Genomic DNA, 57,138 nt, shown 5'->3' on the forward strand with positions numbered 1-57,138 from the left:
CGCCGCCTTCACCTCGGACGGCGTGTGCGTGGCCGCGGCGATGCCGCGCTCCCCCGCCACGAGCAGGGCGATGCCGCTCGCCTGCGCGGTGCCCATCACCGTCGCGCGGTTGTGCTGGGCGAACACGCGCTCCACGGCGACGACGTCAGGAGAGTGGGCGTCGAGAACAGCGCGCAGTCCGGTCGCGATCAGCGCCAGCCGCTCCTCGATCGGGGCGCCGGGATCCGACCGGACGACTCCGACGTGCACGAGCACCGCCGAGCGATCCGGCGCGACGTCCACGACCCCCACGCCGCAGCGCGTCAGGCCCGGGTCGATGCCGAGCACGCGCAGGCGACCGCGGGAGGTTCCGGATGTCACTCCCCCACGTTAGGCGAGGACGACGGATGCCTCGCCCAGGCGCGCCTGGAGGAGGCCCGGGCCATGTCAGTGAGGCGACTCGGGCGGGTGGGAGCTCCGCGCGAGTCAGTCCTCGTCGTTCTCGAGCTCGGCCTGCACCTCGGCGGTGAGGTCGAAGTTGCTGTAGACGTTCTGGACGTCGTCGCTGTCTTCGAGGGCGTCGATGAGGCGGAAGACCTTGCGCGCGGTGTCCGCGTCGACCTCGACCTTGAGGTTCGGGACGAACTCGACGTCGGCCGACTCGTAGTCGATGCCGGCGTCCTGCAGCGCCGAGCGGACGGACACGAGGTCGGTCGCCTCGGTGATGACCTCGAAGCCCTGGGCGTGCGGCTCGACGTCTTCGGCGCCGGCCTCCAGCACCGCCAGCATGATGTCGTCCTCGGTCGTGGTCTCGCCGCCCACGACGATGACGCCCTTGCGGGTGAAGTTGTATGCCACGCTGCCGGGGTCGGCCAGCGTTCCGCCATTGCGGGTGAGCGCGGTGCGCACCTCGGCCGCGGCGCGGTTCTTGTTGTCGGTCAGACACTCGATCATCAGCGCGACGCCGTTGGGGCCGTAGCCCTCGTACATGATCGACGCGTACTCGACGGACTCGCCGCCGATGCCCGCGCCCCGCTTGATGGCGCGGTCGATGTTGTCCTTCGGGACCGACGTCTTCTTCGCCTTCAGCACCGCGTCGAACAGCGTCGGGTTGCCCTGCAGGTCAGGCCCGCCGAGCTTGGCAGCCACCTCGATGTTCTTGATGAGCTTGGCCCACGACTTCGCGCGGCGGGAGTCGATGACCGCCTTCTTGTGCTTGGTCGTCGCCCACTTGGAATGCCCGGACATGGTCCTCCTGTATTCACGCTCGTCGGCGGGTCGCATCGGCCCGCGTCATTCGGCACGGTCACCGCCGACGGACAATTCTATTCCTGCGCCGCAGCGGGTTCGCGATCCCCGCTCGCGGAGCACCGGGAACCGGCATCCGCTCCCGTATGCAGAAGGTGCTCAGAGGGCGAACTCGAAGCCGAACCGCGACGACAGCAGTGCGACAAGGTCCCGCGGCACCTTGGTGAGGTAGGCGGGCGCCGGTGCGAGTGTCTCGGCCGAGCCGATGAAGGGGAAGTACACGGGGCCCTCCGTCAACTGCTCCACGCGATCGCGCACACTCACGATCTCGCCACCGACGCGTCGCAGACTCGGCAGGGTGATCGGCGAGGCGAGCCGCAGCGTGTCGCTGATCGGCATCCGCCAATGCGGCAGGTCGTCGCCGCGACGCGCCCGCGTCTCCTCGCCGAGCGGGCCGAGCACCCGCCCCCATGCGGCGATGCCCGGCACCGGGAGGGTGCGGTCCCAGACGAAGAGGGTGTCACCCGGCTCGGTGAAGCCGACCAGCTCGTGCGACCACTCGAACCGCCGCTCCTCGGCGGCCTTCGGCGCCGTCAGCGCATCGCCGACGATGCCGCGCGAGGGGGCGATCATCCAGTAGCGCTCCTCCGGGTGCTCGCGCCACCAGTCGTTGATCGTCATGAGTCAGAATCTACCCCGCCGTGTCGCCCGCGCGTGCTCAGCGGGCCCGCTCGCGCACCATGTCGAGGAACAGTGCGTGGAAGCGCTGCTCGCCGGTCACCTCCGGGTGGAACGACGTGCCGAGGAGCGACCCTTGGCGCACCGCGACGACCCGACCGTCGTCGAGCGTCGCGAGGCGTTCGACGCCGTCGCCCGCCTCCTCCACGAGCGGGGCGCGGATGAACACGGCGTGGACCGGCGGCTCGCCCAGGGCGGCGACATCGAGGTCGACCTCGAACGAGTCGACCTGGCTGCCGAAGGCGTTGCGCCGGACGGTGACGTCCAGCCCGCCGAAGGTCTGCTGGCCCTGGATGCCGTCGGTGATGCGGTCGGCGAGCAGGATGAGGCCGGCGCAGGTGCCGTAGACCGGCATGCCCGCGGCGATCGCGTCGCGGACGGGCTCCCGCATGCCGAACGACCGCGAGAGCTTGTCGATGACGCTCGACTCCCCGCCGGGAAGCACGAGTCCGTCGACGGCCGCCAGCTCCGCGGGCCGGCGCACCGTCGTCACATCGGCGCCGAGGTCCGTGAGCACGCGCACGTGCTCACGGACATCCCCCTGCAGCGCGAGGACGCCGACCCGTGGCGCCGGCGACGTCACCAGCCGCGCTCGGCGAGACGGTGCGGCGCGGGAAGGTCGGACACGTTGATGCCCACCATCGCCTCGCCGAGTCCGCGGGAGACCTCGGCGATCACCTTGGCGTCGTCGTAGAAGGTGGTCGCCTTGACGATCGCGGCCGCGCGCTGAGCGGGGTTGCCCGACTTGAAGATGCCCGAGCCGACGAAGACGCCGTCGGCGCCCATCTGCATCATCATCGCGGCATCGGCCGGGGTGGCGACGCCGCCCGCGACGAACAGCACGACGGGGAGCTTGCCGGTCTCCGCGATCTCGGCGACCAGGTCGTACGGCGCCTGCAGCTCCTTGGCGGCGACATACAGCTCGTCCTTCGTCATCGAGCGCAGCATGTTGATCTCGCTGGTGATCTTGCGGATGTGCTTGGTGGCCTCGGACACGTCGCCGGTGCCCGCCTCGCCCTTCGAGCGGATCATCGCGGCGCCCTCGTTGATGCGCCGCAGCGCCTCACCCAGATTGGTCGCTCCGCAGACGAACGGCACGGTGAAGTTCCACTTGTCGATGTGGTTGACGTAGTCGGCCGGCGAGAGCACCTCGGACTCGTCGATGTAGTCGACGCCGAGCTCCTGGAGCACCTGCGCCTCGACGAAGTGCCCGATGCGGGCCTTGGCCATGACCGGGATCGACACCGCCTCGATGATCCCGTCGATCATGTCGGGGTCGCTCATGCGCGAGACGCCGCCCTGTGCACGGATGTCGGCCGGCACGCGCTCGAGGGCCATGACGGCGACGGCGCCGGCGTCTTCGGCGATCTTGGCCTGGTCGACGGTGACGACGTCCATGATGACGCCGCCCTTCAGCATCTCGGCGAGGCCGCGCTTGACGCGGTCGGTTCCCGTGTCGGTGGTCACGAGCTTTCCCTTCGGTCGGAGGCGCCGAAGCGCAACGGGTGAGGACAATGCGGGTATTGGCCTAGGCCAAAAGATAGCATGAGGCGTACCCGCCGCTCGGCGGGCCTGGCGACGAGCAGCAGGGGCGGCATATGACCCTCGACATCAGCGGGCGATCCGCGGCCGAGATCGCCGAGAGCGTGCGCGCTCGCATCGAGCGGGGGGACCTGCTCCCCGGCGTACCCCTGCCCTCGGTGCGGTCGCTCGCGGACGAGCTGGGGGTGAACCGCAACACCGTCGTCGCCGCCTACCGTCAGCTCGCGCAGGCGGGGGTGATCGTCACGCGCGGCCGGGGCGGCACGCGCGTCGCCGACCTCTCCCCCGTCGCCCAGGAGGGCTTCGCCGCCGGCAACGTGCTGCGCGACGTCGGCACCGGCAACCCCGACCCCGAGCTCATCCCCGATCCGTCGTGGGCGCTCGCGGGCATGGCCGGCCGCCCCGTCCTCTACGGAGAGCCCGTCATCGATCCCGAGCTTGAGCGCTGGGCGCGGGAATGGATGGGCGACGGCCTGCCTCCGACGGTCGACATGCGTCTCACCATCACCAGCGGCGCCGCCGATGCCGTCGACCGGCTGCTCGCCCAGGCCCTCACCCGCGACGATGCCGTCGCCCTCGAGGACCCCTGCTTCCTCACCAGCATCCACACCGTACGCATCGGCGGCTATCGTCCCGTCCCGGTCCCCGTGGACGACGAGGGCATGACGCCGGAAGGACTGCGCGCGGCACTGGATCAGGGCGTCCGTGCCGTGGTCCTCACGCCGCGGGCGCAGAATCCGACCGGCGCCAGCCTGTCGGCTCGGCGGGCGGAAGAGCTGCGCCGGGTGCTGCGGGACCACCCCTATGTGCTGGTGATCGAGGACGACCACTTCTCGCTGCTGTCGCAGCAGCCGTTCCACTCCGTCATCGCTCCGGGTCATCGGCGCTGGGCGCTGGTGAGGTCCGTGTCGAAATTCCTCGGACCCGACATGTGCCTGGCCGTCACGGCATCCGATCCCGAAACGGCCGAGCGGCTCGCGATGCGTCTCACCCCCGGGACCACCTGGGTCAGCCACCTGCTGCAGCGGCTCACGCTCGCATTGGTGACGGATGCCGCCACCATGGCCGCGATCGGGCGCGCCGGTGCGCACTACGCGGCGCGCAACGCCGCGTTCGTGGAGAGGCTCACGGCGGCAGGCGTGCCCGCGGCCGCCGGCGATGGGCTGAATCTGTGGATCCCCCTTCCCGTGCCTGCCCGGGATGTCGCGGAGCAGCTGATGCGACGCGGCTGGCTCGCCCGGCCGGGCGACGAGTTCGTGCTCGCCGGCGATGCGCCGTCGCACCGTCTGCGTCTGACGGTGCATGACCTCGACGACGCCGACGCGGCGCGGCTGGCCGCCGACGCGGCCGCCGCGGTGCGCGCCGCCGGCGGACGGCTCGCCGCTCGAGAAGTGGCATGATCGAGCGGTGAAGATCCTCTCGATCCAGTCCGCGGTCGCCTACGGTCACGTCGGCAATTCCGCCGCCGTCTTCCCGCTCCAGCGCATCGGCGTCGAGGTCATGCCCGTGTACACGGTGAACTTCTCGAATCACACCGGATACGGCGCCTGGCGCGGTCCGATGATCGGACCAGACGAGGTGCGCGAGGTCATCCTCGGCATCGAGGAGCGCGGCGCGCTCCCGCAGATCGACGTCGTGCTCTCGGGCTATCAGGGCGGTGAGGGCATCGCGGACGTCATCCTCGACACCGTCGCTCGCGTCAAGGAGGCCAACCCGGCCGCCGTCTACGCCTGCGACCCGGTGATGGGCAACGCGAAGTCCGGCTGCTTCGTGGCGCCGGCGATCCCGGTGCTGCTGCGCGAGCGCGTCGTGCCGGCGGCGGACATCATCACGCCGAACCAGTTCGAGCTGGGCTTCCTGACCGGAACCGAGCCCGCCGACCTGGAGTCCACCCTCGCCTCGGCCGACCTCGCCCGGGCGATGGGCCCGAGCACCGTGCTGGTGACGAGCGTCGAGCGTCCGGACCGCCCCGAGGGCACGATCGAGATGCTCGCCGTCACCGACGACGGCGCCTGGATCGTGCAGACGCCGCACATCCCGATGAAGGCCAACGGCTCCGGCGACGTCACCGCCGCCCTGTTCACCGCGCACTACCGCCGCAGCGGCGACGCCGCCGACGCGCTCGCGCGCACGACGTCGAGCGTCTACGACCTGCTCGAGCGCACGCACGCCTCGGGTGAGCGCGAACTCCAGCTGATCGAGTCGCAGGAGGCCTACGCCCATCCGCGACTGCAGTTCGAGGTCACGCACGTCCGCTGACGTCGGCATACGTGGCGCGCGAAGCGACGCGCGGGGATGAAGCCGCTGACGGCGGCATCCACACTCCCGCGGGTCAGCCGTGCCAGGCGTCGGCCACGGCGCGGCGCACGTCGCCGAGGAGCTGCGGCAGGGCCTTCGTCTTGGCGATGATCGGGAAGAAGTTCGCGTCGGCCGCCCACCGCGGCACGATGTGCTGGTGCAGGTGCTCGTCGACGCCGGCACCCGCCACGTGACCCTGATTCATGCCGATGTTGAAGCCGTCGCACCGCGAGACTTGACGCAGAACGCGCATGCCCTGCTGGGTGAGGTCGCCGATCTCGGCCACCTCTTCGTCGGTCGCCTGGTCGTACGTCGCGATGTGGCGGTACGGGCAGACCAGCAGGTGTCCGGAGTTGTACGGGAAGAGGTTCAGCAGCGCGTAGGCGGTACGCCCGCGGAAGACGATCAGGCCGTCCTCGTCGGACTTGCGCGGTGCCTCGCAGAACGGGCACTCCTTGCGCAGCACCTCCGGCCCTGCCTGGATGTAGGCCATCCGGTGCGGAGTCCAGAGCCGCTGGAACTCATCCGGCACCCCCGCCAGGGTGGCGGCGTCGACGAGCGCGGCGTCCTCGCCGGAGACCGCGCCCGTCGACCCGTCGCTCACGCGAAGTCCTCCGCGGTGTTCACCAGCGTGTGGGCGGCGATGGCCTCGTGCACCCGGCGGACGGCGTCGGCGATCGGCACGCCGTTCTCCTGCGTGCCGTCGCGGAAGCGGAACGACACGGTGCCCGCGGACTGGTCCTGGGCGCCGGCGATCAGCTGCAGCGGCACCTTCTGCGTGGTGTGCGTGCGGATCTTCTTCTGCATGCGGTCGTCGCTGTGGTCCAGCTCGGCGCGCACGCCCTCGGCCTTGAGCTGGTCGATCACATCGCCCAGATAGTCTGCGAAGTCCTCCGCGACCGGGATGCCGACCACCTGCACCGGCGACAGCCAGACCGGGAACGCGCCCGCGTAGTGCTCGAGCAGGATGGCGAAGAACCGCTCGATCGAGCCGAATAGCGCCCGGTGGATCATGATCGGCCGCTTCTTCTGGCCGTCGCGATCGGTGTACTCCAGCTCGAAGCGCTCGGGCAGGTTCGGATCGACCTGCACCGTCGACAGCTGCCACACGCGGCCGATCGCGTCACGGGTCTTGAGGTCGATCTTCGGCCCGTAGAAAGCGGCTTCCCCCGGCACCTCGGTGAGCTTCAGACCGCTCGCCATCGCGACGTTGCGCAGCGCGTTCGTCGAGTAGTCCCAGAACTCGTCCGAGCCGATCCACTTGTCCTTCTCGTCGTCGCGCATCGACAGTTCGAGCTCGAAGTCGTCCAGGCCGAAGTCGCGCAGCATCGAGATCACGAACTCGAGGACGCGGGTGGTCTCGCTCTCCAGCTGCTCGGGCGTGACGAAGAGATGCGAGTCGTCCTGGGTGAACCCGCGCACACGGGTGAGACCGTGCAGCGCCCCCGACAGCTCGTTGCGGTACACGGTGCCGTTCTCTGCGAGCCGCATCGGCAGATCGCGGTAGCTGCGGGCCCGCTCCTTATAGATCAGGATGTGCATCGGGCAGTTCATCGGCTTCAGGTAGTAGTCCTGGCCGTGCTTGGTGATCTCGCCGTGCTCGTCGCGCTCCTCGTCCATCACGATGGGCGGGAACATCCCCTCCTTGTACGTGACGAGGTGGTTCGAGGTGAGGAACAGGTCCTCTTTGGAGATGTGCGGCGTGTACACGTAGGTGTAGCCGCCGGCGATGTGACGCCGACGCGCGTGCTGCTCCATCTCGCCGCGCACGACGCCGCCGCGGGGATGCCACACCGACAGGCCCGAGCCGATCTCATCGGGGAACGAGAACAGGTCGAGATCCTTGCCGAGCTTGCGGTGATCCCGCTTCGCGGCCTCTTCGAGACGCGTCTGGTACGCGCGCAGCTCGTCCTTCGAGGGCCAGGCGGTCCCGTAGATGCGCTGCAGCTGCGGGTTCTTCTCGCTGCCGCGCCAGTACGCTCCGGCGATGCGCTGCAGTGCCCAGCCGTTGCCGATCATGCGGGTGTTCGGCAGGTGCGGGCCGCGGCAGAGGTCCTTCCAGACCGTCTGACCGTCGCGGTCGACGTTGTCGTAGATCGTCAGCTCGCCGGCGCCGACCTCGACAGAGGCGCCCTCGGTCTTCTCGGCCCCGCCGCCCTTGAGACCGATGAGCTCGAGCTTGAACGGCTCGGAGGCCAGTTCCGCGCGCGCCTCTTCATCGGTGACCACTCGGCGGACGAAGCGCTGGCCCTCGCGGACGATGCGCTGCATCTCCTTGTCGATGGCCTTCACATCCTCCGGAGTGAACGGATGCTCCACGCCGAAGTCGTAGTAGAAGCCGTCGGTGATCGGCGGGCCGATGCCGAGGTTCGCCTGCGGGTTGATGCGCTGCACCGCCTGAGCGAGCACGTGCGCGGCGGAATGGCGAAGGATGGCGAGACCGTCGGGGCTGTCGATGGCGACCGGCTCGACGGCATCCGTGTCGGTCACCACCGTCGCGAGGTCTTTCAATTCGCCGTTCACACGCAGCGCGACCACGGAGCGGTCGGGGAACAGGGCGAAGCCGTCGGTCGGAAGGGACACAGCGTCAGTCACGGAAACTCTCCTGGGAATGGCTCGGATCAAGGCTACTCAGCTTCGGACGCACGACGCGCCCCGCCCGCTCAGGCGCCGAGCGTTCGCGTGTCGGTCTTCACTGCCGCTGTCGCGGTCGACCAGACGAGTTCCACCCCTCGAGTGTACCCAGTGGGCGGTCGCCGCCCGATGTCGCCGGACGCGAGGGAATCGGCGTGGTCTTCGACCGCGCCTGCGGCTCCGACTTACCCTGAGCGGGTGCGGCGACACTCTCTCGATTCCACGGCGATCGCGTCGGCCGGCTACGACGCCGCGACAGCGGTGCTTCAGCTCGAGTTCACCTCGGGCGAGGTCTATCGCTACTTCGCGGTGCCGCCGTCGGTACATCGCGCCCTGCGTGCCGCCGAGAGCGCCGGCAACTTCTTCCGTGAGCGGATCCGCGACGTATACCCCTCTGAGCACGTGCGCTGACGCAATGAAAAACCCCCGGGGGAACCGGGGGTTTCAGGTGGTGCGCGATACTGGGATCGAACCAGTGACCTCTTCCGTGTCAGGGAAGCGCGCTACCGCTGCGCCAATCGCGCCTAAAAAGGCTCTTCAGTTGTCGGCGAGGTGGCGACGGGATTCGAACCCGTGTAAACGGCTTTGCAGGCCGGTGCCTAGCCGCTCGGCCACGCCACCGCGTGTGGTTTGACCCCACGTGCCGTGATCCCTGGAGGAGATCCCTGCACTCGAGCGGATGACGAGACTCGAACTCGCGACCCCAACCTTGGCAAGGTTGTGCGCTACCAACTGCGCTACATCCGCATTTCGTTCCCGGGTTGTTCACCCGGGCACTTGAAAGACTCTAACCGATCCTGGCCGTCCTGCAAAACCAGACGCACCCCGCGCGTGTCATCTGGGAGTGGTCTGAAGGGGGGTTCGGCATCCGGTAAGATCGGTAGTCGTCCCCCTCGGGGAACGGGCGATTGGCGCAGTTGGTAGCGCGCTTCCTTCACACGGAAGAGGTCATCAGTTCGAGTCTGGTATCGCCCACCATCACGGCCCGGTCAACCACATTGACCGGGCCGTTTTTCATGCCGTCAGCCGCCGGCGCTCCAGCCGTACCGGCGGTGCAGGGCGTCGGCGACGCGCACGAAACGGTCCAGGTCGAGAGCGGATGCCTCCCGGCGCATGCCGTCGCGATGCACGCTGTAGAGCTGGTCGATGTCGACCCACGACGGGCGGCCCTGCGCGTCCCACTCCCCCGTGCCGATCGCCAGGAAGTCCCGGTCGCCGTCGTGCGCCCTGCTCGTCAGCCGAACGGCGTATACCCGCTCTTCGCTCTGCCGCGCGATCACCAGCACCGGACGGTCCTTGCCGCGGCCGTCGTTCTCGGTGTACGGCACCCAGGTCCAGACGATCTCACCGGCGTCGGGGTCGCCGTCCCGGTGGGGCGCGTAGGTGATCCGCAGCGCCCCCGCTGCGGGCGGCGGCACCTCGACGGTCGCAGCGGGACCGCCCCGACTCTCGACCGGCGCTGAAGGCGTTGGCGGCGTGGGTGGAGCCGGCCGCCGGCGGGGCCTCAGGATGCTGGTCAGGATGCCGAACAGCCCGTTTCGCTGTGTCACAGTCGCCATCCTAGGAGCGCGGTGTGCCCGCTCCGCGGTGCTCCGAAGGATGCCGGGGCACGGCGAAGGGGCGCCGCGGTGGGGGGAACCGCGACGCCCCTTCGGGCAGTGCCGTGCGTGTCAGACGCGTGCGCCTTCGAGCACGTAGCCCTCCTCGCCGTGGACGACGGTGTCGATACCGGCGACCTCGTCCTCGTTCTTGACGCGGAAGCCGACCGTCTTCTCGATCACGAAGCCGATGGCGTAGGCCAGCACGAACGAGTAGACCAGCACCGACACGGCGGCGATCGCCTGGACCAGCAGCTGCGTGAACTGACCGCTGTAGATCAGGCCGGTGTTGTTCGCGAAGAAGCCGAGGTACAGCGTGCCGATCAGGCCGCCGACGAGGTGGATGCCCACCACGTCGAGCGAGTCGTCGAAGCCCCACTTGTACTTGAGCTCGATCGCCAGCGCGCAGAGGGCACCCGCGACGAGGCCGAGCACGATGGCCCAGATCGGGGTCAGCGCGGCACACGCCGGGGTGATCGCGACGAGACCCGCGACCGCACCCGAGGCGGCGCCCACCGACGTGGGCTTGCCGTCCTTGATCTTCTCCACCACGAGCCAGGCGAGCAGCGCGGCGGCCGGAGCGGCGATCGTGTTGACGAACGCGAGCGCGGCGGTGCCGTCGGCTGCGAGCTCCGAACCGGCGTTGAAGCCGAACCAGCCGAACCACAGCAGGCCGGCGCCGAGGAGCACGAACGGCGGGTTGTGGGGGACGTGCACGCCCTTCTGGAAGCCGAGGCGCTTGCCGAGCACCAGCGCGAGCGCGAGGGCGGCCGCACCGGCGTTGATGTGGACGGCGGTGCCACCGGCGAAGTCGATCGCGCCGACGCCGAACCACTCCTGCATGCCGTACGTGATCCAGCCGCCGTAGGCGAAGCTGCCGTCCTCGGCGAGGCCGAAGTTGAACACCCAGCTGGCGACCGGGAAGTAGACGATCGTCGCCCAGATGGCGGCGAAGATCATCCACGAGCCGAACTTGGCGCGGTCGGCGATCGCGCCCGACACGAGGGCGACCGTCAGGATGGCGAACGTGGCCTGGAAGGCGACGAAGGCCAGCGGCGGGTAGGAGGCGCCCTCAGGAACCTCGAGCAGGCTCGTCAGGCCGATCGCCGACCAGTCGATCGCCCAGGGTGCGACCAGCCCCTCGGCGCTCGGGAAGGCGATGGCGTAGCCGTAGACGACCCAGAGCACGCCGATGAGCCCCAGTGCGCCGAAGCTCAGCATCATCATGCTGATGACGCTCTTGGCCTTGACCAGGCCGCCGTAGAAGAATGCGAGACCGGGCGTCATCAACAAGACGAGCGCGGCCGCGATGAGCATGAATGCGGTGTTGCCTTGATCCATCTCGGTGGAGAACCTCTCTGCGTGTGACGCAGGTGTAGCGTCGGGTTCCCTCAGTGTGACGACGGTCCGTTACCGGAGCCGGTCGACCCGTGTTTCTCCCGCGTTACACGATGGGCGCGCAGGTAAACATCGTGTTTCGCTCAGCCGGATGCCGGCCGCGAATCAGGCCCAGGCATCCTGTTCACGCGAGTGTCGACGCGACGAGCCGTGAGATGGCGCGCAGGTATTTCTTGCGGTAGCCCCCGGCGAGCATCTCCTCAGGGAAGACCAGATCGAGCGACGTGCCCGTCGCCCGGATCGGCAGCTCCGCGTCGTACACGCGATCGATGAAGGCCACGAAGCGCAGGGCGGCGGACTGGTCGGTGAAGGGGGTCACGTCGCGCAGGCCCACGAGCGAGAGACCCTCGATGAGGCGGATGTACCGCGACGGGTGCACGCGCGCGAGATGCGCGACGAGCCCGTCGAAGTCGTCGTCCGAGGCGAGGCCCGCGGCGGCGGCATCCGCGATCGCCGCCTCGTACTGCGGCGGATCGAGCACGGCCGCGTGGCCGTCCACCGCACGGTGACGGTAGTCGGTGCCGTCGATGCGGATGGTCTCGAAGCTCGCGGCCATCGCGTGGATCTCGCGGAGGAAGTCCTGTGCGGCGAACCGCCCCTCGCCGAGGGCGTTCGGGGGCGTGTTGGATGTCGCGGCCAGGCGCGTGCCCGACGACACCAGCTCGGCCAGCAGCCGCGTCATCACCATCGTGTCGCCGGGATCGTCGAGTTCGAACTCGTCGATGCACAGCAGGTCGGATCCGCGAAACAGCTCGACCGTGTTCTGGTAGCCGAGGGCGCCCACCAGCGCCGTGTACTCGATGAACGATCCGAAGTATTTCCGGCGGGCGGGCATCGCGTGGTAGACGGCGGCGAGCAGATGCGTCTTGCCGACGCCGAAACCGCCGTCGAGATAGATGCCCGGCTTGAGCTCGGGTCGCTTGGCGCGGCGGAACAGCCCGCCCTTGACCGGGGCGGAGGCACCCGAGAACGCCTGCAGCAGATCCTTCGCCTGCTGCTGCGACGGGTAAGAGGGGTCGGCCCGATAGGTGTCGAAGGTCGCGTCGGCGAACTGCGGGGGCGGGACCAGCGCGGCGACCATCTCTGCGCCGGCGAGCTGCGGGGCGCGCTCCGCGAGATGGACGACGCCGGTGCGTGTGACGGAGGCGGTCATGCGGATCCTGTGTCGGAGTCTTACAGAGGGGCTGTGCACGCCCGTCCGGGAATCTATGGTCGGAGGCGACGGTTCAACCCTAACCGTCGCCCGCGTGCGCCCGCCTCGCTCGACGCCGGATGACAGCCGCCCGACCGAACCGCACCCGAATCCAGGAGATGCCATGCCCGTCGAGACCGACACGTCGTCCGAGAAGTTCGCCGAGTACGCCCATCCGGACAGGCTCGTGACCGGCGAGTGGCTGCAGGCGCACCTGGGAGAGCCGGGCCTTGCGGTGGTCGAATCCGACGAGGACGTGCTGCTCTACGAGACCGGCCACATCCCGGGCGCGGTCAAGATCGACTGGCACACCGAGCTCAACGATCCCGTGGTGCGCGACTACGTCGACGGCAAGGGCTTCGCGGCCCTGCTCAGCCGCAAGGGCATCTCGCGCGACGACACCGTCGTGATCTACGGCGACAAGAACAACTGGTGGGCGGCCTACGCATTGTGGGTGTTCTCGCTCTTCGGCCACGAGGACGTCCGCCTCCTCGACGGCGGCCGCGACAAGTGGATCGCCGAGGGCCGGCCGGTGACGACCGACCGGTCGACGCCCGAGCCGACCGACTACCCGGTCGTGGAGCGGGACGACACCGCCCTGCGCGCCTACAAGGACGACGTGCTCGCGCACCTCGGCAGCGGACCGCTCATCGATGTGCGCTCCCCGGAGGAGTACGACGGCTCCCGCACCACCGCACCGGCGTACCCCGAAGAAGGCGCGCTGCGGGGCGGCCACATCCCGTCGGCGCAGAGCGTGCCCTGGGCGCGCGCGGTCGCGGCCGACGGCGGATTCAAGTCGCGGGCCGAACTGGACGCGATCTACCGCGACGAAGCAGGTCTTCAGGACGGCGACGCGATCGTCGCGTACTGCCGCATCGGGGAGCGTTCCAGTCACACCTGGTTCGTCCTCCGGCACCTCCTCGGCTTCGACGACGTGCGCAACTACGACGGATCCTGGACCGAGTGGGGCAGCGCCGTGCGCGTGCCGATCGTGACGGGTGCTGAGCCGGGGGCGGCTCCCGCCCGCTGAGCCGTGTGCACCCGCCGCGTGGGAGGATGGGAGTGATGACCGAAGCCGTCCTGCCCGACCGTCTCGCCGAGATCCGCGACGAGTTCCTCGAGCTGCCCGAGCCCGACCGCCTGCAGCTGCTCCTGGAGTATTCGTACGAGCTGCCGCCGGTCCCGGCGGAGTACGAGGACCATCCGGAACGTTATGAGCGCGTGGTCGAGTGCCAGTCCCCCGTCTTCATCGTCGTCGACGTCGATCCGGACGGCATCGTCGCGATGCACGCGACCGCCCCGCCCGAGGCGCCGACGACCCGCGGCTTCGCCAGCATCCTGGCGCAGGGGCTCACCGGCCTGTCTGCCGCGGAGGTGCTCTCGGTGCCGGGCGACTACCCGCAGACGCTCGGGCTCACCCGCGTGGTGTCTCCGCTGCGGATCTCGGGCATGACGGGCATGCTGCTGCGGGCGCAGCGCCAGGTGCGCGCGGCGTCACCCGCCTGACACGCGGCGAACCGCTCAGTCGGCGACGAGTCCCTGCGCGGTCAGCCAGGCGCCGATGCTGCTGCTCCAGCGCTCCTGGTCGTAGTTCCAGAGCTTGGTGTGCCGAGCCACCTCGAAGACCTGCATCTCGACGAGGTCGGGGCGTGCCGCGACCAGGCCGTGTGAGGCGTCGGACGGCACGAAGCCGTCGTCGTCGCTGTGCAGGATGAGGATCGGATGCCGCAGCTCCGGCGCCCGTGCGACGACATCGAGCTGGTCGAGGCGGATCGCGGCGCCTGCCCGCGTGAGCGGCGACGCCCACTCGTTCTGCAGCGCCTCCATCGCGAGCCTGCTGACGGCGCCGGGCACGCGCTCCGCCCGTGCCTGGTAGTTCAGGACGCTCCGCCAATCCACGACCGGCGACTCGAGGATCAGCCCCGCGATCGCATCGCCGTGCGGGGAGTTGAGCGAGACCTGCAGCGCGATGGCGCCGCCCATGGACCAGCCCATGAGGATGATCCGGCGGGCACCGCGGCGGCGGGCGAAGCCGACCGCGGCGTCGACGTCGCGCCACTCGGTGGCGCCGAGTGCATAGGTGCCGCTGCGACTGCGGGGCGCCTCCGCGTCGTTGCGGTACGAGACGACCAGGCTGGTGATGCCCCGCTCGTGGAAGACGGGAACCGCGCGGAGGCACTCGGCGCGCGTCGTGCCACGCCCGTGCACTTGGATCACCCAGGTGTCGCCGTCGCCCGCGGGGAACAGCCATGCCGGGCAGGGGCCGACCGTGGAGCCGATCAGCTCGGGGGTGAACGGAAGGTGCAGCTGCTCGGGATGGTCGTAGTACCACCCGCTGAACGCCGCCTCGGGCTCGAGCCGCGCGTCCGCCGGGACATGCGTGAGGAGCTTGCGCTTGACGCTGGCGGCGTCCTCCGAGAGCACCGAGCCCAGCTTGATGTAGTCCGCGGTTCCCGTGGTGAACAGCCCGTACCGACCGGGGAGCTCGGTGTCTAGCGTGCGCGACAGCGTGATCGTCTGCGCAGCGGTGTCGAGCGCGAGGATCCGCGTGTCGGCCTGACGGCGTGCGGGAGTGACGACCTTGCGGGCCATCAGCACGGAGCCGGCGGCAAGGGCGCCGAGCGCGCCGGCCAGGGCGACGCTCAACACGGTGAGCGCGGCCTTCACGCCGGCGACGAGAGCAGGGGATGCGGTGCGCACTGCGGCGCGCCTGGAGGCGACCATCGAGGCACCACTCTAGTCTGTCCGCGTGGCTGAGCAGCGTCCCCCCGCGGCATCGAGCACCTTCGAGCAGGCCGCGCAGGCGGTGCGCGACATCCGCTTCCGGGCAGATCTCACGGTGCGTGAGATCGCCGCGCCGCAGGGCCTCGCGCCGGACGCACTCGCGATCGCAGGGGACGTGCGCTCCTCTCCCGACGACACCGACTCGCCGTACGGCACCGGTCGCCTCGTGCTGCTGCACGATGCCGACGAACCAGCCCCCTGGAACGGCCCCTGGCGCATCGTCTGCTTCGCGCAAGCGCCCCTCGAGGCCGAGATCGGCACCGATCCCCTGCTCGCCGACGTGGCCTGGACCTGGCTCACCGACGCTCTGGAATCGCGCCACGCAGGCTTCCACTCGGCATCCGGCACCGCCACGAAGACCCTTTCGAAAGGGTTCGGTGCGCTGGCGGCGGAGGGAGAGGGGGCGCAGATCGAACTGCGCGCCTCGTGGTCCCCGGAAGGCGCGATCGCCCCGCACGTGGAAGCATGGGCGGAGTTGGTTTGCATGCTGGCCGGTCTCCCGCCCGGCTCGGAAGGGATCGCGATGCTCGGTTCGCACAGGTCGCCACGTGGCTGATTACGAGGTGATCGATCAGCTCGCGCGCGCCGAAGAGGCTGCGCGCCGGCTGGGCGACGGCGTAGGCCCGGTCGCCGTCGATGTCGAGCGCGCGTCCGGCTTCCGCTACTCGCAGCGGGCGTACCTCGTGCAGGTGTACCGCCGCGGCGCGGGCGTGTTCCTCTTCGATCCGCCGCCGATCGGTGACTTCCGCGCACTCCAAGAGGCGATCGGCGGGGAGGAGTGGGTGCTCCACGCCGCCAGCCAGGACCTGCCTTCGCTGCGCGAGATCGGCCTCGAGCCGGCGAGCATCTTCGACACCGAGCTCGCGGCGCGCCTCCTGGGACACGAGCGCGTCGGCCTCGGCGCCGTGGTCGAGGACACGCTGGGGATCACCCTCGCCAAGGCGCACTCGGCGTCGGACTGGTCGACCAGGCCGCTGCCGCAGTCTTGGCTGGAGTACGCGGCGCTCGACGTCGAGCACCTCGTCGACGTGCGCGACAAGCTGGTTCAGGAGCTCGTCGAGCAGGGCAAGACCGGTTTCGCCGACGAGGAGTTCCGTGCGGTGCTCGACCGCGAGCCCAAGCCGCCCCGTGAAGAGCCCTGGCGCCGCCTGTCGGGCCTGCACACGGTGCGTGGACGCAAGGCGCTGGCGGTGGCCCGTGAGCTGTGGATCGCGCGGGAGGAGTTCGCACGGGAAGAGGATGTCGCACCCGGCCGGCTGGTCCCCGACCGCGCGCTCGTCGCCGCCGTGATCGCGAATCCCGCGTCCAAGAGCGCCCTCGGCGCGCTGAAGGAGTTCACCGGACGAGCGAGCCGGTCGCAGCTCGATCGGTGGTGGGCGGCGATCGAGGCCGGCCGCGCGGTCACCGAGCTCCCGCTCGAACGGTCCACCGGCGGCGACACGCTGCCTCCTCCTCGCGCCTGGGTCGATCGCAACCCGGAGGCCGACGCACGCCTGAAGGCCGCACGCCCGGTCGTGGAGCACCGCGCCGAGGAACTCCACATGCCGACCGAGAACCTGCTGACGCCCGAGCTGCTGCGCAGGATCGCCTGGTCTCCCCCGCAGCCGCTGACCGCAGCATCCGTCGGCGAGGCGCTGGCAGCGCTCGGAGCACGTCCCTGGCAGATTGCGCAGACTGCACAGGTTATCGCCGATGCCTTTGTCGATTCCGTGCAAGCCGTGTCGGAGGCGTCGGAACCCGCTTCGTAGGTTTCCGCCACCCGATTCCGGCCGCCCCACGGCCCCTCCTAGGCTGACGGCATCCCTATTTTTGGAGGCAGAGTGGCCGAGATCTCGGACGTCTTCTTCGTCGATGGAATGCGCACCCCCTTCGGGCGCGCCGGCGAGAAGGGCATGTACTGGAACACCCGAGCGGACGACCTCGCCGTCAAGGCGACGATCGGACTCATGGAGCGCAACCCGGGCGTTCCGAAGGACCGCATCGACGACGTCGCGATCGCCGCGACGTCGCAGACCGGCGACCAGGGGCTCACCCTCGGCCGCAGCGTCGCGATCCTGGCGGGACTCCCCCAGACCGTCCCGGGCTTCGCGATCGACCGCATGTGCGCGGGTGCGATGACGAGCGTCACGACCATGGCCGGCTCGATCGGCGTGGGGATGTACGACTTCGCCCTCGCCGGCGGTGTCGAGCACATGGGCCACCACCCGATCGGCGGCAACGCCGACCCCAACCCGCGGTTCGTCGCGGAGAAAATGGTCGACCCTGGCGCGCTCAACATGGGCGTCACCGCCGAGCGCATCTTCGACCGGTTCCCGCACCTGACCAAGGAGCGCTCGGACCGCTACGGCATGCTCAGCCAGCACAAGGTGCAGGCCGCGTACGACGCCGGCAAGATCCAGCCCGACCTGGTCCCCGTCGCCATCAAGGACGCCGAGGGCTCGTGGGGTCTCGCCACCGAGGACGAAGGTCGCCGTCCCCAGACGACGATGGAAGACCTTGCGGCGCTCAAGACGCCCTTCCGCCCGCACGGGCGCGTGACGGCGGGCACGTCGTCGCCGCTCACCGACGGGGCGACGATGTCGCTGCTGGCCGGTGGGCGCGCGGTGAAGGAGTTCGGTCTCGCACCCAAGATGAAGCTGGTGTCGTTCGCGTTCGCGGGCGTGCAGCCCGAGATCATGGGCATCGGCCCGATCCCGTCGACCGAGAAGGCGCTCAAGAAGGCCGGTCTGACGATCGACGACATCGGTCTCTTCGAGCTGAACGAGGCCTTCGCGATCCAGGTCATCTCGCTGCTCGACCACTTCGGCATCGCCGACGACGACCCCCGCGTGAACCCCTGGGGCGGTGCGATCGCCTTCGGCCACCCGCTCGCGGCCTCGGGTACGCGTCTCATGATCCAGCTCGCGGCGCACTTCGCCGAGCGCCCGGACGTCCGCTACGGCCTCACGGCGATGTGCGTGGGCCTCGGTCAGGGCGGCTCGGTCATCTGGGAGAACCCGCACTACGACGGAAAGAAGCGGAAGTAAGCGCGGCATGACGAACTACGACGACATCGACTTCTCCCCCATCCTCGCTGTCACCGAGGGCGAGGTGATCACGCACTCGCGGGTGCGCGACATCCGTCTCGCCTCCGGCAAGGTGCTCGCCCTTGTCACGCTCGACAACGGGCGCGACCACACCCGGCCCAACACGCTGGGTCCGGCCACGATGTTCCAGCTCGGCGAGACGCTCGACGCCCTCAAGGCGCGCGCGTCCGCCGGCGAGATCCAGGCGGTCGGCATCACCGGCAAGCAGTACATCCTCGCCGCCGGGGCCGACCTGTCCGACATCCCGAAGGTGGGCTCGAAGGACAACGCGCGCCTGGTCGCGCAGCTCGGCCACAAGGTGTTCGGCAAGCTGTCCGAGCTCGGCGTGCCGACCTTCGCCTTCGTGAACGGGCTCGCACTCGGCGGTGGCCTCGAGATCGCGCTGAACTCCACGTACCGGACGGTGGATGCCTCCGCCGCCGCGATCGCGCTGCCCGAGGTGTTCCTGGGCATCATTCCCGGCTGGGGCGGGGCGTACCTGCTGCCGAACCTCATCGGCATCGAGAACGCGCTCGAGGTGGTCATCTCGAACCCGCTCAAGCAGAACCGCATGCTCAAGCCGCAGCAGGCGTTCGACTACGGCATCGTCGACGCGATCTTCCCTGTGGCGAACTACCTCGAGGACTCGCTGGCGTGGGCCGACGGTGTGCTGACCGGCAAGACCAAGGTGGAGCGCAAGCACGAGCCGGGCAAGATCGAGCGGCTCACCAAGTGGCCGATCGCCGTCAAGATGGCGCGCGGCATGCTCGAGTCCAAGATCGGCACCGTGCCCAAGTCGCCGTACGCGGCGCTGGACCTCCTCGACAAGGCGAAGAGCGGCACGAAGGCCGAAGGCTTCGCCCGTGAGGACGAGGCACTGGCCGAGCTCGTCACCGGCGACCAGTTCGCGGCATCCATGTACGCCTTCGATCTGGTGCAGAAGCGTGCGAAGCGCCCTGTCGGCGCACCCGACAAGGCGCTCGCGAAGAAGGTCGCCAAGGTCGGCATCATCGGCGCCGGCCTCATGGCGAGCCAGTTCGCGCTCCTGTTCGTGCGCAAGCTGCAGGTGCCGGTGCTCATCACCGATCTCGACCAGGCGCGCGTCGACAAGGGCGTGGCATACATCCACGACGAGATCGGCAAGCTCGAGGCCAAGGGACGCCTCGACGGCGACGCGGCCAACCGGCTGCGGGCCCTGGTCACCGGCACGACGGACAAGAGCCTGTACGCGGACTGCGACTTCGTCATCGAGGCGGTGTTCGAGGAAGTCGGCGTCAAGCAGCAGGTCTTCGGCGAGATCGAGCAGATCATCGCCGAGGACGCGATCCTCGCGACCAACACCTCATCGCTGTCGGTCGAGGAGATCGGCGCCAAGCTCGCGCACCCGGAGCGTCTCGTCGGCTTCCACTTCTTCAACCCGGTGGCGGTCATGCCGCTCATCGAGATCGTGAAGACGCCGCAGACGTCGGATGCCGCCCTCTCGACGGCGTTCGTGGTGGCGAAGAACCTCGGCAAGAACGCGGTGCTGACCGCCGACGCGCCGGGCTTCGTCGTCAACCGTCTGCTTGCGAAGGTCATGGGCGAGGCCGCGCGCGCCGTCTACGAGGGCACCCCGATCGCCGAGGTCGAGAAGGCGTTCGCGCCCCTCGGACTGCCGATGGGGCCGTTCCAGCTCATCGACCTCGTCGGCTGGAAGGTCGCGGCCCACGTGCAGGACACCATGGTGCACGCGTTCCCCGACCGGTTCTACGCGAACGAGAACTTCCACGCTCTGGCCGAGCTGCCGGAGGTCGTCGAGAAGGACAAGGGCGGGCGCGTCACGGGCTGGACCAAGGCCGCCGAGAAGGTGCTCAAGCCCGCCGTGGGCTCGACACCGGCCTCGGCCGCGACGATCCTCGCCCGCGTGCAGGACGGCCTCGCGCAGGAGATCAAGCTCATGCTCGACGAGGGCGTGGTCCCGGAGGTCGAGGACATCGACCTGTGCCTGATCCTCGGCGCCGGCTGGCCCTTCATCGACGGTGGGGCGTCCCCCTACCTCGACCGCGAGGGCGCTTCCGAGCGTGCCTTCGGCGACACGTTCCACCACCCGGTGATCAAGGGCATCGGCGGCTGACGCCGCCCGACCCGCTCGCACGGGCGCATCCTCCGCGGAGGGTGCGCCCGTGCCGCTTCCCGGCGAGGGCGGGGGCCGATCGTCGCGCGCCCGGGCGGAACGGCGGGGCGCGCTTCCCGGAACGTGGTGCGTCCGAACCGTGAACACTCGGCGCCCCGAGGCCACCACGGCGCATCGCGGCGCAGTGCGCAGGGCATTCTGTCCCTATCGGATGGTTCGAACGGGAGGTGTCCGGATGCTGGATGTGATCTCTGGGATGTTCAGCGGCAGCGCGCTCGGAGTGCTGGTCAAGACCAGCGGGGCCGCGTTGACCCTGCTCGTGGTGGTTCCCGCCCTCATGAAGCTCTTCCTGGTGACGGTCGACGAGGGTTCCACCGCGATCCGCACGCGCAACGGGAAGCCGATCATCCGCAGGGTGAGGGGCGCCGACGACGGGCGCGGCGAGGTCGTGGTGCTGCGCCCGGGAACCCACGGCGCGTTCCCGATCCTGTACTGGTACCGCCTGGTCGATGTTCGCGCGCGCTCGACCGACCTCCCCGCGCGCAGCCTCACCGCGGCGAGCGGGCATCAGCACCTCGTTCACGCGTCGTTCGACTGGCGGCCGATCGTCACCGGCCACGACCTGCGGGTCCTGGAGCTCGACGTCGTCAACGTCAAGGAGCGGGCGGGCAACATCGTGGGTGCCGCGTTGCGCGATCTCGTGCACGAACTGGACGGCGCGGTGCTGCCGCCGAACGACCTGCTGTCGCCGCGTGTGGTGGCGGCGTGCGCGGACCTCGTGCGCACGGACTGCGGCATCGAACTGCTGCGGGTCATCGTCACGGGCGACGCCCTCACCGATGGCTACCTGCTGTCGCAGGCCATCACGCCGCGTCCGAATGACGCGAATTCACCCGAATGGGATGCCGCGGCATCCGTCCTCGCGACCCGCTTCTCGTCGGTCTAGCCGCGCTGGTCGCGTGACAGGGAGGTCATCACCGGGATTTCGGTGGTCTGGGCACCGCGCGCCACCGGAATCCGGGTGCCCAGCACCTGCGCGACCACATCGTGTGCGATCTTCGCGGGCGTCAGGCCGGCATCCTCCAGAATCTGCTCACGGCTCGCGTGATCGATGAACGCGTCGGGCACCCCGAGCTCGTCGACGGCGGTGTCGACGCCCGCCTCGCGCAGCACCTGCCGCACGCGCGTGCCGATGCCGCCGACCCGGATGCCGTCCTCGATGGTGATGACGAGGCGGTGGGATGCCGCGAGCTCGACGATCGACGGCTGCACCGGGATGACCCACCGGGGGTCCACCACGGTGGCGCCGATCCCCTGTGCGCGCAGGCGCTCGGCGACGTCGACGGCGGTGTGGGCCATCGGGCCGATGCCGATCAGCAGCACGTCCTGCGCGTCGGAGCGCACCAGCACGTCGACCCCATCCTCGAGGCGCTCGACGGCGGGCAGCTCGGCGCTGACCGCGCCCTTCGGGAAGCGGATGACCGTGGGCGCATCGTCGACGGCCACCGCCTCCTGCAGCTCCTCGCGCAGGCGCACGCCGTCGCGCGGGACGGCGATGCGGATGTGGGGCACGATCTGCAGCATGGCCAGATCCCAGATGCCGTGATGGCTCGGACCGTCGGGGCCCGTCACGCCGGCACGGTCGAGCACGAAGGTGACGCCGGCGCGGTGGAGCGCGACATCCATCAGCACCTGGTCGAACGCACGGTTCATGAACGTGGCGTAGATGGCGACCACCGGGTGCAGCCCGCCGAAGGCGAGACCGGCCGCCGAGGCGACGGCATGCTGCTCGGCGATGCCGACGTCGTACACGCGGTCGGGGAAGCGCTGTGCGAACGACAGCAGGCCGGTCGGGCGCAGCATCGCCGCAGTCATCGCGATGACGTCGTCGCGCTGCTCGCCCACCGTGACGAGCTCGTCGGCGAACACGTCGGTCCAGGCGACGCCGCCGGCCGCGCCGAGGGAGGCGCCCGTGATCGGGTCGATCTTGCCGACGGCGTGGAACTGGTCGGCCTCGTCCTCGAGCGCCGGCGCGTACCCGCGCCCCTTCTCGGTGATCGCGTGGACGATGACGGGAGCGCCGTAGGACTTGGCGAGCTCGAGCGTCTCGATGAGCGTCGGAAGGTCGTGACCGTCGACGGGGCCGAGGTACTTGATGTCCAGGTTGGAGTACAGCGCGGCGTTGTTCGTGAACCGTGACAGGAACCCGTGCGTGCCACCGCGGACACCGCGGTAGACCGCGCGTGCGGCCGGACCGAGCTTGCGGAACAGGTCGTCGGAGCCGCGATGCAGGGTGCGGTAGGACTCCGCCGTGCGGACGCGGTTCAGGTAGCGCGCCATGCCGCCGATGGTGGGGGCGTAGGAGCGACCGTTGTCGTTGACGACGATCACCAGGTTGCGGTCGTTGTCGTCGGAGATGTTGTTGAGCGCCTCCCACGTCATGCCGCCGGTGAGCGCGCCGTCGCCGACGACGGCGACGACGTGCCGGTCCTTGCGGCCGGTGCGCGTCAGCGCGCGGGAGACCCCGTCCGCCCAGCTCAGCGAGCTGGACGCGTGCGACGACTCGACGACGTCGTGCGGACTCTCGGAGCGCTGCGGGTAGCCGGCCAGGCCGTCACGCGCACGCAGGTTCGTGAAGTCCTGGCGGCCGGTGAGCAGCTTGTGCACGTACGACTGGTGCCCGGTGTCGAAGATCATCGGGTCGTTCGGCGAATCGAACACGCGGTGCAGGGCCACCGTCAGCTCGACGACCCCGAGGTTGGGGCCCAGGTGACCGCCTGTGCGTGCGACGTTCTCGACGAGGAAGCCGCGGATCTCGTCCGCGAGCTGCTCGAGCTGATCGATGGTCAGCGCGTCGAGGTCGCGGGGTCCGGTGATGGACGACAGCAGCGACATCCCCGCTCCTTTCCGGCCCGGGAAGGGCTCTGCAAGTCTACCCGGGGCATGAAGGGGGGACCGGATGCCGCGGCATCCGGTCCCCCGTGAATCAGCTGTCAGACCAGCGAGCGCAGCACGTACTGCAGGATGCCGCCGTTGCGGTAGTAGTCCGCCTCACCGGGCGTGTCGATGCGGACGACCGCGTCGAACTCCACCGTGGCCTTGCCGGGCGCGGAGAACTCGCTCGGCTCGGCGGTGACCCGCACGGTCTTCGGAGTGACGCCCTCGTTGAGCTGCTCGAGTCCCGAGATCGACACGATCTCGGTGCCGTCGAGTCCGAGCGACGCCCAGCTCTCGCCGGCCGGGAACTGCAGCGGGACGACGCCCATGCCGATGAGGTTCGAGCGATGGATGCGCTCGAAGCTCTCGGTGATGACCGCCTTGACGCCCAGGAGGCTCGTACCCTTGGCCGCCCAGTCGCGGGACGAGCCGGAGCCGTACTCCTTGCCGCCGAAGATGACGAGCGGGGTGCCCGCGGCCTGGTAGTTCTGGCTGGCGTCGTAGATGAACGACTGCGGGCCGCCCTCCTGCGTGAAGTCGCGGGTGAAGCCGCCTTCGACCTCGGCGCCGTCGTTGACGGCGCGCACGAGCTGGTTCTTCAGGCGGATGTTCGCGAACGTCCCCCGGATCATCACCTCGTGGTTGCCACGGCGCGAGCCGTAGGAGTTGAAGTCCTTGCGGTCGACGCCGTGCTCGGCGAGGTACTTGCCTGCCGGGCTATCGGCCTTGATGTTTCCGGCCGGGCTGATGTGGTCGGTGGTGACCGAGTCCAGCAGCGTGGCCATCACACGGGCGCCTGAGATGTCGGTGACCGGGGTCAGCTCCATCGTCATGCCGTCGAAGTACGGGGGCTTGCGCACGTAGGTCGATGCGTCATCCCACTCGAACACGTCGCCCGTCGGCGTGGGGAGCGTCCGCCACCGCTCGTCGCCCTCGAAGACGCTCGCGTACTGGTGGGTGAACATGTCCTTGTTGATGGACGAGTCGATCGTGGCCTGCACCTCGGCCGAGTCGGGCCAGATGTCCCGCAGGAACACGTCGTTGCCATCCTGGTCGGTGCCGAGCGCGTCGACCTCGAAGTCGAAGTTCATCGAACCCGCGAGCGAGTAGGCGATGACGAGCGGCGGACTCGCAAGGTAGTTCATCTTGACGTCGGGGTTGATGCGGCCCTCGAAGTTGCGGTTGCCCGAGAGGACGGCAGTCACCGCCAGGTCGTTCTCGTTGATCGCCGCCGAGACCTCCTCGATGAGCGGACCCGAGTTGCCGATGCACGTGGTGCAGCCGTAGCCCACGGTGAAGAACCCGAGGTCTTCGAGGTCTTTGGTGAGACCGGCCTTCTCGTAGTAGTCGGTGACGACCTTCGAGCCGGGCGCGAGGGTGGTCTTGACCCACGGCTTGGCCTTCAGGCCCTTCCTCACGGCGTTGCGGGCGAGCAGACCTGCCGCCAGCATGACCGAGGGGTTCGACGTGTTCGTGCAGGACGTGATCGCGGCGATCGTCACCGCGCCGTGGTCGAGGACGAACTTCTCGCCGCCCTCGAGCGTCACCGGGGTCGGCTTCGACGCTGTCGCCGGCGCGTGGCTGTGGTGGTGGTGCTCGTGGCGGCTGTACTCGTCCTCGGGCGAGTTTCCGGGCGGGTCGGAGGCGGGGAACGACTCAGAGCCCTCGAGATCGACCAGATCGTGATCGACCTCGGCGTAGTTGGTGAGGTCGCTCTCGAACTGCTGCTTCGCCTGTGACAGGACGATGCGGTCCTGTGGACGCTTGGGGCCGGCGATCGACGGAACGACCGTGGACAGGTCGAGCTCCATGTACTCGCTGAAGACCGGCTCGCGCGAGGGGTCGTGCCAGAGCGACTGCTCCTTCGCGTACGCCTCGACCAGTGCGAGCTGCTGCTCGTCACGGCCCGTGAGGCGCAGATAATCGACGGTCACGCTGTCGATCGGGAACATCGCGGCGGTCGAGCCGAACTCCGGGCTCATGTTGCCGATGGTGGCGCGGTTCGCGAGCGGAACGGACGCCACGCCTTCGCCGTAGAACTCGACGAACTTGCCGACCACGCCGTGCTTGCGCAGCATGTCCGTGATGGTCAGCACGACATCGGTGGCCGTGACGCCGGTCGGGATCGCGCCCGAGAGCTTGAAGCCCACGACCTTGGGGATGAGCATCGACACCGGCTGGCCGAGCATCGCGGCCTCGGCCTCGATGCCGCCGACTCCCCAGCCGAGGACGCCGAGCCCGTTGACCATCGTCGTGTGCGAGTCGGTGCCGACGCAGGTGTCGGGGTACGCGCGCAGGACGCCGCCGACGGAGCGGTCGTAGATCACCTTCGCGAGGTGCTCGATGTTCACCTGGTGGACGATGCCGGTGCCCGGAGGGACGACCTTGAAGTCGTCGAACGCGGTCTGGCCCCAGCGCAGGAACTGGTACCGCTCGCCGTTGCGCTCGTACTCGATCTCGACGTTGCGCTCGAGGGCGTTCTCGGTGCCGAAGAGGTCGGCGATGACCGAGTGATCGATGACCATCTCGGCAGGCGACAGCGGGTTGATCTTCGTCGGGTCGCCGCCGAGGGCGGTGACCGCCTCGCGCATGGTGGCGAGGTCGACGATGCACGGAACGCCGGTGAAGTCCTGCATCACGACACGAGCGGGCGTGAACTGGATCTCGGTGTTCGGCTCGGCCGCGGCATCCCACGACCCGAGAGCTTCGATCTGCTCCTTGGTGACGTTCGCGCCGTCCTCGGTGCGCAGCAGGTTCTCGAGCAGCACCTTCAGGCTGAACGGGAGCTTCTCATAGCCCGCGACGGTGTCGATGCGGAAGATCTCGTAGTCGGTGCTGCCGACCGTCAGGGTGCTCTTCGCACCGAAGCTGTCAACCGTGGACACGTCTGTCTCCTTCGTCGGCGGCGGGATCGTACCGGAGTCCGGCATCCCCATCTTCCCCCGCAGAGAAGCCCGCGGCTAGTGAGGCCGACCTAACGGATCGGGGGAAAACTATCTTGATGTCAAGATAAATATATCACTTCGGCGCACGGGGATAGAGCGCGCGCACGGCGAGCCACGTGACGGCGACCAGCGGCGCGAACAGCGGCAGCCCCATCACCAGCTTGAGTGTGCCGAGCGCGGTGACGTCCCCCGCGAAGTAGAGAGGCACCTGCACGATGAGGCGCAGCGCGAACAGCGCGCCCCAGGCGAGCGACAGCCAGAAGAACACGCGTCGCTTACGGCGATCCGCGCGCCACGCGGTGCCCTCCCCCATGAGGAACCCCACGGCCAGGCCGATGAGCGGCCAGCCGATGAAGGCCGAAACGAAGAACGCCGTGCCGTAGATGGTGTTGGTGAGGAAGCCCGGGATGAAGCTGTCCTCTCCCCTGCCGGTCCACAACGACAGTCCCGCGGCGGCAGCGGCCGCGATGAGCCCGCCGATGGCGGCGCTCGCGGACTGACGCTGGATGAGCCTGACCGCGGTGAACACGGCGGCCAGCCCTACGGACAGGCCGAGGCTCAGCAGCAGGTTGCCGGAACGGGTCTCGGCATCGTAGGTCGCGGTCCAGGCGATGAGGAACACGAGTCCCGGCAGGACGGATTCCAGCATGCCGCGCCAGCCGCCCATCGCGGACCAGACGACGTGCCCGGTGCTCTTGCCCTCGGCGGGATCCAGTCCCGCACGGCGTGCGGCGTCGCCGAGTGCGGCGCTCAGCACCTCGGATGCCGAGGCCGGGGTCTCCGTCTTCGCTCCGGCGGCGGCATCCGCCTCCGCGTCGGCCGGGCCGACGGCTGCCGCATCTGCTGCCTTCGCGTCGGCGGGAGGCCCTGCGGCCGGCTCGGACGACGTGTCGTCCGCGCGCGCGCTGTCGCTCACGCCGAACCCGGCGTGGCCGGCATGCGCAGCGGGATGAGGTCGCGCGGCGGCATCGGCGAGCCGCCGCGCACGACGACGATCGAGCGGAACAGGTCCTCGACGGCGGCGGCCGCCTCGACGTCGGCCGTGGCCGCCCCGCCGATGACGCCGCGCAGGAACCAGCGCGGTCCGTCCACGCCGACGAAGCGGGCGAGACGCTTGCCCGCGGTGCCGTCCGGTCCGGCGACGACGGGCACCTCGGCGAGAAGCTCGGGGCCGAGCGGGCCCTCCCGCTCCTCGACACGGCCACCCTGCTGGCGGATCTGCTGGCGGATCTGATCGCGGGTCTCCTCCCAGAGCCCCGCCGATCGCGGTGCGGCGAAAGGCTGCACCTGCAGGGTCGAGCCGGCGTAGTCCAGGCCGACGGCGACGATGCGCTTGGTCTGCTCCTCGACCTCGAGACGCAGGTTCAGCCCCTCGCGCGGCAGGATCTTGATGCCGCCGAGGTCGATGTACGGACGCACCGGGTTGGCTTCGGACTCGTCGAACGGTCCGGTCGTGGCGCGGTCCTCCGGCGCGACCTTGCGGGGTCCGTCGGCGGCTGAGGAGTCGGTCATGCGAGGATTCCATCCTTCTGGTAGCCCGTGGAGCCGAAGCCGCCCTCGCCGCGCACGCTCTCGGGCAGGGTCTCCACGGGGATGAAGACGGCGCGAGGCACCGGCATCACGATGAGCTGTGCGACACGGTCGCCCACCGCGATGTCGTGCGCGTGCTCGCGATCGGTGTTGAGCAGGATGACTTTGATCTCGCCGCGATAGCCGGCGTCGATCGTCCCGGGGGCGTTGACGATGGTGATCCCGTGCTTGGCCGCGAGGCCGCTGCGGGGCACGACGAAGGCGACGTAGCCTTCGGGCAGCGCGATGCGGACGCCCGTGCCGACGAGTGCGCGCTCACCGGGTGCGAGGCGCACCGCCTCCGCGGCGACGAGGTCGGCTCCGGCATCTCCGGGGTGCGCGTACACCGGGACGTCGGGGGCGATAATGGGGACGTCCACCGTTTCAGTCACCCAACGAGGGTAATGCAGAACTCCATGCGTCACGCCGATGCTCCCCCCGCTCGCAGGGACCGGTCTCGGGAGCGGTACCGCGAGCGATTGGGCCCCTCGCTCTGGATCCTGGTCGCGGCTGCGCTGGCGGCGCCGATGGCGGCCCTCGTCCTCACGCCCATCGACACGACGATCGCGCTCGTGGTCGGTGCCGGCATCGGCGTGCTGCTGATCGCGCTCATGATCGCGGCCGCGCCTGTGGTCGAGGTCCGGGACGGCGAACTGCGCGCCGGGCGGGCGCATATCGGCGTGGAGTTCCTCGGGACGCCCGAGGTGCACGTCGGCGACGATGCGCGCCATGCGCGCGGTGCGGGTCTGGACCCGCGGTCGTGGCATCTGATCCGGGGTGGGATCGACGGGATCGTCGTGATCCCCGTGACCGACATCGACGACCCGACGACCGCGTGGGTGATCTCCTCGCGGACGCCGGATCGACTTTCCGCCGCTGTGCGGCGGGCTCAGATCACGCGGAGCACTCCACGCACATAGGGCCGTCGGCGGTCTCGTGATCGAGCTGGGAACGGTGCTTCACGAGGAAGCAGTTGGAACAGGTGAATTCGTCCTCCTGAGGCGGGAGAACGACGACGTCGAGCTCGAGGTCCGACAGATCGGCACCGGGCAGCTCGAACCCCGACGGGTTGTCGGCATCCTCCGCGTCGACCGAGCCGGAGAGCTTGTCGGGGACGCGCTCCTTGAGCGCTTCGATCGACTCGCTGTCGTCCTCGGTCTTGCGGGGGGCGTCGTAATCGGTTGCCATGCGTGAACGTCTCAACTTCCGGGTATCGCGGGTGCGCTCGCCCTTGCGGGCGGCGATAGTTTGCACGACGGTTCCTCTTTTCGCAAATGCGTCCGGTGGTGCCGACCCCGTGCGTCGCGTGAAACTCGCGGCACGCGCCGGATATTCCCGATCACCGCACTCCCCTGTGACACGATGGGGCGGATCAGGCAGGAACGACTGCCAGGAGCCCGTGAGCCCAAGGGAAAATTGAAGGGGCGTTCGCAATGGAACAGCTCAAGGTCATCGGAACCGAGGACGACAAGCTCATCCTGGCGACCGAGTCCGGTGAGAGATTCTCGCTCGACGTCGACGACGTGCTGCGTGTCGAGCTGCGCAAGGCGCGGCGCGACCGCGACGGCGACGTGCAGACGCCGCGCGCCAGCCCGCGCGAGATCCAGGCCCATATCCGCTCCGGGCTGTCGGCGCGCGAGGTCGCCGAGCTTCTCGGTGCCCGTGTCGAGGATGTCGTCCGCTTCGAAGGACCCGTGCTGGCCGAGCGCGAGCACGTCGTCGGACAGGCGCTGGCCGTGCCCGTGCTCCTCGGCGGCGATTTCGAGGGCGACGGCCAGACGACGTTCGGCTCCGCCGTGCGCGGCAAGCTGGCCGAGGCCGGCGCCGTCGGCGAGCGGTGGACCAGCTGGAAGGCGCCGACCGGGTGGACGGTCAAGCTCGAGTTCACCGCGAACGACATCGGCCACGACGCGCGCTGGGGTTTCGACCCTCGCCGCAGCACCCTGTCACCGCTCAACTCCGACGCGATCCAGCTGTCTCGGCAGGGTTCATTGCCCGAGGGACTGATCCCGCGCCTGCGCGCGCTGGAGACCGTGCCGGCGAAGGACGACTCCCGCTTCGACAGCGGCGCCTTCGGCCCCCGCGGGCTCCCTGACGCCGACATCGAGTCGCCCGAGATCCCGGCGCCCGCCGCCCCCGCCGTCCAGGAGGCGGCGATCAAGCGCGCGAGCGAGCCCACCATCGTCACCTCGGCGGAGACAGCCGATCTGCTGGAGGCGCTGCGACGCCGCCGCGGTCAGCGCGAGCCGCTGCCCGGGGCGGACGAGGTTGCCGCGCCGCAGCGATCGTCGGCGCCCGTCGCGCTCTTCGACGCCCTCGAGCCGGGCTACGACGGGGCTCCCGCCGACGACGAGCCGCCGGCATCAGATTTCCAGGCTCCCACTCCCGCTGCGGTGGCGGAGGCCGGCCGTCGCAGCAAGGGGCGCACCTCGATGCCCTCGTGGGACGAGATCGTCTTCGGCGCCCGCTCCGACGACTGAGGCGGGTTCAGGCGAACGCGCCGAGCCGGATGAGGGGCACGATCCGCTCCTCGTCGGTCAGCGACCCGTGCTGCCCGATCATCTTCTGCGGAGCTTTGTCGGCGAGTCGATCGTCGTAGTACGCGATCCCGGCGCGCGCAGCCACGATCACATCCCCGATCCGCCCGGCGACCTCGGGGTCGACCGCCCCGATGAGGCCCGACGCCTCGAGCTCGGCACGGGAGAAGACCCAGGAACGGGATGCCTCGGCGTCACGCCAGCGCGTGAGCACGGCATCCGCTTCTCCCGGTTCGGTGTAGAGCTGCAGCAGCCGCGGTTCGCCGCCGATCAGGCGCACGCCCTCGAGGAGGTCGCCGCCCTCCTCGAGGAGGATGTGACGGTGCCGGGGCACGTCGAGCATGCCGTGGTCGGACGTCACCACCACCCCGGTGCCGCGGTCGATCGACGTCGCGAGGGTGCGCGCCGCGGCGTCGACCCTCTCCAGAGCGGCGAGCCACTCGTCCGACTCCCAGCCGCGCTTGTGGCCGATCGCGTCCAGGTCGGGCGCGTAGAGGTAGACGAGGGAACCCGGATGCCGCGCCGCGAGGTCGGCGGCGACGCGCACGCGTTCGTCGAGGTCGTCGGCGCCGTGGAACTCGGCGTCGCCGAGGGTCGCGGCGGTGAACCCCGTGCGCGCGTACTCGTTGCGCGAGACGGCGAAGAACGGCCGGCCGAGCGTGGCCGAAAGCGGGGCGGCGCGCTGGAAAGACAGCGGGAGTCCGTCGGTGTCCCATCCGCGCAGCATGTTCACGACGTCGTCGGTGCCGGGGATGCGTGCCCGGTACCCGACGATCCCGTGCGCGCCGGGCAGAACGCCCGTCAGGAGACTCGTCAGCGCAGCTGCCGTGGTCGAGGGGAAGACGGTGCGGGCGACATCCCGTTTCGTCCGTGCCTCGGAGAGGAAACGCGCGTGCCCGGCGCGGGCCGCGAGGTTCGCGACGCCGAGGCCGTCGAGCACCCACACGATCGCGCTGCGCGCGGGTGCGAACCACACGGATCCGCCGTTCAGCGCTGCCGACATCTCGGGCACGACACGGGTGAGGCTCCGGGCGCGCGGCGGGTCCGCGGGTAGGCTGAGGGACATCGGGGCCAGTCTCGCACACCGCGGCCGCGCCCCACCGCTCCCGCCGTCACCCGAGGCTTCATCGACACATGCCCGCTTCCCGCACCGATTCCTCACCCGCCGACCACGGACGCATCGAGGACGTCGACGTCTCGTCCGAGATGCAGACGTCGTTCCTCGAGTACGCCTACTCGGTGATCTATTCGCGCGCGCTCCCGGACGCGCGCGACGGGCTGAAGCCGGTGCAGCGGCGCATCCTCTTCCAGATGGCCGACATGGGGCTGCGCCCTGACCGCGGGCACGTCAAGAGCGCGCGTGTCGTCGGCGAGGTGATGGGAAAGCTCCACCCGCACGGCGACGCCCCCATCTACGACGCCCTGGTGCGCCTCGCCCAGCCGTTCTCGCTGCGCGTGCCACTCGTCGACGGTCACGGCAACTTCGGGTCGCTCGACGACGGCCCCGCCGCGCCGCGCTACACCGAGGCCCGCCTCGCGCCGCCCGCGCTCGCGCTCACCGAGAACCTCGACGAGGACGTCGTCGACTTCATCCCCAACTACGACGGGCAGTTCCAGCAGCCCGAGGTGCTGCCGGCCGCGTTCCCGAACCTCCTCGTCAACGGCACGACCGGCATCGCCGTCGGCATGGCGACCAACATGGCGCCGCACAATCTCATCGAGGTGGTCGGCGCGGCGACCCACCTGCTCGACAATCCCGAGGCGACTGTCGACGAGCTCATGGAGTTCGTGCCGGGGCCGGACCTCCCCGGCGGCGGCATCATCGTCGGCCTGGACGGCATCAAGGACGCCTACACGAACGGACGCGGAAGCTTCCGCACGCGGGCGAAGGTGTCGATCGAGTCGCTGGGCCCGCGCCGCACCGGTCTCATCGTCACCGAGCTGCCCTACCTCGTCGGCCCGGAACGGGTGATCGAGAAGATCAAGGACGCCGTCAACGCCAAGAAGCTGCAGGGCATCTCCGACGTCACCGATCTCACCGACCGGCACCACGGCCTGCGCCTGGTCATCGGCATCAAGACCGGCTTCGACCCGCAGGCGGTGCTCGACCACCTCTACCGGCTGACGCCCCTCGAGGACTCGTTCAGCATCAACAACGTCGCTCTCGTCGAAGGGCAGCCGCAGACGCTCGGTCTTCGTGAGCTGCTGCGGGTCTACCTCGACCATCGCATCAGCGTCGTCACCCGGCGCAGCCGCTACCGCCTCGCGCGTCGCAAGGAACGCCTGCACCTCGTCGAGGGCCTCCTCATCGCGATCCTCGACATCGACGAGGTGATCCAGGTCATCCGCACCTCGGATGACGGCGAGCAGGCGCGCACGCGCCTGATGAGCGTCTTCGACCTGTCCGAACCGCAGGCCGAGTACATCCTCGAGCTGCGCCTGCGGCGGTTGACGAAGTTCTCCCGCATCGAGCTCGAGGCCGAGCGTGACAACCTCAAGAAGGAGATCGCGCTGCTCGAAGAGCTCCTCGGCAGCGATGTGCTCCTCCGTGCGCAGGTGGCGCAGGAGCTGGATGCCGCAGCCGAGGCGTTCGGCACGCCGCGGCGCACGCTCCTGCTGAACGGCGGGCCGGTGCAGCCGCGCTCGCGCGCCGCCGCGGCGGCGTCCGACCTGCAGATCGCGGACGCACCGTGTCGCGTCTTCCTCTCGGCCACCGGACGCATGGTCCGTGCCGAGCTGGTGGCCGATGCGCCGGGTGGCGGCGTCGTGGCTCCGGCACGCCGCTCGAAGCACGATGCGATCCGCTCGTCGGTGGATGCGACGACCCGCGGCGACATCGGCGCGGTGACGAACCTCGGCCGCCTGGTGCGCCTCTCCCCCGTCGACCTGCCCTCGGTCCCCGGCAACTCGGTGCAGCTCGGCGCCGGGACGCGTGCCGACCAGTACCTCGGGCTGAGCGGCGGAGAGCACGTCGTCGCCCTGGTGCCGCTCGCCGACGCCCCGCCGATCGCCGTCGGCACCGCGCAGGGCGTGGTGAAGCGCGTCGCGGCCAGCGAGATCGCCAACAAGCACGACATCGAGATCATCTCGCTCAAGGACGGCGACCGTGTGGTCGGCGCCGCGCCCGCCTCCGACGGTGCAGAGCTGGTGTTCATCGCGAGCGACGCCCAGCTGCTGCGCTTCGATGCCTCGTCGGTACGGCCGCAAGGCCGTTCCGCCGGCGGCATGGCGGGCATCCGTCTGACGGACGGTGCGCACGTCATCGCCTTCGACGTCGTCGGCCCCTCGGAGTTCGACGCCGTCGTGGTGACGATCGCCGGCTCGACGACGGCGCTCGCGGGCACCGACGCGGTCAGCGCCAAAGTCTCGCTCTTCAGCGAGTTCCCCGCCAAGGGCCGTGCGACCGGCGGCGTCCGTGCCCACCGGTTCCTCCGCGGCGAAGACGCGCTGACGATCGCCTGGGTCGGCACCGACCCGCGTGCGGTCGGCGCCGATGGCGCGGTCCGCGCGCTGCCCGACTCGGGAGCCAAGCGCGACGCCTCGGGCACCGCGCTCGACGGCGTCATCGCCGCGGTCGGCACCGGCATCCGCTGAGACACCGGCGTCGCCCGCGCGGGCGGCTCGCCTCGCCGTGCGAGGCGAGCGCGCCGCGGCGGCCGCTCAGGCGTCGATGCGCTCGCGCACCAGGCGGTCGCTGGAGTCGATGATGAACTCTTTACGCGGCGCGACGTCGTTGCCCATGAGCAGTTCGAAGACGGATGCCGCGGCCTCGGCATCCTGCATCCGCACGCGACGGAGGGTGCGACCGGCACGGTCCATCGTCGTCGTCGCGAGCTGATCGGCGTCCATCTCGCCCAGGCCCTTGTAGCGCTGGACCGGCTCCTGCCAGCGCTTGCCGGCCTTGGTCAGCTTGGTGAGCAGGCCGTGGAGCTCGCCCTCGGAGTACGTGTAGATCGTCTCGTTCGGCTTGGACCCGGGGTTCATCACGACCACGCGGTGCAGCGGAGGAACGGCCGCGTACACGCGGCCCTCATCGATGAGCGGGCGCATGTAGCGGAAGAACAGCGTGAGCAGCAGCGTGCGGATGTGCGCACCGTCGACGTCGGCGTCGCTCATCAGGATGATCTTGCCGTAGCGGGCCGTCTCGAGGTCGAAGGAGCGGCCCGAGCCCGCGCCGATCACCTGGATGATCGCGGCACACTCGGCGTTGGAGAGCATGTCGCTGATGGACGCCTTCTGCACGTTCAGGATCTTGCCGCGGATCGGCAGCAGCGCCTGGAACTCGCTGTTGCGCGCGAGCTTCGCGGTGCCGAGAGCCGAGTCGCCCTCGACGATGAACAGCTCGGACTCCGCGACGTCGTTCGACCGGCAGTCGGCGAGCTTCGCGGGCAGCGACGACGACTCCAGGGCGTTCTTGCGGCGCTGCGTCTCTTTGTGCGTGCGCGCCGAGATGCGCGCCTTCATCTCGGAGACGACCTTGTCGAGCAGGAGCGCGCTCTGCGCCTTGTCGTCGCGCTTGGACGAGGTGAAGCGTGCGTTCAGCTCGCGGATGATCACGTTCGACACGATCTGACGGACGGCCGGGGTGCCGAGCACCTCTTTGGTCTGCCCTTCGAACTGAGGCTCGGGAACGCGCACCGTGAGCACCGCCGTGAGACCGGCGAGGATGTCGTCCTTCTCGATCTTGTCGTTGCCGACCTTGAGCCGGCGGGCGTTCTGCGCGACCTGATCGCGGAGGACCTTCATGAGACCCTGCTCGAACCCCTGCTGGTGGGTCCCGCCCTTCGGCGTCGCGATGATGTTGACGAACGAGCGCGACACCGTCTCGTACCCGGTCCCCCATCGCACGGCCACGTCGACGTGACATTCCCGCTCCACCTCGGTGGGCACCATGGCGCCCGACGGCTGGAGCACCGGGACGGTCTCGGTGAAGCTGCCGCTTCCGGTCAGGCGCCAGGTGTCGGTGATGCCGGCGTCCGGGGCGAGGAAGTCGGCGAACTCGGAGATGCCGCCGTCGAATCGGTAGCTCGTCTCGACGGGCTCGCCGGATTCGGTGCCGGGGCGCTCATCGCGGATGACGATCTCGAGACCGGGGACGAGGAACGCCGTCTGGCGGGCGCGCTGCTCGAGCTCCTGCAGGTTGAAGGCGGCATCCTTCGTGAAGATCTGCGGATCGGCCCAGTACCGGATGCGGGTTCCCGTCACGCCCTTCGCGGCGCGGCCGGCGACGCGCAGTTCGCTGCGCTGCTCGAACGGCGTGAAGGTCGAGCTGGGGCTGCCGTTGGAGAACACGCCCGGCTCGCCGCGATGGAACGACATCGCCCAGGTCTTGCCGCCGCGGTCCACCTCGACGTCGAGGCGCTCCGACAGTGCGTTGACGACGGACGCGCCGACACCGTGCAGGCCGCCCGAGGCCGCGTACGAGCCGCCGCCGAACTTGCCGCCGGCGTGCAGCTTCGTGAAGACCACCTCGACGCCGGAGAGCCCGGTGCGGGGCTCGATGTCGACGGGAATGCCGCGGGCGCGATCTCGCACCTCGACGCTGCCGTCGGCGTGGAGCACGATGTCGATCCGCGTGCCGTGACCGGCGAGGGCCTCGTCGACGGAGTTGTCGATGATCTCCCAGAGGCAGTGCATGAGGCCGCGGGAGTCGGTGGACCCGATGTACATGCCCGGGCGCTTGCGGACCGCCTCGAGCCCTTCGAGCACCTGAAGATGATGGGCGGAATACTCGGCGGTCACAGTCTCCCATCGTAATCCGGGCGCCCGACAGGCTCGTGCAGACACGCGCCAGGGGGATCAGCGCTACGCGCTCAGCGAAATGTCGTCTGTTCGAGGCATTCTCGAAACATCCCCGTGGTTGTATCTCATCACCGGCCGAGAGTTCTACGTATACGAGGAGGCACCGAAATGACCACGCTATCGACACCCACAGAGAACGGCGCCGTCCTCGAGTACCGACTGACCGCGATGGACCGTTGCGATTCATGCGGCGCGCAGGCGTACATCGCCGCGGAGGTCAACGGCAGCGAACTGCTCTTCTGCGCCCACCACGGTCGCAAGTACGAAGAGAAGCTCCGCAGCATCGCGACCTCGTGGCACGACGAGACGGCCCGGCTGGCCGAATAAGCCTTGGAGGGCTGCTTCCGCGCAGTCCTGTGAAGAACGCCCGTGAGACGCCTGCGTCTCGCGGGCGTTCTACGTGAAGACCCGGGGAATCAGCGGTGACACGCGTACGGCGATCTCTTCGCCGATCGTGTCGATCATCTCGGCGAGGTCTGTCGCCGAGCCTTCGCCGTCTCTTCCCGGACCGTAGATCGTGACGACATCGCCGATCGCCGCGTCCGGCCATGTGCCGACCATCGACTCGGAACCTCCCACGGTCAGCAACGGCCGCCGCCCTCCCGGGGTCCCGACCCCGGCGCGGCCCTGCAGCGACGTGGGAAGCCCCTGCAGTGCGCCCAGACCGATGCTGGCCGCTTCGTCGTGGACCGCGACGACCTCCGCCTCCAGACGCGCGATCGGCTTCAGACCCAGGTCGTCCGCGGACGGCCCGCCTGCGGAGCGGATGCCGTAGCAGAACGCTCCCACCCGCACCATGTCGTAGCGGAACTCCGGCCGGGCGAACGATGCCGCACTGGCGGCCAGATGGCGGACGGACGGGTGGATGCCGGCGGCCTCGGCGTGAGCCAGCGCCGCCTCGAAGACGGCGCGGGCGTCGTCGTCCTCGGCCTCGGACGCCTCGGCGATGTGGCTCCACACGCCGACGACGTCGATGCGTCCGGCGCTCTGCAGCTCAGCGGCCCGTGCGACGAAGCCGGGCCAGTCCTCGGGGCGGACGCCGTTGCGATGCAGGCCGGTGTCGATCTTGAGATGCACCCGCGGTGTCGCGCCGGCGTCGGCCGCGGCATCCGCCAGCTCTTCGAGAAGCCCGGCGTCGCCGACGCCGAGGTCGATGCGTGCGGCGATGGCGGCGTCGAGGTCGTCACGCGACGCGGCGATCCACGCGAAGATGCGGGCGTCGGCCCCGGCAGCGATACGCACGGCGGCACCCGTGCGCACGTCGAACGCCCCGAACCAGCTCACCCCGGCGGCCGTGGCGGCGTGCACGACGGGCTCCAGGCCGTGTCCGTACGCATCGTCCTTGACGACGAGCATCAGCTCGGCTGGCGCCACGGTCTCGCGCACGCGGTCGATGTTCGAGGCCAGCGCGTTCAGGTCGACGTGCAGTCGCGCGCTCATGGCGCCTCCTCGCGGATCGCCCGCAGCCCGACCGCGGTGATGAGCTCGGATGCGAGCAGGCCCGTCGCGCGCACCCACTCGGTGAGCGACGGCTCGCCGTAGGCGGGGTTGCCCAGGAACACCACCTCGTCGCCGCGGCGGACGGCGGCATCGCGGATGTCGACGACGCACACGTCCATCGCGACACGCCCGACGATCGGATGCCGCTGCCCCGCGATCGCGACGTCGACGGCGCCGCCCAACCCGCGGACGATGCCCTGCGCGTAGCCGCCGGTCACCAGCGCGACACGGGTGTCCGCATCGGCGCGATAGGCGTATCCGTACGACACGCCCTCGCCTGCCCGGAGGTCCTTCACCGAGAGCACCGTGCCGGCGAGCCGCAGCGCAGGTCGCGCCGGAGGCTCGGCACCGGGCAGGCCGAACAGCGTCGGCGCCGACAGTCCGGTCGACGCCCGCGCGAGCGGCGGCCCGGTCTTCACGCCGGCGACGGGCGCTTCGGCAGCGACGAGCCCCTGAGCCGCGAGCACCTCGCGCACGAGTGCGCTGCCGTGCCCCCAGGCATCCGCTTCGAGGATCGAGGGATCGAAGGAACGGATGCCGCGGTCCGAGGCTGAACGGGCGTTCGCAGTGAGCGCGGCGCGCGAGATGCGGGCGACGGGGCTGCTGCGAGGCTCCGATCCCGGCACGGGCACGTCGTGCCCAGGGATGGAGGAACTCACGCCTCTAGACTATCGGGGTCCCCCGAACCCGACCCCGGAGCACGCATGCCTTCTCAGGGCCTCGCCCTCTCGAACCGCCTTCGCTACCTCGCCTGGCGTGTCCGCCGCATCGATCTCGGATCCGTGCTGGAACGTGCGAAGGAGACCGCGCATGCGCACGGCAAGTGGACGCCGGCGGTGCTGGTCGACATGCTCTGGTCGGCCGGATTCCGGCAGGTCGGCTTCCAGGACTACGTCGACTACGACTTCGCGATCCTGAACCGCGCCGAGCGTGCGACGTACATGACGCACCCGGTGTCGAATGAACTGTCGCAGAAGTACGACCACCCCGACTATCGCGGCCTGTTCCAGGACAAGGTCGAGTTCGACCGCACGTTCAGCGAGTTCCTCCGGCGGGACTGGATGGTGGTCGAAGAGGGCAACAGCGAGGCGGTGCGCGCCTTCGCCGAGCGTCACGGCACGATCGTCACCAAGGAGCCCGTGGGCCAGGCGGGAACCGGTGTCCACCGCTACCACGCCACCGAGGTGGCGGACTGGGACGGGTTCCACCGCGGCCTCCTCGAGCGTGGTGAGCTGCTGATCGAGGAGGTCATCCGCCAGCACGCCGACCTCGCCGCGGTCTGCCCGGGGACGGTCAACACCACCCGGGTGACGGCCTTCTTCGACGGACAGAAGACGCACATCCTGGCGATGGCGCAGAAGTTCGGACGCGGTGCGGTGAGCGACCAGATGACCTTCGGCGGCTTCTACACGATGCTCGACGAGAACGGGCATGCTGTCGGCCCCGGGTACGACTCGCACGGGCACGTGCACGTCGCACACCCCGACAGTGGCTTCGTCATCGCCGGCTTCCAGTTGCCGATGATCGACGAGGTCAAGCAGTTCGTGGACCAGGTCGCCCGCGTCGTGCCCCAGATCCAATACGTCGGCTGGGACATCGTGGTGACCCCCGAGGGCCCCGTGCTCGTGGAGGGCAACTGGGGCGCGGGCGTATACGAGAACAAGCCGAGCGTCACCGGCATCCGCACCGGCCACAAGGCGCGCTACCGCGAGGCCATCGGGTTCTGACTCCCGACACCGACACGGACGAAAGGCGCGGCATCCCGAGGGATGCCGCGCCTTTCACGTCTCTGCGATCAGACCGCGCGCACGATGCCGAGCGGCGTGGACTGGTGTCCCTGACCGAGAGGGTTGTCCTTGAGGATCGCCACCAGGCGCTTCTCGCCCGCCTTGTCGAGGGTCGAGCCGAGGACGTTTCCGCCCAGATCGTTGATGTCGACGACGGCGACCTCCGGCACACCGCCCACCAGGGCCTTGATGTGCTGGGCCACTTCGCGCGGCCGCTCCGGTCCGAGCACGACCGCCTTGTTGTAGGGCGGGATCGTGCCCGAGGTCGGGCCGTCGATCGCGCGCGCCTTGTCGCCGGCGATGCGGTAGAAGTCGCCCTTGCGCCCGAACAGCTTCGTCACCGCCGACACGGCGGCCGCGAACAGGATGCGGATCGTGCCGCACTCGCGCAGCGCCATCTCCATGGTCTCGGGCATGCCCAGACCGATGCCGTGCGGCGTGCGCGTGACGTACTTGGAGAGGAACAGCGCGAGCTTGCGGGGCTTGATGTCCTCGACGAGGTACGAACGGCCCTGCGTGATCGCGACGATCTTCTCTGTCACGAACAGCAGGTCGCCCTCGCGCACGACGTCCGCCGCGTACTCGCGGATGAACTCATCGAGGTCGTCGCCCGGCATCACGACCCGCGTGCGGATCGGGATGCGAGCGAACGACGAGCCTTCGACCTGTACGGTGAGCGCCTTGCCGGCGTTCGCCTCGCTCACTCGAGGTAGTCCCGCAGGGACTGCGAGCGGGACGGATGCCGCAGCTTCGCCATCGTCTTCGACTCGATCTGACGGATCCGCTCGCGGGTGACCCCGAACGTGTCGCCGATCTGGTCGAGTGTCTTCGGCTGACCGTCGCCCAGTCCGAAGCGCATGCGGATCACGCCGGCCTCGCGCTCGGAGAGCGAGTCGAGGAGCGACTCGAGCTGACGCTGCAGCATCGTGAAGCCGACGGCGTCGGCCGGAACCACGGCCTCGGTGTCCTCGATGAGGTCGCCGAACTCGCTGTCGCCGTCCTCGCCGAGGGGCGTGTGCAGGGAGATCGGCTCGCGGCCGTACTTCTGCACCTCGATGACCTTCTCAGGGGTCATGTCGAGCTCGCGGCTGAGCTCCTCGGGCGTGGGTTCGCGACCGAGGTCCTGCAGCATCTGACGCTGGACCCGGGCGAGCTTGTTGATGACCTCGACCATGTGCACCGGGATGCGGATGGTGCGAGCCTGGTCGGCCATGGCGCGCGTGATGGCCTGGCGGATCCACCACGTCGCGTACGTCGAGAACTTGAAGCCCTTGGTGTAGTCGAACTTCTCGACCGCGCGGATGAGACCGAGGTTGCCCTCCTGGATGAGATCCAGGAACTGCATGCCGCGACCCGTGTAGCGCTTGGCGAGGGAGACGACCAGGCGGAGGTTGGCGCCGAGGAGGTGGCTCTTGGCGCGCTGGCCGTCACGGGCGACCCACTGCAGATCGAGGCCCAGCTGCGACGTCTTCTCGGCCGCCGACATGTGCGACAGCTTCTCTTCGGCGAACAGGCCCGCCTCGATGCGCATTGCGAGCTCGACCTCTTCGGCCGCGTTCAGCAGCGGCACCTTGCCGATCTGCTTCAGGTAGTCCTTGACCGGGTCAGCGGTCGCGCCGGTGATCTGCGTCGAGTAGACGGGGACATCCTCGTCGTCGCTGGACGAGATGACGATCGCGCCGGTGGGAAGCGGCTCGGTGAACGCCGGCTTGGTGCTCTCCTCGTCCTCCTCCTCGTCCTCGGCCGCGGGGGCCTCGTCGGTGGAGGCCTTCGCGTCCTTGGCGGCCGGAACTGCGTCGGTCGCGTCGTCCGCGGCGTCCACCTCGATGTCGTCCGCGACCTCGAGCTCGACGTCGAGCTCCTCGACGTCGTCCTCGAAGTCGTCGTCCGACTTCTTCGCGCGCTTCGAGGCGGTCTTCGGTGCCGCCTTCGCCTTGGGGGCACCCTTCGCCGCGGGAGCCTTCTTCGCAGCGGGAGCCTTCGTCTCGTCCGTCTCGGTGTCCTTCGCGGCCGAGCGAGCCTTGGTGTTCGTGCCTGGAGTCACGTTTCGCCTTTCACCGGTCGACGCGCCGTGCGCATCTCCGGTCGGTTTCGGACACTAGTAAGACCCTTGTCAAGTCCACATCTTCAGCCGGAAGCCGGACGAAGACGGTTGACAACGGGTCAGAGCGTCTAGTATCTCATACTTGCCGTGCGCCGCCAGCATCGCCCCGCGTGGATCGGCGCACCTCCATCCCCAGGTTCAACGCGCAGGTCGGGCGCGGAATTCCGCCGCGGCGGCGGACCACTCGATCACGAGCCCCGTTTGTCGTCCTCGGCGGGTCGTGTCGCGAGGAATCTCTCGAGCTCGGCGGCGAGCTCGTCGGCGCTGGGCAGATCGCCGGTGTGGATCATCGGTGTCGCCAGGGTCGACCCCGCCATATAGGCGTCGTAGCGCTCCTCGAGCCCCTGCACCATCCGGGCGAGCTCGTCGCTGCCCTCGATCTGCTCGCTGACCTTCTCGAGGTATTCGCGATTCTCGTCGCGCAGATCGTCGCCCGCGAAGACCAGGCCCGTGGCGACGGTGAGGCTGTCGAGGGCGGCCAGCGCGGCCGCCGGATACTCGGTGTCGCCCAGGTAATGGGGAACGAGCAGGACGAAGCCGGCGATGCGCACCCCGGCGGCGGCGAGCCGGTACTCGAGCAGGTGCCCCGCCGTCGCGGGAACCTGCGTGTGCGGCTGCCACACCGAGTGCGCCTCGGTGAGCTCGGATCGTGTGCCGCTGACCGTCGTGCCGATGGGCCGGGTGTGCGGAACGGGCATCGGGATGGCGTGCACCCACGTCACCGTCGACACGCCGTAGCTCTCGGTGAAGTCCAGGACGGCGTCGGCGAAGGCGTCCCAGGCGAAGTCCGGCTCATAGCCCGCCAGCAGAAGGAACGGCTGCCCGAGGGCGTCGTGCGCGAAGGAGAGCTCCAGGCGCGGCGGGCGGTAGTCGGTGAGATGGTCCTTCTCGAACGAGACGATGGGCCGGCGTGCCCGGTAGTCCAGCAGGGTGTCGTTGGAGAACACCGCGAGCGGCGACGGCGCCAGGTCGTCGCGGAAATAGTCGATGGCGCGGCTCACGGCGCTGCCGGCGTCGGTGAACCCGGTCAGGGCGATCACCAGCGGCAGCCCGCGCGGGACGGGCGGCGCGGAAGCCGCACGCTCGAACAGCGGGCCGGGAAAAGGCATGCTCCCATGCTACGAGCCGCCCCGACCTGGTCGGGTCACGCCCGTCGCGCTCAGAGCGAACAGTCGGCGTCCCTAGGATGGAGACCATGTCGCTTCCCGACCTCGAGTACCGCACCACCCCTTTCCGAGAGTCCGACGCCGACCTCCTTCTCGTCGCACTCCCCCCGCTCGAGGCCGAGGCATCCCCTGATCTGTCGGACTGGCCAGGACTGCGCGACGCGCTCCTGGCGGTCGGTTTCACCGGTGCGCCGGGCGCATCGGTCCGCGTCTACGCGCCGGAGGTCACGTCGCTGCCGTTGGCCGTCGTGGGCACCGGGGCGGAGCCGGATGCCGGTGCGCTGCGAGACGCCGTCGGCGCCGCGATCCGCGCAATCACCGGGTTCTCGACGGTGGCGGTCGCCGCACCGTTCGCCGACCCCGCACTGTGGACCGCCGCCGCCGAGGGAGCCGCGCTGGGCGGCTACCGATTCGACGGCTACAAGACCGAGGCGCCCAAGCCGCGCGCCGCGCGCGTGATCGTCCACGGCACCGCCGACCCCGACGACGCTGCTCTGAAGCTCATCGTCGAGACCGCCGTCTCGGTCGCCCTCGTGAAGGACCTCGTCAACATCCCCGCCGAGTGGCTCGGACCCGCCGACGTCGCGGAGCGCGCCGCCGATTCCGTGGCGGATCTCCCCGTCAGGGTCGAGATCCTCGACGAGGAGGCGCTGCGCGAGCACGGCTTCGGCGGCATCCTCGGCGTCGGCCAGGGATCGGATCGCCCGCCGCGCCTGGTCCGTCTCGAGTACGCACCGGAGGGCGCCGCCAGGCACGTCGCGCTGGTGGGCAAGGGCATCACCTTCGACACCGGCGGGCTGTCGCTCAAGCCTGCGGCCTCCATGGTCGGGATGAAGTACGACATGGCCGGCGCCGCCACCGTTCTCGCGGTACTCCGGGCCGCGGCATCCGTCGCCGCTCCGGTCAAGGTGACGGCGTGGCTGTGCCTCGCCGACAACATGCCGTCGGGCCGCGCGACGCGCCCGGGCGACGTGCTGCGCCTGCTGGACGGCACGACCGTCGAGGTGCTCAACACCGATGCCGAAGGGCGCCTCGTGCTGGCCGACGGACTGGTCGCCGCCAGCCGCGAGCGTCCCGATGTGATCGTCGACGTCGCCACGCTCACCGGTGCCATCCTCATCGCGCTCGGCACGCGCCACACCGGCGTGATGGGCGACGACGACGCCGTGGCGGCGTACCTGGCCGCCGCCGCCGAGGCGGGCGAACCCGCGTGGCAGCTGCCCCTTCCCGGCCACATGGTCGAGGAGCTCGACTCCCCCATCGCCGACCTGCAGAACGCCAAGATCGGAGACCCTGCCGGCGGCTCGCTCTTCGCAGGGTTGTTCCTGCGTCACTTCGTCGGCCGCACAGGCGACGAGGACGGTGCGCCCCGCATCCCGTGGGTGCATCTCGACATCGCCGGAAGCGGCACCCACAAGGGCGCGCCGTACGGCTACACCGACAAGGGACCGACTGCCGCGACCGTGCGCAGCCTGATCCGCTTCGTCCTGACTGACCTCGATGAGGAGGCACGATGACCGACCACTCCTTCGATCTCGTCGTTCTGGGCGGTGGCAGCGGCGGCTATGCCGCCGCGCTGCGCGCCGCGGAGCTGGGAAAGAGCGTCGCCCTCGTCGAGAAGGACAAAGTGGGCGGGACGTGCCTGCACCGCGGCTGCATCCCGACGAAGGCGCTGCTGCATGCCGCCGAGGTGGCCGATCTGACACGGGATGCCGCGGCCGTCGGCATCCGCGCGACTCTCGAGGGAGTCGACCCGGCGGGGGTCAGGGCGTACCGCGAAGGCATCGTCGCGAAGAAGTACAAGGGCCTCGAGGGGCTCGTGAAGGCACGCGGGATCACCGTCGTCTCGGGTGAGGGCCGGCTCGAGGCCGGTCCCGCCGTGCGCGTCGGCGACGACCTCTACCGCGGCACCGACGTCATCCTGGCCACCGGGTCGTACAGCCGCACGCTTCCGGGGCTCGAGATCGGCGGCCGCATCCTCACCAGCGAGCACGCGCTCGAGCTCGACGAGATCCCCCGCAGCGTGGTGATTCTCGGCGGCGGCGTGATCGGAGTCGAGTTCGCGAGCGTGTGGCGCTCGTTCGGCGCGGACGTCACCATCGTCGAGGCGCTCGACCACCTCGTGCCCAACGAGGACGTGACCCTCAGCAAGGGCCTGGAGCGCGCGTTCCGGCGCCGCGGCATCCAGTACTCGCTCGGTGTGCGCTTCCAGAGTGCGACGCAGACAGCGGATGCCGTCACCGTGACGCTCGAGGACGGCAAGACGTTCACCGCCGACTACCTGCTGGTGGCCGTCGGGCGCGGGCCGTCGACGGCCGGACTCGGCTACGAAGAGGCGGGTGTGGTCATCGACCGGGGGTTCGTCGTCACCGATGAGCGCCTCCGCACCGGCGTCCCGCACGTGTGGGCCGTGGGCGACATCGTCCCCGGACTCCAGCTCGCACACCGCGGATTCCAGCAGGGCATCTTCGTCGCGGAGGAGATCGCCGGGCTCGGTCCCGTCCTCATCCCCGACTCCCAGATCCCGAAGGTGACCTACAGCCACCCCGAGGTCGCCTCCGTCGGGGTCACCGAGGCGCAGGCGGCCGAGGCGCACGGCGCCGACGGGATCGTGGCCTACGAGTACAACCTCGCGGGCAACGGCAAGAGCGAGATCCTGGGCACGAGCGGCATCGTCAAGGTCGTGCGCGTGAAGGACGGACCCGTCATCGGCGTCCATCTGATCGGCGACCGTGTCGGCGAGCTCATCACCGAAGGACAGCTCGCCGTGGGCTGGGAAGCCCACCCGGAAGACATCGCGCCGTTCGTCCACGCGCACCCTACGCAGTCCGAGGCGCTCGGCGAGGCCTTCCTCGCCCTCGCGGGCAAGCCGCTGCACGCGCTCTGACCCTTGCGGTCGCCCCTCATCACTAAGCTAGATCCGATATTTCTTCAGAAGGAGACATCCTCATGAGCACATCCGTGGTCCTCCCCGCTCTCGGTGAGAGCGTGACCGAGGGAACGGTCACCCGCTGGCTCAAGAACGTCGGCGACACTGTCCAGGCGGACGAGGGCCTGCTCGAGATCTCCACGGACAAGGTGGACACCGAGATCCCGTCGCCGGTCAGCGGCGTCATCGAGGAGATCTTCGTGCAGGAGGACGAGACCGTCGAGGTCGGCGCCGTACTGGCCAAGATCGGCGACGGCTCCGGAGCAGCCGCCGATGGGTCCCCCGAGGCCGCCGCCGAAGCTCCCGCTGCCCAGGCTCCCGCAGAAGCACCCGCGCCGGCTGCCGAGGCTCCCGCGCCGGCTGCAGAAGCACCCGCGCCTGCTGCCGAGGCACCCGCACCCGCTGCCGAGGCGCCGGCCGAAGCCGCGCCCGCTGCGGCGCAGCCGGCCGCATCCGCCGGCGGCGGCAAGGAGGTCGTCCTCCCCGAGCTCGGCGAGAGCGTCACCGAGGGCACCGTCACGCGCTGGCTGAAGCAGGTCGGCGACGAGGTCGCCGTCGATGAGCCGCTGCTCGAGATCTCCACCGACAAGGTCGACACGGAGATCCCCTCGCCGTTCGCCGGCGTCCTGCAGGAGATCCTCGTCTCCGAGGACGAGACCGTCGAGGTCGGCGCGGCCCTCGCGCGCATCGGCGACGCCGGTGCCGCACCCGCGCCTACCGAGGCGCCCGCCGCTGCTCCGGCCGCGGCAGCCGAAGCCCCGGCTCCCGCTCCGGCTGCGGCCGCCCCGGCTTCTGCCGCGTCCGCGCCTGCGCCGGCCGCTGCTGCTCCTGCCCCGGCTGCAGCTCCGGCTCCTGCCGCCGCTCCGGCTCCTGCCGCTCCGGCTCCTGCCCCGGCCGCCGCTCCGGCTCCTGCCGCCCCCGCCGCTGCCGCGACCCCCGCTCCTGCAGCGGCCGTCGGGTCGGACGACGACAGCGTCACCTACGTCACGCCGCTGGTGCGCCGGCTCGCTCAGCAGCAGGGCGTCGACCTCGCCTCGGTGAAGGGCACCGGCGTGGGGGGACGCATCCGCAAGGAGGACGTGCTCAAGGCGGCCGAGGCCGCCGCTGCTCCTGCTGCTCCGGCGGCCGCCCCCGCTGCGGCACCGCTCGAGGTGTCGCCGCTGCGCGGCACGACGCAGCCGATGTCGCGTCTGCGCAAGGTGCTCGCCCAGCGGGCCGTCGAGTCGATGCAGTCGACCGCCCAGCTCACCAGCGTCGTCGAGGTCGACGTCACCAAGCTCGCGACCTTCCGCGACAAGGTGAAGAACGACTTCCTCAGCAAGACCGGCGACAAGCTGTCGTTCCTGCCGTTCTTCGCCCTGGCGGCGGCTGAGGCGCTGCAGGCGTACCCGATCGTCAACTCGACCGTCGACGGTGACCAGATCGTCTACCCGGCGAGCGAGAACCTGTCGATCGCGGTCGACACGGAGCGCGGCCTGCTGACGCCGGTGCTCCGCGATGCGGCGTCCAAGAACCTGGCGCAGATCGCTCACGAGATCGCCGACCTGGCGGCTCGTACGCGTGAGAACAAGCTGAAGCCGGACGAGCTCGCGGGCGGCACCTTCACGCTGACCAACACCGGCTCGCGCGGCGCGCTGTTCGACACCCCCGTGGTGTTCCTGCCGCAGACGGCGATCCTCGGAACCGGCGTGGTCGTCAAGCGCCCCGGCATCGTGACGGTCGACGGCAAGGACGCGATCTCGGTGCGCTCGTACGTGTACCTCGCGCTGTCGTACGACCACCGCGTCATCGACGGCGCGGACGCCGCGCGCTTCCTCGGCGCGGTGAAGTCGCGGCTCGAGGCGGCGGCGTTCGAGGGTCAGCTCGGCGTCTGAGCCGCACCACCCTCACTGCTCAGGCTGCTGCGCGACGTCAGAGACGTCGCGCAGCAGCCATTTCTCATCCCGCCTCAAGATGACCACCATCTGGGACGGGCGCGCGTCGTCGACCGCGTCGAGGCGAAGCACGGCGATGTCGCCGAAGTCGTCGAGAAGCGTGAGCGATCGCTCACCGGCGGGCAGATCGATCGCTCCCTCGGGCAGCGTCGCGTCATCCGCAACCACCGTGTCCAGGCAGTCCGTCGCCCCGCCGCAGGCGATCCGGGCATCGAGCAGGCCACCGGCCACCTGAGCCAAGTCGGCCCCGGTGCCGTCGTCGGCCGCCGGAGCGCCCGACGACGCGGTGGGAGTGGGCGACGCACCGGCCCGCGCGCCGGTCGCGGTGGGCGCCGGGGTGCTGACGGCATCCGCGGGGTCCTCGGTCGCCACGCCGCTCGCCGTCGGCCAGAGCGCGCCGCCCACCAGCACCGCCGCCGCCACCGCGCCGCCGACGAGCCAGGGCGCCCGTCGTGAGGAAGACCTCTTCGTCGGCTCCGCCGTGCGCAGTCGGCGCCAGACGGCCGTGGTCGCGCGCGACATCGTCTCTGCGAGGTCGTTGTCCACCCCCGCGATGAGGTTCTGCCACAGGGACGGGTGCGCCCCGTCGCCGACCTCGTGCGCGCCGTATCCCTGGGTGGACGCATCGGCACGCGATGCGCCCTCCGCGGCACCGCGTGGGCTCAGGCTGACGGTGCTGAGGGGTTCGGGGGTCGCGACGGCGAACAGCGCCTCCTCGGCCGCCTCCAGCTCGCGGACCGAGAGGCGCTCGGCCGTCACCGCGCGCAGCGCCGTCGCCCAGGTCCGCTCGGCCGGCGGGTCGACGGCCACCTCTTGGAGCACGTCCGCGGCCGTGTCGAGCGCGCGCAAGGCCGAGGCATCCGTCGCCAGCACGGGCCTGCCGGCGTCGTCGAGCCACCAGTCCCCCGTCGTCTCGGGGGCAGCCGCGATCTGCAGGCAGCCGCGGAGCACGCTGACGCCGAGGGTCACGGCCTCGCCGGCGCTGAGCGGCATTCGTGCCGCACGTCGCCGCACGAACTCCTCGAGACGCTCCACGCAGACCGGCAGCACGACATCGTGACCGTCGGATCGCCGAGCGACGTCCACCGGGGCGAGAACGTGGCCGTCGACTGCGGCATCCCATCCCCGCCACTGCGCGCCGAGCGCGTCCGCGTCGACCAGGACGAAGGCCTCGCCCGCCGACGTATGTGCGAGCACGCCCGGCCATGGTCCGTCGACGCGCGCCCGCACGGCGCGGATGGGTCGATACGCACCGCCCAGCGGGCCCACCTCGGAGGTCATGGGGACAGTCTGCGAGGCGCGGTGCGCCACCCCCGCACGCAGCACGACGTTCTGTGGATGGACATCGCCGGATGTCGGCTGTGGAGGAGCCGAGGAGGAGCCCGCGAAAAGGTAGGCTGGAAGCTATGGCCGCGCGCAGTACCGCCCCCGAGAAGGGCCCGGGATTCTTCTCCCAGATCCGCACCCTCTACACCTTCACCCAGAAGGAGTTCCGCTGGCTGCCGTACCTGCTGGCCGGCATCCTCCTCCTCGGCACCGCCGCCGGTGTGGGCATCGGATTCGCCGTCCCGCCGGTCGCGGTGTGGAGCATCATCCTGTGGGGCATCACCGGCCTCATGCTCGGCATCCTGGCGTCGATGATGACGATGACCCGTCTGTCCACCCGCGCGATGTACAAGAAGATCGACGGGATGCCGGGGGCCACCGGTCACGTCATGTCGACGTCGCTCGGCCGCAAGTGGCAGGCCAGCGAGATGCCCGTCGGCATCAACCCCAAGACCCAGGAAGCCGTCTACCGCGCGATCGGCCGCGGCGGCGTCGTGATCGTCGGCGAGGGTGCCCGTGGTCGCCTCACCCGCCTCGTCAACGACGAGCGGTCGAAGGTGCAGCGCGTCGCGTCGGGCGTGCCCGTCACCGTGCTGTACATCGGCCACGGCGAGGGAGAAGTGCCCATCTCGAAGCTCTCGTCGACGATCAAGGCGCTTCCCACCAAGGTGGACCGCGCGACGATGGCGGCCGTCATCAAGCGTGTCGAGTCCGTATCGCAGTCGCTGACGTCTCTGCCGATCCCGAAGGGCATCGACCCCACCAAGGTGCGGGCCCCTCGCCCGCGCTGAGCAACCCCACTTCACACCGTCGGCGGTGACATCGCCTGCGCGGTGACATCGCCCGGTGCTCCGAAGGCGGCTGCGGCAGCGTCCTCAGGAGCGGATGAGCACCGTGCCCGCGGCCTTGTCGTGCAGTCCGCGCTGATCGGCATCCCAGATGACCGCCGGGATCGCGAGGATCAGCAGGGCCGTGCGGATGATGGGGCGCCACAGGCCCACCCATGCGCCGTCGACGCGCACCAGCCGCAGGCCGAAGACCCGATGGCCGGGGCTTCCCTGCAGCGTCGGCAGGAAGACCAGCTGGATCGCTGCGAAGATCGCGAGGATCGCGAGCGGGTCCCAGCCGAAGAAGCCCGAGATCAGGTACGCGGCGCCGTAGTCGAGGAACAGCGCCCCGACGCGGCGGCCGAGGCGACCGATGGATCCGGTGCCCTCACGGGGCAGTCCGAGCCGCTCGCCGGGATACTCCTGGGTGCTCTGCGTCACTTCCCCAGCGTATACAGGTCGCCGTAACATCCCGGAAACACGAGTGATACTGCCGGGCAATCCCCTGCGGGTAGCTTGCCAGCAAGCCCGGCCCGCACGGGCGGATCCGAATGCCCTACCTCTGGAGTCTTCATGTTCAAAGATTCATCCGAGGTGCTGAAGTTCATCAAGGACGAGGACGTCAAGTTCCTCGACATCCGTTTCACGGACCTTCCTGGCGTGCAGCAGCACTTCAACATCCCGGCCTCCACCGTTGACGAAGAGTTCTTCACGGTCGGCCAGCTGTTCGACGGCTCCTCCATCCGGGGATTCGCGAACATCCACGAATCTGACATGCAGCTCATCCCCGACGTGTCGACGGCGTACCTCGACCCGTTCCGTGAGGCGAAGACGCTCGTCATGGTCTTCGACATCTACAACCCGCGCAACGGCGAGATCTACGCGAAGGACCCGCGTCAGGTCGCGAAGAAGGCCGAGAAGTACCTCGCGTCGACCGGCATCGCCGACACCGCGTTCTTCGCCCCCGAGGCGGAGTTCTACATCTTCGACGACGTCCGCTACGAGGTGAAGCAGAACTCCAGCTTCTACTCCGTCGACTCCGAAGAGGGCGCCTGGAACTCGGGCCGCATCGAAGAGGGCGGCAACCTCGCGAACAAGACGCCCTACAAGGGCGGCTACTTCCCCGTCTCGCCCGTCGACAAGACCGCCGACCTGCGCGACGACATCAGCCTCCACCTCATCGAGGCGGGTCTGCTGCTCGAGCGTGCGCACCACGAGGTGGGCACCGGCGGACAGCAGGAGATCAACTACCGCTTCGACACGATGGTGCACGCGGCAGACGACATCCTGAAGTTCAAGTACATCGTCAAGAACGTCGCCAACGAGTGGGGCAAGGTCGCGACCTTCATGCCCAAGCCGCTCTTCGGCGACAACGGCTCGGGCATGCACACGCACCAGTCGCTGTGGCTCGAGGGCAAGCCCCTCTTCTACGACGAGAAGGGCTACGCGCAGCTCTCCGACCTGGCACGCTGGTACATCGGCGGCATCCTGGCCCACGCGCCGGCGCTGCTCGCGTTCACCAACCCGACGCTGAACTCGTACAAGCGTCTCGTGAAGGGCTACGAGGCGCCGGTCAACCTGGTGTACTCGGCCGGCAACCGCTCGGCGGCCATCCGCATCCCGATCACGGGATCCAACCCCAAGGCCAAGCGCATCGAGTTCCGCGCGCCGGACGCCTCGGGCAACCCGTACCTCGCCTTCGCCGCCCAGCTCATGGCCGGGCTCGACGGCATCCAGAACCGCATCGAGCCGCACGAGCCGGTCGACAAGGACCTGTACGAGCTTCCCCCCGAGGAGGCCAAGAACATCCCGCAGGTGCCGAACTCGCTGCTCGACTCGCTGGACGCGCTGCGCGCGGACCACGAGTTCCTGCTGAAGGGCGGCGTGTTCACGCCCGAGCTGATCGAGACGTGGATCGAGTACAAGATCGAGAACGAGATCCAGCCGCTGAACGCGCGTCCGCACCCGTTCGAGTACGAGCTGTACTTCGGCGTCTGACGTTCCCGCATGACGAAAGGGCCCCGGTCATCCGGGGCCCTTTCGCATGGACGGATGCCGCGTCCGGCGTCGCGGCCGCAGACTCGGGGCGTTCCCCCAGCCGCCCTCCCTACGCTGGTCGCGCCCCCGCTCCCGACCGGAAGTGACGACCGATGTCCGCCCGCCCCCGCGCACAGGCACGACGACGTCGTCCGGCGCGGCCGAAAGCAGCTTCTCGGCGGCGACCGCCGCGGCATCGCGCGAGAGCCGCCCGTGGATCGACTCGACGCGGCGGGCTGGTCGCATTCGTCGCGGTGTCCGTCACGTTCCTCGCCGGGTTCCTCGTCGCTGCGGCCTTCGTGGTGAGTGCGTTCTCCAGCGAGCACGACGACGCCGCCCTGTTCCCATCGTTCGCTCCCCCGTCCATCCGTGAGCCGGGGATCGCCGGCTATGGGGTCGAGCAGCTCGGGCACGCCTGCACGATCATGACGGCCGGTCGAGACCTGGGCCTCGACGAACGCGATCAGACCATCGCGGTCATGACGGCCATGGGTGAGTCGTCACTGCGGAACATCGACTACGGCGACTGGGAGACCAGCGGGGTCACGAACCCGGACGGCTCGCGCACCACCTCCATCGGCCTCTTCCAGCAGCAGGAGAGCTGGGGAAGCCGTGAAGCCCGGCTAGACCCCTACACGGCTGCGAGCACTTTCTATCGCGCGATGACGGTGCGCGTACCCGACCGCGCGACCACGGAGCCGACCCTGGTGGCCCACCTCACGCAGATCAACACCGACCCTCTCCACTATGCCCGGTACTGGGATCGCGCCACGCGGGTCGTGGCGGCGCTCAACGCCGCACCGCTGCAAGAGGGCGATCGCCTCGACGGCATCCCACTGTGCCCACCCGCCTGAGCGCCGTCTCCGGCGAGCAGCGGATGCCTCGGCCGGCGTCCTAGCCGTAGAACAGCTTCTCGAAGACCCGGCGGGCGCGACGGGTCGTGCCGAGGTAGTCCTCCTCCACGCGCGTGGCCGAGCGCGGCGGGTACTCGAGGAGCCGGCCGATGCCGTCGAGCTTGCCGCGGTCGACCGGGAGCACGTCGCTGGTCTGACCCGACAGGAGCGTGTTGGCCGAACGCAGCCGGCTTGCCAGCCGCCACGCTTCGGCCAGCCGGTCTGCCGCGGCCGTCGGGATGAGGCCTGCCCGCTCCGCGGCGCGCAGCGCGCCGAGCGTGGAGGTGGTGCGCATCTCGGGCACCGCGTGCGCGTGCTGCAACTGCAGCAGCTGCACGAGCCATTCGACGTCGCTCAGGGAACCCGGGCCGAGTTTGAGGTGCCGCGACGGATCGACGCCCTGCGGCAGGCGCTCGCTCTCGACTCGCGCCTTGATGCGCTTGATCTCCCGGGTCGCAGCGAGATCCACGCTCTCGGGGTACCGCACCTGGTCGGCGAGCTGCAGAAAATCGCGGATGAGCTTCACGCTGCCCGCAACGCCGCGGGCGCGCAGCAGTGCCTGCGCCTCCCACGACAGCGCCCAGCGACGGTAATACTCGGCGTAGGCGTCGAGCGAGCGCGCGAGCGGGCCGTTGCGTCCCTCCGGGCGCAGGTCGGCATCGAGCTCGAGCGGTACGCGATGGTCCTCGGAGTACGTGCGGAGCGCAGCCACGAGCTTCAATGCCAGCTCATTCGCACGCTGCGGGTCCACGCCGTTCGGGCGATAGACGTACATCACGTCGGCGTCGGAGCCGAAGCCGAGCTCCGCGCCGCCGAAGCGGCCCATGGCGATGACGGAGAAATCGAGTGCGGCGTCTTCCGGCGGCACGATCTCGCGTCGCACCGCTCGCAGCGTCGCCTGGATCGTCACGTCGGTGATCGTGGTGAGCGCCTCGGCGACCTCTTCGATCGTCACCGTGCCGAGGATCGCCCCCATCGCGGTCCGCAGCTGTTCGCGCCGTCGCAGCGCGCGGACGGCGCGCATGGCTTCCGTGACGGTGTCGTGGCGTGTCTGGATCGCGCGCGCCTCCTGCTGGAGGGCGAGCCCCGATCGTGGGCGCAGGAGCTCGGGATCGTCCAGCCATGCCGCGGACTCGGGGATCCACTCCATGAGCTCGCCGACGTACCGCGAGCCCGAGAGCACGCGCGAGAGGCTCTCGGCGGCGCCTGACGAGTCGCGCAGCATACGGAGGAACCAGTGGGTGTCGCCCAGGCGCTCGCTGAGCCGGCGGAACGCCAGGAGACCGTAGTCGGGGTCGACCCCGTCGGCGAACCAGCGGATCATGACGGGCATGAGGTGGCGCTGGATGGTGGCCTTGCGGCTCAGCCCGCTGGTGAGCGCGGCGATGTGGCGGAGGGCGCCGGCCGGATCGGAGAAGCCGATCGCCGCGAGGCGGTCGTGCGCCTGCGCCGTGGACAGCACGCGCTCATCGGCCGGCAGGGCCGCGACCGCCGACAGCAGCGGACGATAGAACAGGCGGACATGGATGTCGCGGACCTCACGCTTGACCGACTCCCACAGGTCCCAGATGCCGGCGCCGGTGTCGGCGAGCCCGGTCGCGCGGGCGAGAACGCGACGCTCCTCCGGACGCTCCGGCATGAGGTGCGTGCGGCGCAGGTGACGCAGCTGCACGCGGTGTTCGAGCAGCCGCAGGACCCGGTAGTCGCGCGAGAAGGCCGATGCCTCCGCCCGGCCGATGTAGCCCTCCGTCACGAGGGCGTCGAGCGCTTCGAGCGTGCCGCGCTGCCGGATGCGGTCGTCGGAGAGCCCATGGACGAGCTGCAGCAGCTGAACGGTGAACTCGATGTCGCGGATGCCGCCGGGGCCGAGCTTGAGCTGGTACGGCACGTCGGCCGCGGGGATGTGCTCGGTGACGCGCTCGCGCATGCGCTGGACGCTGTCGACGAAGTTCTCGCGGGCGGCGCTCGTCCAGATCTTCGGCTGAACCGCCGCGGTGTAGGCCCTGCCGAGTTCCTCGTCGCCGGCGATCGGACGCGCCTTGAGCAGCGCTTGGAACTCCCAACTCTTCGCCCACCGCTCGTAGTACGCCAGGTGGGAGTCGAGCGTGCGCACCAGCGCGCCCTGCTTTCCCTCCGGCCGCAGGTTGGCGTCGACCTCCCACAGCGGCGGCTCGATCTCGACGCCCGAGATGCCGCGCATCGTCTGGACCGCGAGACGGGTCGCGATGTCGACGATGCGGCTCTCGCCGAACTGCTCGAGGGCGTCGTCGCCTGCGCCCCCCACGAAGATCACGTCGACGTCGCTGACGTAGTTGAGCTCGCGCGCCCCGGTCTTCCCCATCCCGATGATGGCGAGCTTGGTGCGCGCGACCTGCTCGTGCGGGAAGAGGCCGGCTCCGACAGCGCCGCCCGACACGCGGGTGCGGGCGACGGCGAGCGACGCCTCCAGCGCCGCGCCCGCGGCATCCGCCAGCCGCGCGGATACCGCCGCGATCTCGTCGACCGGCGAGGGACTGAGCAGGTCGTACGCCGCGATCCGCGCGAGCATCCGGCGGTATCGGACGCGGAGGGCCACCCAGGCGCTCTCGCCGCCGTCGGCGGCGAATCCGTCGACGGCTCCGATCGCGTCGAGGAGCTCGGTGCGCAGCTCTTCCGGTGTGGGCAGCCGCTCCCCCGCGTACGCGAGCTGGTCGACCTCGGACGGATGCCGGAAGAAGAACTCTCCGAAGCCGGTCGAAGCCCCCAGCAGCGCCCACAGCGCCCGCCAAGCACCGTGTCGGGCGTGCGCGCGTTCCACAGGGGCGGCGTCGCGGCGAGCCAGACGGGTCAGCGCCTGCAGGGCCTCGTCGGGATCGGCCGCGCGAGCGGCACCCTCGAGCAGCGCATCGCGCGGCACCTCGACGAGCGCGGACAGCTCCGCGAGGAGTGCTTCGGCGTCGGTGAGACGGCTGAAACCCAGGCGCGCGAGCGGGGTCAGCGAACCCGGCCGATCGCTCCCGGACATGCGTCAGCCGGTCTCAGAGCATCTCGAGGTTGCTCTTGAGCTCGAACGCCGTGACCTGGGAGCGATACTCCTGCCACTCGCGTCGCTTGTTCAGGAGAACGTAGTTGAAGACCTGCTCACCGAGCGTCTCGGCGACGAGCTCGGACTCCTCCATGTACTCCAGGGCGTGGTCGAGGCTGGCGGGCAACGGCGCGTAGCCGAGGGCCCGGCGCTCGCCATCCGTCAGCGACCAGACGTTGTCTTCGGCCTCGGCGGGCAGCTCGTACTCCTCTTCGATGCCCTTGAGGCCCGCCGCCAGCATGAGCGCGTACGAGAGGTAGGGGTTCGCGGCGGAGTCCAGGGCGCGGTACTCCACACGCGACGACTGGCCCTTGTTCGGCTTGTACAGCGGCACCCGCACCAGCGCGGAGCGGTTGTTGTGACCCCAGCAGATGAAGCTCGGAGCCTCGTCGCCGCCCCATACCCGCTTGTACGAGTTGACGAACTGGTTTGTCACCGCCGAGATCTCGTTCGCGTGACGGAGCAGCCCGGCGATGAACTGCCGACCGACCTTCGAGAGCTGATACTGCGCGCCCTCTTCGTAGAACGCGTTGACATCGCCCTCGAACAGCGACATGTGGGTGTGCATGCCACTGCCGGGCTTGCCCGTCATCGGCTTGGGCATGAACGTGGCGTAGACGCCCTGCTCGATCGCGACCTCTTTGATCACGGTGCGGAACGTCATGATGTTGTCCGCCGTGGTCAGGGCGTCCGCGTAGCGCAGGTCGATCTCGTTCTGACCCGGCCCGCCCTCGTGGTGGCTGAACTCGACCGAGATGCCCAAGTCTTCGAGCATGCGCACGGAGCGCCGGCGGAAGTCGTGGGCCGTGCCTCCGGGCACGTTGTCGAAATAGCCCGCCGAGTCCACCGGTTCAGGGCCCTCCGTGCCGAAGGACGACGACTTGAGGAGATAGAACTCGATCTCCGGGTGCGTGTAGAACGTGAAGCCGGCGTCCGCGGCCTTCGCCAGCGTCCGCTTCAGGACGTGGCGCGGATCGGCGACGGCGGGCTGACCGTCCGGCGTCGTGATGTCGCAGAACATCCGCGCGGTGGGGTCGATCTCACCCCGCCAGGGCAGGATCTGGAACGTTGTGGGGTCCGGGTGCGCGAGCAGGTCCGATTCGTACGACCGCGTCAGCCCCTCGATCGCGGAGCCGTCGAAGCCCAGGCCCTCGCTGAAGGCGCCCTCGACCTCTGCGGGTGCGATGGCCAC

The 57,138-nt window shown here is 69.8% G+C and carries 49 protein-coding genes and 4 tRNA genes (2 of these 53 only partly in view); 22 read left to right on the plus strand and 31 right to left on the minus strand.

The annotated features are described in order from the left end of the window. The 5 genes from ruvC to pdxS form a co-directional block, all read right to left on the minus strand. A protein-coding gene (gene ruvC / locus ABG085_RS09250; protein ID WP_347979080.1) for a crossover junction endodeoxyribonuclease RuvC crosses the window boundary here: on the minus strand, positions 1-360 show its 5' portion. 222 nt of this gene lie to the left of the window's left edge; only the first 360 of its 582 coding nucleotides appear in the window; the start codon lies at positions 358-360; the stop codon falls past the left edge of the window. Between the two features lie 105 nt (positions 361-465). Next, a complete protein-coding gene (locus ABG085_RS09255) occupies positions 466-1,227 on the minus strand; it encodes a YebC/PmpR family DNA-binding transcriptional regulator (protein ID WP_347979081.1) in 762 nt (253 codons plus the stop codon). A gap of 159 nt (positions 1,228-1,386) precedes the next feature. After that, complete coding sequence (locus ABG085_RS09260) at positions 1,387-1,908, minus strand: hypothetical protein (RefSeq protein ID WP_347979082.1); 522 nt, start codon at positions 1,906-1,908, stop codon at positions 1,387-1,389. Positions 1,909-1,945: 37 nt separating this feature from the next. Continuing rightward, a complete protein-coding gene (gene pdxT / locus ABG085_RS09265) occupies positions 1,946-2,551 on the minus strand; it encodes a pyridoxal 5'-phosphate synthase glutaminase subunit PdxT (RefSeq protein WP_347979159.1) in 606 nt (201 codons plus the stop codon). Next, a complete protein-coding gene (pdxS, locus tag ABG085_RS09270) occupies positions 2,545-3,432 on the minus strand; it encodes a pyridoxal 5'-phosphate synthase lyase subunit PdxS (protein ID WP_347979083.1) in 888 nt (295 codons plus the stop codon). The genes pdxT and pdxS overlap by 7 nt, the downstream gene beginning before the upstream one ends. 131 nt (positions 3,433-3,563) lie before the next feature. Here pdxS and ABG085_RS09275 point away from each other — a divergent pair, with 131 nt between their 5' ends. Together ABG085_RS09275 and pdxY are read left to right on the plus strand one after the other, a co-directional pair. Beyond that, positions 3,564-4,907 (plus strand): aminotransferase class I/II-fold pyridoxal phosphate-dependent enzyme, encoded by a 1,344-nt coding sequence (locus ABG085_RS09275; protein ID WP_347979084.1) that lies wholly within the window; start codon positions 3,564-3,566, stop codon positions 4,905-4,907. Positions 4,908-4,914: 7 nt separating this feature from the next. Then, positions 4,915-5,766, plus strand: a complete 852-nt coding sequence (pdxY, locus tag ABG085_RS09280; RefSeq protein ID WP_347979085.1) for a pyridoxal kinase PdxY — start codon at positions 4,915-4,917, stop codon at positions 5,764-5,766. Between the two features lie 73 nt (positions 5,767-5,839). On the opposite strand, the gene ABG085_RS09285 is transcribed toward pdxY, so the two are convergent. Together ABG085_RS09285 and thrS are read right to left on the minus strand one after the other, a co-directional pair. Then, positions 5,840-6,409 (minus strand): HIT domain-containing protein, encoded by a 570-nt coding sequence (locus tag ABG085_RS09285; protein WP_347979086.1) that lies wholly within the window; start codon positions 6,407-6,409, stop codon positions 5,840-5,842. After that, on the minus strand, positions 6,406-8,400 hold the full coding sequence (thrS, locus tag ABG085_RS09290) for a threonine--tRNA ligase (RefSeq protein ID WP_347979087.1): 1,995 nt from the start codon (positions 8,398-8,400) through the stop codon (positions 6,406-6,408). Before thrS ends, ABG085_RS09285 begins: the two co-directional genes overlap by 4 nt. Positions 8,401-8,637: 237 nt before the next feature. Between thrS and ABG085_RS09295 the strand changes: the two genes are divergently transcribed. After that, entirely contained in the window at positions 8,638-8,850 is a 213-nt protein-coding gene (locus ABG085_RS09295) for a KTSC domain-containing protein (RefSeq protein WP_347979088.1), read from the plus strand. A gap of 38 nt (positions 8,851-8,888) precedes the next feature. Here ABG085_RS09295 and ABG085_RS09300 read toward each other — a convergent pair. From ABG085_RS09300 to ABG085_RS09310, 3 genes are all read right to left on the minus strand, one after another. Further along, positions 8,889-8,963, minus strand: a tRNA-Val gene (locus ABG085_RS09300). Between the two features lie 26 nt (positions 8,964-8,989). Beyond that, positions 8,990-9,060: transfer RNA gene (locus tag ABG085_RS09305), tRNA-Cys, on the minus strand. 53 nt (positions 9,061-9,113) lie between these two features. Then, positions 9,114-9,186, minus strand: a tRNA-Gly gene (locus ABG085_RS09310). 155 nt (positions 9,187-9,341) lie between these two features. Between ABG085_RS09310 and ABG085_RS09315 the strand changes: the two genes are divergently transcribed. Beyond that, positions 9,342-9,417, plus strand: a tRNA-Val gene (locus ABG085_RS09315). Positions 9,418-9,461: 44 nt separating this feature from the next. Here ABG085_RS09315 and ABG085_RS09320 read toward each other — a convergent pair. From ABG085_RS09320 to zapE, 3 genes are all read right to left on the minus strand, one after another. Beyond that, on the minus strand, positions 9,462-9,989 hold the full coding sequence (locus ABG085_RS09320; RefSeq protein WP_347979089.1) for a type II toxin-antitoxin system PemK/MazF family toxin: 528 nt from the start codon (positions 9,987-9,989) through the stop codon (positions 9,462-9,464). Positions 9,990-10,109: 120 nt separating this feature from the next. Beyond that, the gene (locus ABG085_RS09325; RefSeq protein WP_347979090.1) at positions 10,110-11,378 is read right to left on the minus strand and encodes an ammonium transporter; all 1,269 of its coding nucleotides are present in this window, start codon (positions 11,376-11,378) and stop codon (positions 10,110-10,112) included. Between the two features lie 181 nt (positions 11,379-11,559). After that, positions 11,560-12,588 (minus strand): cell division protein ZapE, encoded by a 1,029-nt coding sequence (gene zapE, locus ABG085_RS09330; protein WP_347979091.1) that lies wholly within the window; start codon positions 12,586-12,588, stop codon positions 11,560-11,562. 163 nt (positions 12,589-12,751) lie between these two features. Between zapE and ABG085_RS09335 the strand changes: the two genes are divergently transcribed. Both ABG085_RS09335 and ABG085_RS09340 read left to right on the plus strand, forming a co-directional pair. Further along, positions 12,752-13,657, plus strand: a complete 906-nt coding sequence (locus tag ABG085_RS09335; protein WP_347979092.1) for a sulfurtransferase — start codon at positions 12,752-12,754, stop codon at positions 13,655-13,657. Positions 13,658-13,692: 35 nt separating this feature from the next. After that, positions 13,693-14,133: a SufE family protein gene (locus tag ABG085_RS09340; RefSeq protein WP_347979093.1), complete on the plus strand. Its 441-nt coding sequence runs from the start codon at positions 13,693-13,695 to the stop codon at positions 14,131-14,133. Between the two features lie 15 nt (positions 14,134-14,148). Here ABG085_RS09340 and ABG085_RS09345 read toward each other — a convergent pair whose 3' ends face one another. Continuing rightward, complete coding sequence (locus ABG085_RS09345; RefSeq protein ID WP_347979094.1) at positions 14,149-15,351, minus strand: alpha/beta fold hydrolase; 1,203 nt, start codon at positions 15,349-15,351, stop codon at positions 14,149-14,151. Positions 15,352-15,376: 25 nt separating this feature from the next. On the opposite strand from ABG085_RS09345, the gene ABG085_RS09350 reads away from it, so the two are divergent. From ABG085_RS09350 to ABG085_RS09370, 5 genes are all read left to right on the plus strand, one after another. Continuing rightward, positions 15,377-15,967, plus strand: a complete 591-nt coding sequence (locus tag ABG085_RS09350; RefSeq protein WP_347979095.1) for a DUF3000 domain-containing protein — start codon at positions 15,377-15,379, stop codon at positions 15,965-15,967. After that, positions 15,960-17,159: a ribonuclease D gene (locus tag ABG085_RS09355; RefSeq protein WP_347979096.1), complete on the plus strand. Its 1,200-nt coding sequence runs from the start codon at positions 15,960-15,962 to the stop codon at positions 17,157-17,159. The genes ABG085_RS09350 and ABG085_RS09355 overlap by 8 nt, the downstream gene beginning before the upstream one ends. A gap of 72 nt (positions 17,160-17,231) precedes the next feature. Next, entirely contained in the window at positions 17,232-18,437 is a 1,206-nt protein-coding gene (locus tag ABG085_RS09360) for a thiolase family protein (RefSeq protein ID WP_347979097.1), read from the plus strand. Between the two features lie 7 nt (positions 18,438-18,444). Then, positions 18,445-20,589 carry a 3-hydroxyacyl-CoA dehydrogenase NAD-binding domain-containing protein gene (locus ABG085_RS09365; RefSeq protein ID WP_347979098.1) on the plus strand — a complete coding sequence of 715 codons (2,145 nt, stop codon included), beginning with the start codon at positions 18,445-18,447 and terminating at the stop codon, positions 20,587-20,589. A 235-nt stretch (positions 20,590-20,824) separates the two neighbouring features. Beyond that, positions 20,825-21,535, plus strand: a complete 711-nt coding sequence (locus tag ABG085_RS09370) for a hypothetical protein (RefSeq protein WP_347979099.1) — start codon at positions 20,825-20,827, stop codon at positions 21,533-21,535. On the opposite strand, the gene dxs is transcribed toward ABG085_RS09370, so the two are convergent. From dxs to dut, 5 genes are all read right to left on the minus strand, one after another. Further along, complete coding sequence (dxs, locus tag ABG085_RS09375; protein WP_347979100.1) at positions 21,532-23,484, minus strand: 1-deoxy-D-xylulose-5-phosphate synthase; 1,953 nt, start codon at positions 23,482-23,484, stop codon at positions 21,532-21,534. The two genes, ABG085_RS09370 and dxs, sit on opposite strands and share 4 nt — an antisense overlap. A 98-nt stretch (positions 23,485-23,582) precedes the next feature. After that, on the minus strand, positions 23,583-26,411 hold the full coding sequence (acnA, locus tag ABG085_RS09380) for an aconitate hydratase AcnA (protein WP_347979101.1): 2,829 nt from the start codon (positions 26,409-26,411) through the stop codon (positions 23,583-23,585). A gap of 133 nt (positions 26,412-26,544) precedes the next feature. Beyond that, positions 26,545-27,228, minus strand: a complete 684-nt coding sequence (locus ABG085_RS09385; RefSeq protein WP_347979160.1) for a DUF3159 domain-containing protein — start codon at positions 27,226-27,228, stop codon at positions 26,545-26,547. A gap of 155 nt (positions 27,229-27,383) precedes the next feature. Continuing rightward, positions 27,384-27,983: a DUF3710 domain-containing protein gene (locus ABG085_RS09390; protein WP_347979102.1), complete on the minus strand. Its 600-nt coding sequence runs from the start codon at positions 27,981-27,983 to the stop codon at positions 27,384-27,386. Continuing rightward, positions 27,980-28,432 carry a dUTP diphosphatase gene (gene dut / locus ABG085_RS09395; RefSeq protein ID WP_347979103.1) on the minus strand — a complete coding sequence of 151 codons (453 nt, stop codon included), beginning with the start codon at positions 28,430-28,432 and terminating at the stop codon, positions 27,980-27,982. Before dut ends, ABG085_RS09390 begins: the two co-directional genes overlap by 4 nt. 12 nt (positions 28,433-28,444) lie before the next feature. Between dut and ABG085_RS09400 the strand changes: the two genes are divergently transcribed. After that, positions 28,445-28,960 (plus strand): DUF3093 domain-containing protein, encoded by a 516-nt coding sequence (locus tag ABG085_RS09400; RefSeq protein ID WP_347979104.1) that lies wholly within the window; start codon positions 28,445-28,447, stop codon positions 28,958-28,960. Here ABG085_RS09400 and ABG085_RS09405 read toward each other — a convergent pair. Then, on the minus strand, positions 28,935-29,228 hold the full coding sequence (locus ABG085_RS09405) for a DUF4193 domain-containing protein (protein ID WP_347979105.1): 294 nt from the start codon (positions 29,226-29,228) through the stop codon (positions 28,935-28,937). The genes ABG085_RS09400 and ABG085_RS09405 overlap by 26 nt on opposite strands. 245 nt (positions 29,229-29,473) lie before the next feature. On the opposite strand from ABG085_RS09405, the gene sepH reads away from it, so the two are divergent. After that, positions 29,474-30,520, plus strand: coding sequence for a septation protein SepH (gene sepH, locus ABG085_RS09410; RefSeq protein ID WP_347979106.1), 1,047 nt, complete (start codon positions 29,474-29,476; stop codon positions 30,518-30,520). Between the two features lie 7 nt (positions 30,521-30,527). On the opposite strand, the gene ABG085_RS09415 is transcribed toward sepH, so the two are convergent. Beyond that, positions 30,528-31,643 carry a nucleotide pyrophosphatase/phosphodiesterase family protein gene (locus ABG085_RS09415; protein ID WP_347979107.1) on the minus strand — a complete coding sequence of 372 codons (1,116 nt, stop codon included), beginning with the start codon at positions 31,641-31,643 and terminating at the stop codon, positions 30,528-30,530. A gap of 68 nt (positions 31,644-31,711) precedes the next feature. Here ABG085_RS09415 and ABG085_RS09420 point away from each other — a divergent pair, with 68 nt between their 5' ends. Beyond that, entirely contained in the window at positions 31,712-34,171 is a 2,460-nt protein-coding gene (locus tag ABG085_RS09420; protein ID WP_347979108.1) for a DNA topoisomerase IV subunit A, read from the plus strand. Between the two features lie 66 nt (positions 34,172-34,237). Here ABG085_RS09420 and ABG085_RS09425 read toward each other — a convergent pair whose 3' ends face one another. Then, positions 34,238-36,319 carry a DNA topoisomerase IV subunit B gene (locus ABG085_RS09425; RefSeq protein WP_347979109.1) on the minus strand — a complete coding sequence of 694 codons (2,082 nt, stop codon included), beginning with the start codon at positions 36,317-36,319 and terminating at the stop codon, positions 34,238-34,240. Positions 36,320-36,487: 168 nt separating this feature from the next. Here ABG085_RS09425 and ABG085_RS09430 point away from each other — a divergent pair, with 168 nt between their 5' ends. Further along, complete coding sequence (locus tag ABG085_RS09430) at positions 36,488-36,706, plus strand: hypothetical protein (RefSeq protein ID WP_163617177.1); 219 nt, start codon at positions 36,488-36,490, stop codon at positions 36,704-36,706. A 69-nt stretch (positions 36,707-36,775) separates the two neighbouring features. Here ABG085_RS09430 and ABG085_RS09435 read toward each other — a convergent pair whose 3' ends face one another. Both ABG085_RS09435 and ABG085_RS09440 read right to left on the minus strand, forming a co-directional pair. After that, positions 36,776-37,819, minus strand: coding sequence for an alanine racemase (locus ABG085_RS09435; RefSeq protein ID WP_347979110.1), 1,044 nt, complete (start codon positions 37,817-37,819; stop codon positions 36,776-36,778). Then, positions 37,816-38,538 (minus strand): alanine racemase C-terminal domain-containing protein, encoded by a 723-nt coding sequence (locus ABG085_RS09440; protein WP_347979111.1) that lies wholly within the window; start codon positions 38,536-38,538, stop codon positions 37,816-37,818. Before ABG085_RS09440 ends, ABG085_RS09435 begins: the two co-directional genes overlap by 4 nt. Positions 38,539-38,583: 45 nt before the next feature. On the opposite strand from ABG085_RS09440, the gene ABG085_RS09445 reads away from it, so the two are divergent. Continuing rightward, positions 38,584-39,606 (plus strand): sugar-transfer associated ATP-grasp domain-containing protein, encoded by a 1,023-nt coding sequence (locus tag ABG085_RS09445; RefSeq protein WP_347979112.1) that lies wholly within the window; start codon positions 38,584-38,586, stop codon positions 39,604-39,606. A gap of 68 nt (positions 39,607-39,674) precedes the next feature. Here the strand turns inward: ABG085_RS09445 and ABG085_RS09450 are convergent, their stop codons facing one another. The 3 genes from ABG085_RS09450 to ABG085_RS09460 form a co-directional block, all read right to left on the minus strand. Beyond that, on the minus strand, positions 39,675-40,370 hold the full coding sequence (locus tag ABG085_RS09450) for a coenzyme F420-0:L-glutamate ligase (RefSeq protein ID WP_347979113.1): 696 nt from the start codon (positions 40,368-40,370) through the stop codon (positions 39,675-39,677). Then, entirely contained in the window at positions 40,367-41,710 is a 1,344-nt protein-coding gene (locus ABG085_RS09455; RefSeq protein WP_347979114.1) for an RNA polymerase sigma factor, read from the minus strand. The genes ABG085_RS09450 and ABG085_RS09455 overlap by 4 nt, the downstream gene beginning before the upstream one ends. Positions 41,711-41,958: 248 nt before the next feature. Further along, complete coding sequence (locus ABG085_RS09460) at positions 41,959-42,879, minus strand: PAC2 family protein (protein ID WP_347979115.1); 921 nt, start codon at positions 42,877-42,879, stop codon at positions 41,959-41,961. A gap of 86 nt (positions 42,880-42,965) precedes the next feature. Here ABG085_RS09460 and ABG085_RS09465 point away from each other — a divergent pair, with 86 nt between their 5' ends. The 3 genes from ABG085_RS09465 to sucB all read left to right on the plus strand — a co-directional run bounded on the left by ABG085_RS09465 (position 42,966) and on the right by sucB (position 47,739). Then, positions 42,966-44,453 (plus strand): leucyl aminopeptidase, encoded by a 1,488-nt coding sequence (locus tag ABG085_RS09465; RefSeq protein ID WP_347979116.1) that lies wholly within the window; start codon positions 42,966-42,968, stop codon positions 44,451-44,453. Beyond that, positions 44,450-45,823: a dihydrolipoyl dehydrogenase gene (gene lpdA, locus ABG085_RS09470; RefSeq protein WP_347979117.1), complete on the plus strand. Its 1,374-nt coding sequence runs from the start codon at positions 44,450-44,452 to the stop codon at positions 45,821-45,823. The genes ABG085_RS09465 and lpdA overlap by 4 nt, the downstream gene beginning before the upstream one ends. Before the next feature lie 62 nt (positions 45,824-45,885). After that, a complete protein-coding gene (gene sucB, locus ABG085_RS09475) occupies positions 45,886-47,739 on the plus strand; it encodes a 2-oxoglutarate dehydrogenase, E2 component, dihydrolipoamide succinyltransferase (RefSeq protein WP_347979118.1) in 1,854 nt (617 codons plus the stop codon). A 12-nt stretch (positions 47,740-47,751) separates the two neighbouring features. Here the strand turns inward: sucB and ABG085_RS09480 are convergent, their stop codons facing one another. Further along, positions 47,752-49,080 carry a hypothetical protein gene (locus ABG085_RS09480; RefSeq protein ID WP_347979119.1) on the minus strand — a complete coding sequence of 443 codons (1,329 nt, stop codon included), beginning with the start codon at positions 49,078-49,080 and terminating at the stop codon, positions 47,752-47,754. Between the two features lie 125 nt (positions 49,081-49,205). On the opposite strand from ABG085_RS09480, the gene ABG085_RS09485 reads away from it, so the two are divergent. Beyond that, positions 49,206-49,916, plus strand: a complete 711-nt coding sequence (locus ABG085_RS09485) for a DUF4191 domain-containing protein (protein WP_347979120.1) — start codon at positions 49,206-49,208, stop codon at positions 49,914-49,916. A gap of 84 nt (positions 49,917-50,000) precedes the next feature. Here ABG085_RS09485 and ABG085_RS09490 read toward each other — a convergent pair whose 3' ends face one another. Next, complete coding sequence (locus ABG085_RS09490; RefSeq protein WP_347979121.1) at positions 50,001-50,393, minus strand: RDD family protein; 393 nt, start codon at positions 50,391-50,393, stop codon at positions 50,001-50,003. Between the two features lie 132 nt (positions 50,394-50,525). Between ABG085_RS09490 and glnA the strand changes: the two genes are divergently transcribed. Then, positions 50,526-51,950 (plus strand): type I glutamate--ammonia ligase, encoded by a 1,425-nt coding sequence (gene glnA / locus ABG085_RS09495; RefSeq protein WP_347979122.1) that lies wholly within the window; start codon positions 50,526-50,528, stop codon positions 51,948-51,950. A gap of 293 nt (positions 51,951-52,243) precedes the next feature. Then, complete coding sequence (locus ABG085_RS09500; RefSeq protein ID WP_347979123.1) at positions 52,244-52,843, plus strand: peptidase M23; 600 nt, start codon at positions 52,244-52,246, stop codon at positions 52,841-52,843. A gap of 40 nt (positions 52,844-52,883) precedes the next feature. On the opposite strand, the gene ABG085_RS09505 is transcribed toward ABG085_RS09500, so the two are convergent. Together ABG085_RS09505 and ABG085_RS09510 are read right to left on the minus strand one after the other, a co-directional pair. Beyond that, positions 52,884-55,886 (minus strand): bifunctional [glutamine synthetase] adenylyltransferase/[glutamine synthetase]-adenylyl-L-tyrosine phosphorylase, encoded by a 3,003-nt coding sequence (locus tag ABG085_RS09505; RefSeq protein ID WP_347979124.1) that lies wholly within the window; start codon positions 55,884-55,886, stop codon positions 52,884-52,886. A 13-nt stretch (positions 55,887-55,899) separates the two neighbouring features. Next, a protein-coding gene (locus ABG085_RS09510) for a glutamine synthetase family protein (RefSeq protein ID WP_163617193.1) crosses the window boundary here: on the minus strand, positions 55,900-57,138 show its 3' portion. Its footprint extends 99 nt past the window's final position; only the last 1,239 of its 1,338 coding nucleotides appear in the window; its start codon lies off the right edge, out of view; its stop codon occupies positions 55,900-55,902.

Origin of the sequence: Microbacterium sp. ProA8 (genome assembly GCF_039905635.1) — a bacterium.
GTDB classification, from domain to species: Bacteria; Actinomycetota; Actinomycetes; order Actinomycetales; family Microbacteriaceae; genus Microbacterium; species Microbacterium chionoecetis.

Bases quoted from the DNA above. Each gene is read 5' to 3' on its own strand.
- ABG085_RS09255 (WP_347979081.1), bottom strand. From the start codon at position 1,227: ATGTCCGGGCATTCCAAGTGGGCGACGACCAAGCACAAGAAGGCGGTC.
- ABG085_RS09260 (WP_347979082.1), bottom strand. From the start codon at position 1,908: ATGACGATCAACGACTGGTGGCGCGAGCACCCGGAGGAGCGCTACTGG.
- ABG085_RS09275 (WP_347979084.1), top strand. From the start codon at position 3,564: ATGACCCTCGACATCAGCGGGCGATCCGCGGCCGAGATCGCCGAGAGC.
- ABG085_RS09325 (WP_347979090.1), bottom strand. From the start codon at position 11,378: ATGGATCAAGGCAACACCGCATTCATGCTCATCGCGGCCGCGCTCGTC.
- zapE (WP_347979091.1), bottom strand. From the start codon at position 12,588: ATGACCGCCTCCGTCACACGCACCGGCGTCGTCCATCTCGCGGAGCGC.
- ABG085_RS09335 (WP_347979092.1), top strand. From the start codon at position 12,752: ATGCCCGTCGAGACCGACACGTCGTCCGAGAAGTTCGCCGAGTACGCC.
- ABG085_RS09340 (WP_347979093.1), top strand. From the start codon at position 13,693: ATGACCGAAGCCGTCCTGCCCGACCGTCTCGCCGAGATCCGCGACGAG.
- ABG085_RS09345 (WP_347979094.1), bottom strand. From the start codon at position 15,351: ATGGTCGCCTCCAGGCGCGCCGCAGTGCGCACCGCATCCCCTGCTCTC.
- ABG085_RS09365 (WP_347979098.1), top strand. From the start codon at position 18,445: ATGACGAACTACGACGACATCGACTTCTCCCCCATCCTCGCTGTCACC.
- ABG085_RS09370 (WP_347979099.1), top strand. From the start codon at position 20,825: ATGCTGGATGTGATCTCTGGGATGTTCAGCGGCAGCGCGCTCGGAGTG.
- dxs (WP_347979100.1), bottom strand. From the start codon at position 23,484: ATGTCGCTGCTGTCGTCCATCACCGGACCCCGCGACCTCGACGCGCTG.
- ABG085_RS09390 (WP_347979102.1), bottom strand. From the start codon at position 27,983: ATGACCGACTCCTCAGCCGCCGACGGACCCCGCAAGGTCGCGCCGGAG.
- ABG085_RS09400 (WP_347979104.1), top strand. From the start codon at position 28,445: ATGCAGAACTCCATGCGTCACGCCGATGCTCCCCCCGCTCGCAGGGAC.
- ABG085_RS09405 (WP_347979105.1), bottom strand. From the start codon at position 29,228: ATGGCAACCGATTACGACGCCCCCCGCAAGACCGAGGACGACAGCGAG.
- sepH (WP_347979106.1), top strand. From the start codon at position 29,474: ATGGAACAGCTCAAGGTCATCGGAACCGAGGACGACAAGCTCATCCTG.
- ABG085_RS09415 (WP_347979107.1), bottom strand. From the start codon at position 31,643: ATGTCCCTCAGCCTACCCGCGGACCCGCCGCGCGCCCGGAGCCTCACC.
- ABG085_RS09420 (WP_347979108.1), top strand. From the start codon at position 31,712: ATGCCCGCTTCCCGCACCGATTCCTCACCCGCCGACCACGGACGCATC.
- ABG085_RS09430 (WP_163617177.1), top strand. From the start codon at position 36,488: ATGACCACGCTATCGACACCCACAGAGAACGGCGCCGTCCTCGAGTAC.
- ABG085_RS09435 (WP_347979110.1), bottom strand. From the start codon at position 37,819: ATGAGCGCGCGACTGCACGTCGACCTGAACGCGCTGGCCTCGAACATC.
- ABG085_RS09445 (WP_347979112.1), top strand. From the start codon at position 38,584: ATGCCTTCTCAGGGCCTCGCCCTCTCGAACCGCCTTCGCTACCTCGCC.
- ABG085_RS09460 (WP_347979115.1), bottom strand. From the start codon at position 42,879: ATGCCTTTTCCCGGCCCGCTGTTCGAGCGTGCGGCTTCCGCGCCGCCC.
- ABG085_RS09465 (WP_347979116.1), top strand. From the start codon at position 42,966: ATGTCGCTTCCCGACCTCGAGTACCGCACCACCCCTTTCCGAGAGTCC.
- lpdA (WP_347979117.1), top strand. From the start codon at position 44,450: ATGACCGACCACTCCTTCGATCTCGTCGTTCTGGGCGGTGGCAGCGGC.
- sucB (WP_347979118.1), top strand. From the start codon at position 45,886: ATGAGCACATCCGTGGTCCTCCCCGCTCTCGGTGAGAGCGTGACCGAG.
- ABG085_RS09480 (WP_347979119.1), bottom strand. From the start codon at position 49,080: ATGACCTCCGAGGTGGGCCCGCTGGGCGGTGCGTATCGACCCATCCGC.
- ABG085_RS09485 (WP_347979120.1), top strand. From the start codon at position 49,206: ATGGCCGCGCGCAGTACCGCCCCCGAGAAGGGCCCGGGATTCTTCTCC.
- glnA (WP_347979122.1), top strand. From the start codon at position 50,526: ATGTTCAAAGATTCATCCGAGGTGCTGAAGTTCATCAAGGACGAGGAC.
- ABG085_RS09505 (WP_347979124.1), bottom strand. From the start codon at position 55,886: ATGTCCGGGAGCGATCGGCCGGGTTCGCTGACCCCGCTCGCGCGCCTG.